Annotated in this window: 58 protein-coding genes (2 of these 58 cut by a window edge); 49 read left to right on the top strand and 9 right to left on the bottom strand. The window is 38.7% G+C overall.

Annotated features, from left to right (window positions below; translation table 11 throughout):
* The 9 genes from ACEN4I_RS02050 to ACEN4I_RS02010 form a co-directional block, all read left to right on the top strand.
* Nucleotides 1-1,028 carry the 3' portion of a peptide ABC transporter substrate-binding protein gene (locus ACEN4I_RS02050; RefSeq protein WP_407102027.1) on the top strand. Its footprint begins 628 nt before the window's first position, so the window shows 1,028 of its 1,656 coding nt (coding positions 629-1,656); the start codon falls outside the window, past its left edge; the stop codon is at nt 1,026-1,028.
* A 152-nt stretch (nt 1,029-1,180) separates the two neighbouring features.
* Nucleotides 1,181-2,122 carry an ABC transporter permease gene (locus tag ACEN4I_RS02045; protein WP_079650648.1) on the top strand — a complete coding sequence of 314 codons (942 nt, stop codon included), beginning with the start codon at nt 1,181-1,183 and terminating at the stop codon, nt 2,120-2,122.
* The gene (locus ACEN4I_RS02040; RefSeq protein ID WP_407096192.1) at nt 2,115-3,152 is read left to right on the top strand and encodes an ABC transporter permease; all 1,038 of its coding nucleotides are present in this window, start codon (nt 2,115-2,117) and stop codon (nt 3,150-3,152) included. Before ACEN4I_RS02045 ends, ACEN4I_RS02040 begins: the two co-directional genes overlap by 8 nt.
* Before the next feature lie 5 nt (nt 3,153-3,157).
* Nucleotides 3,158-4,282, top strand: coding sequence for an ABC transporter ATP-binding protein (locus ACEN4I_RS02035; protein ID WP_407102026.1), 1,125 nt, complete (start codon nt 3,158-3,160; stop codon nt 4,280-4,282).
* Nucleotides 4,227-5,189: an ABC transporter ATP-binding protein gene (locus ACEN4I_RS02030; protein ID WP_407102025.1), complete on the top strand. Its 963-nt coding sequence runs from the start codon at nt 4,227-4,229 to the stop codon at nt 5,187-5,189. Before ACEN4I_RS02035 ends, ACEN4I_RS02030 begins: the two co-directional genes overlap by 56 nt.
* Nucleotides 5,190-6,327: 1,138 nt before the next feature.
* On the top strand, nt 6,328-7,782 hold the full coding sequence (locus ACEN4I_RS02025) for a sigma-54-dependent transcriptional regulator (RefSeq protein WP_407102024.1): 1,455 nt from the start codon (nt 6,328-6,330) through the stop codon (nt 7,780-7,782).
* Nucleotides 7,783-7,790: 8 nt separating this feature from the next.
* Nucleotides 7,791-9,167, top strand: a complete 1,377-nt coding sequence (locus ACEN4I_RS02020; RefSeq protein WP_407102023.1) for a PRD domain-containing protein — start codon at nt 7,791-7,793, stop codon at nt 9,165-9,167.
* A 97-nt stretch (nt 9,168-9,264) separates the two neighbouring features.
* Nucleotides 9,265-9,762 (top strand): mannose/fructose/sorbose PTS transporter subunit IIB, encoded by a 498-nt coding sequence (locus ACEN4I_RS02015; protein WP_407096189.1) that lies wholly within the window; start codon nt 9,265-9,267, stop codon nt 9,760-9,762.
* A 25-nt stretch (nt 9,763-9,787) separates the two neighbouring features.
* Nucleotides 9,788-10,240, top strand: a complete 453-nt coding sequence (locus ACEN4I_RS02010; RefSeq protein ID WP_407102022.1) for a GNAT family N-acetyltransferase — start codon at nt 9,788-9,790, stop codon at nt 10,238-10,240.
* Nucleotides 10,241-11,041: 801 nt separating this feature from the next.
* Here ACEN4I_RS02010 and ACEN4I_RS02005 read toward each other — a convergent pair.
* Genes ACEN4I_RS02005 through ACEN4I_RS01995 form a run of 3 tightly spaced genes read right to left on the bottom strand, consistent with a single transcriptional unit; the run spans nt 11,042 to nt 13,471 of the window.
* Nucleotides 11,042-11,794, bottom strand: coding sequence for a sugar phosphate isomerase/epimerase family protein (locus ACEN4I_RS02005; protein WP_407102021.1), 753 nt, complete (start codon nt 11,792-11,794; stop codon nt 11,042-11,044).
* Between the two features lie 10 nt (nt 11,795-11,804).
* A complete protein-coding gene (locus ACEN4I_RS02000) occupies nt 11,805-12,803 on the bottom strand; it encodes a hydroxyacid dehydrogenase (protein WP_407102020.1) in 999 nt (332 codons plus the stop codon).
* A gap of 26 nt (nt 12,804-12,829) precedes the next feature.
* Nucleotides 12,830-13,471 (bottom strand): DUF6198 family protein, encoded by a 642-nt coding sequence (locus ACEN4I_RS01995; protein ID WP_131832574.1) that lies wholly within the window; start codon nt 13,469-13,471, stop codon nt 12,830-12,832.
* A 196-nt stretch (nt 13,472-13,667) separates the two neighbouring features.
* Between ACEN4I_RS01995 and ACEN4I_RS01990 the strand changes: the two genes are divergently transcribed.
* A complete protein-coding gene (locus ACEN4I_RS01990) occupies nt 13,668-14,408 on the top strand; it encodes a sugar phosphate isomerase/epimerase family protein (RefSeq protein ID WP_407096184.1) in 741 nt (246 codons plus the stop codon).
* A gap of 275 nt (nt 14,409-14,683) precedes the next feature.
* Here ACEN4I_RS01990 and ACEN4I_RS01985 read toward each other — a convergent pair whose 3' ends face one another.
* Nucleotides 14,684-15,505 (bottom strand): aminotransferase class IV, encoded by an 822-nt coding sequence (locus ACEN4I_RS01985; protein ID WP_407102019.1) that lies wholly within the window; start codon nt 15,503-15,505, stop codon nt 14,684-14,686.
* A 162-nt stretch (nt 15,506-15,667) separates the two neighbouring features.
* Between ACEN4I_RS01985 and ACEN4I_RS01980 the strand changes: the two genes are divergently transcribed.
* The 3 genes from ACEN4I_RS01980 to ACEN4I_RS01970 all read left to right on the top strand — a co-directional run bounded on the left by ACEN4I_RS01980 (nt 15,668) and on the right by ACEN4I_RS01970 (nt 17,587).
* Complete coding sequence (locus ACEN4I_RS01980; RefSeq protein ID WP_407102016.1) at nt 15,668-15,868, top strand: hypothetical protein; 201 nt, start codon at nt 15,668-15,670, stop codon at nt 15,866-15,868.
* Nucleotides 15,869-15,979: 111 nt separating this feature from the next.
* Nucleotides 15,980-17,128 (top strand): zinc-dependent alcohol dehydrogenase, encoded by a 1,149-nt coding sequence (locus ACEN4I_RS01975; protein ID WP_407096181.1) that lies wholly within the window; start codon nt 15,980-15,982, stop codon nt 17,126-17,128.
* A gap of 81 nt (nt 17,129-17,209) precedes the next feature.
* Nucleotides 17,210-17,587 carry a VOC family protein gene (locus ACEN4I_RS01970; protein ID WP_407127502.1) on the top strand — a complete coding sequence of 126 codons (378 nt, stop codon included), beginning with the start codon at nt 17,210-17,212 and terminating at the stop codon, nt 17,585-17,587.
* A 675-nt stretch (nt 17,588-18,262) separates the two neighbouring features.
* On the opposite strand, the gene ACEN4I_RS01965 is transcribed toward ACEN4I_RS01970, so the two are convergent.
* Entirely contained in the window at nt 18,263-19,435 is a 1,173-nt protein-coding gene (locus ACEN4I_RS01965; RefSeq protein WP_407096179.1) for an NADP-dependent malic enzyme, read from the bottom strand.
* 12 nt (nt 19,436-19,447) lie between these two features.
* Entirely contained in the window at nt 19,448-20,554 is a 1,107-nt protein-coding gene (locus ACEN4I_RS01960) for an Ldh family oxidoreductase (protein ID WP_407102014.1), read from the bottom strand.
* A 335-nt stretch (nt 20,555-20,889) separates the two neighbouring features.
* Between ACEN4I_RS01960 and ACEN4I_RS01955 the strand changes: the two genes are divergently transcribed.
* From ACEN4I_RS01955 to ACEN4I_RS01945, 3 genes are all read left to right on the top strand, one after another.
* Nucleotides 20,890-22,254, top strand: coding sequence for a uracil-xanthine permease family protein (locus ACEN4I_RS01955; RefSeq protein WP_407102012.1), 1,365 nt, complete (start codon nt 20,890-20,892; stop codon nt 22,252-22,254).
* 174 nt (nt 22,255-22,428) lie between these two features.
* Nucleotides 22,429-23,085: a CAP domain-containing protein gene (locus ACEN4I_RS01950; RefSeq protein ID WP_407102009.1), complete on the top strand. Its 657-nt coding sequence runs from the start codon at nt 22,429-22,431 to the stop codon at nt 23,083-23,085.
* A gap of 323 nt (nt 23,086-23,408) precedes the next feature.
* Nucleotides 23,409-24,338 carry a nuclease-related domain-containing protein gene (locus ACEN4I_RS01945; protein ID WP_407096175.1) on the top strand — a complete coding sequence of 310 codons (930 nt, stop codon included), beginning with the start codon at nt 23,409-23,411 and terminating at the stop codon, nt 24,336-24,338.
* Nucleotides 24,339-24,562: 224 nt separating this feature from the next.
* On the opposite strand, the gene ACEN4I_RS01940 is transcribed toward ACEN4I_RS01945, so the two are convergent.
* Nucleotides 24,563-25,009, bottom strand: a complete 447-nt coding sequence (locus ACEN4I_RS01940) for a YaiI/YqxD family protein (RefSeq protein ID WP_407102007.1) — start codon at nt 25,007-25,009, stop codon at nt 24,563-24,565.
* A 279-nt stretch (nt 25,010-25,288) separates the two neighbouring features.
* Here ACEN4I_RS01940 and ACEN4I_RS01935 point away from each other — a divergent pair, with 279 nt between their 5' ends.
* The 16 genes from ACEN4I_RS01935 (at nt 25,289) to ACEN4I_RS01860 (ending at nt 42,044) form a co-directional block, all read left to right on the top strand.
* Nucleotides 25,289-27,055, top strand: a complete 1,767-nt coding sequence (locus tag ACEN4I_RS01935) for a methyl-accepting chemotaxis protein (protein ID WP_407096173.1) — start codon at nt 25,289-25,291, stop codon at nt 27,053-27,055.
* Between the two features lie 105 nt (nt 27,056-27,160).
* Nucleotides 27,161-29,371, top strand: a complete 2,211-nt coding sequence (locus tag ACEN4I_RS01930; protein ID WP_407102005.1) for a methyl-accepting chemotaxis protein — start codon at nt 27,161-27,163, stop codon at nt 29,369-29,371.
* Nucleotides 29,372-29,453: 82 nt separating this feature from the next.
* Nucleotides 29,454-29,930, top strand: coding sequence for a chemotaxis protein CheW (locus ACEN4I_RS01925; protein ID WP_079650667.1), 477 nt, complete (start codon nt 29,454-29,456; stop codon nt 29,928-29,930).
* A gap of 55 nt (nt 29,931-29,985) precedes the next feature.
* A complete protein-coding gene (locus ACEN4I_RS01920) occupies nt 29,986-30,468 on the top strand; it encodes a chemotaxis protein CheD (protein WP_407102003.1) in 483 nt (160 codons plus the stop codon).
* Nucleotides 30,469-30,487: 19 nt separating this feature from the next.
* Entirely contained in the window at nt 30,488-31,534 is a 1,047-nt protein-coding gene (locus tag ACEN4I_RS01915) for a chemotaxis response regulator protein-glutamate methylesterase (RefSeq protein WP_407102001.1), read from the top strand.
* Nucleotides 31,534-32,316 (top strand): CheR family methyltransferase, encoded by a 783-nt coding sequence (locus ACEN4I_RS01910; protein ID WP_407101999.1) that lies wholly within the window; start codon nt 31,534-31,536, stop codon nt 32,314-32,316. The genes ACEN4I_RS01915 and ACEN4I_RS01910 overlap by 1 nt, the downstream gene beginning before the upstream one ends.
* 558 nt (nt 32,317-32,874) lie before the next feature.
* A complete protein-coding gene (locus tag ACEN4I_RS01905) occupies nt 32,875-34,914 on the top strand; it encodes a chemotaxis protein CheA (protein ID WP_407101997.1) in 2,040 nt (679 codons plus the stop codon).
* Nucleotides 34,898-35,494 carry a chemotaxis protein CheC gene (locus ACEN4I_RS01900; protein WP_407096167.1) on the top strand — a complete coding sequence of 199 codons (597 nt, stop codon included), beginning with the start codon at nt 34,898-34,900 and terminating at the stop codon, nt 35,492-35,494. Before ACEN4I_RS01905 ends, ACEN4I_RS01900 begins: the two co-directional genes overlap by 17 nt.
* Nucleotides 35,495-35,509: 15 nt before the next feature.
* Nucleotides 35,510-35,872 carry a response regulator gene (locus tag ACEN4I_RS01895; protein WP_407096166.1) on the top strand — a complete coding sequence of 121 codons (363 nt, stop codon included), beginning with the start codon at nt 35,510-35,512 and terminating at the stop codon, nt 35,870-35,872.
* Between the two features lie 16 nt (nt 35,873-35,888).
* The gene (locus ACEN4I_RS01890) at nt 35,889-36,305 is read left to right on the top strand and encodes a chemotaxis protein CheW (protein WP_407101995.1); all 417 of its coding nucleotides are present in this window, start codon (nt 35,889-35,891) and stop codon (nt 36,303-36,305) included.
* Nucleotides 36,305-37,297, top strand: a complete 993-nt coding sequence (gene fliM, locus ACEN4I_RS01885) for a flagellar motor switch protein FliM (RefSeq protein ID WP_407101993.1) — start codon at nt 36,305-36,307, stop codon at nt 37,295-37,297. The genes ACEN4I_RS01890 and fliM overlap by 1 nt, the downstream gene beginning before the upstream one ends.
* Nucleotides 37,297-38,373 (top strand): flagellar motor switch phosphatase FliY, encoded by a 1,077-nt coding sequence (gene fliY / locus ACEN4I_RS01880; RefSeq protein WP_407096163.1) that lies wholly within the window; start codon nt 37,297-37,299, stop codon nt 38,371-38,373. The genes fliM and fliY overlap by 1 nt, the downstream gene beginning before the upstream one ends.
* Nucleotides 38,374-38,987: 614 nt before the next feature.
* Entirely contained in the window at nt 38,988-39,287 is a 300-nt protein-coding gene (gene flgM / locus ACEN4I_RS01875) for a flagellar biosynthesis anti-sigma factor FlgM (protein WP_407096162.1), read from the top strand.
* A complete protein-coding gene (locus ACEN4I_RS01870) occupies nt 39,284-39,652 on the top strand; it encodes a flagellar motor switch protein (RefSeq protein ID WP_407096161.1) in 369 nt (122 codons plus the stop codon). The genes flgM and ACEN4I_RS01870 overlap by 4 nt, the downstream gene beginning before the upstream one ends.
* Before the next feature lie 19 nt (nt 39,653-39,671).
* The gene (flgK, locus tag ACEN4I_RS01865; protein ID WP_407101991.1) at nt 39,672-41,117 is read left to right on the top strand and encodes a flagellar hook-associated protein FlgK; all 1,446 of its coding nucleotides are present in this window, start codon (nt 39,672-39,674) and stop codon (nt 41,115-41,117) included.
* Nucleotides 41,118-41,123: 6 nt separating this feature from the next.
* The gene (locus tag ACEN4I_RS01860) at nt 41,124-42,044 is read left to right on the top strand and encodes a flagellin (protein ID WP_407096159.1); all 921 of its coding nucleotides are present in this window, start codon (nt 41,124-41,126) and stop codon (nt 42,042-42,044) included.
* Nucleotides 42,045-42,134: 90 nt separating this feature from the next.
* Here ACEN4I_RS01860 and ACEN4I_RS01855 read toward each other — a convergent pair whose 3' ends face one another.
* Together ACEN4I_RS01855 and ACEN4I_RS01850 are read right to left on the bottom strand one after the other, a co-directional pair.
* The gene (locus tag ACEN4I_RS01855) at nt 42,135-43,112 is read right to left on the bottom strand and encodes an FRG domain-containing protein (RefSeq protein WP_407101989.1); all 978 of its coding nucleotides are present in this window, start codon (nt 43,110-43,112) and stop codon (nt 42,135-42,137) included.
* A 233-nt stretch (nt 43,113-43,345) separates the two neighbouring features.
* Entirely contained in the window at nt 43,346-43,498 is a 153-nt protein-coding gene (locus ACEN4I_RS01850) for a hypothetical protein (RefSeq protein WP_407096157.1), read from the bottom strand.
* A gap of 365 nt (nt 43,499-43,863) precedes the next feature.
* Between ACEN4I_RS01850 and ACEN4I_RS01845 the strand changes: the two genes are divergently transcribed.
* From ACEN4I_RS01845 to ACEN4I_RS01765, 17 genes are all read left to right on the top strand, one after another.
* Nucleotides 43,864-44,898: a flagellin gene (locus ACEN4I_RS01845; protein ID WP_407101986.1), complete on the top strand. Its 1,035-nt coding sequence runs from the start codon at nt 43,864-43,866 to the stop codon at nt 44,896-44,898.
* Nucleotides 44,899-45,030: 132 nt separating this feature from the next.
* Nucleotides 45,031-45,390 (top strand): flagellar protein FlaG, encoded by a 360-nt coding sequence (locus ACEN4I_RS01840; protein WP_407096155.1) that lies wholly within the window; start codon nt 45,031-45,033, stop codon nt 45,388-45,390.
* Between the two features lie 14 nt (nt 45,391-45,404).
* The gene (gene fliD / locus ACEN4I_RS01835; protein WP_407101984.1) at nt 45,405-46,859 is read left to right on the top strand and encodes a flagellar filament capping protein FliD; all 1,455 of its coding nucleotides are present in this window, start codon (nt 45,405-45,407) and stop codon (nt 46,857-46,859) included.
* A 13-nt stretch (nt 46,860-46,872) separates the two neighbouring features.
* On the top strand, nt 46,873-47,229 hold the full coding sequence (locus ACEN4I_RS01830) for a hypothetical protein (RefSeq protein ID WP_407096153.1): 357 nt from the start codon (nt 46,873-46,875) through the stop codon (nt 47,227-47,229).
* 34 nt (nt 47,230-47,263) lie between these two features.
* Nucleotides 47,264-47,629: a flagellar export chaperone FliS gene (fliS, locus tag ACEN4I_RS01825; RefSeq protein ID WP_407096152.1), complete on the top strand. Its 366-nt coding sequence runs from the start codon at nt 47,264-47,266 to the stop codon at nt 47,627-47,629.
* Between the two features lie 587 nt (nt 47,630-48,216).
* Nucleotides 48,217-48,594, top strand: coding sequence for a flagellar basal body rod protein FlgB (flgB, locus tag ACEN4I_RS01820; protein WP_407096151.1), 378 nt, complete (start codon nt 48,217-48,219; stop codon nt 48,592-48,594).
* A 15-nt stretch (nt 48,595-48,609) separates the two neighbouring features.
* A complete protein-coding gene (gene flgC, locus ACEN4I_RS01815; protein WP_407096150.1) occupies nt 48,610-49,041 on the top strand; it encodes a flagellar basal body rod protein FlgC in 432 nt (143 codons plus the stop codon).
* A gap of 76 nt (nt 49,042-49,117) precedes the next feature.
* Complete coding sequence (gene fliE / locus ACEN4I_RS01810) at nt 49,118-49,438, top strand: flagellar hook-basal body complex protein FliE (RefSeq protein ID WP_407096149.1); 321 nt, start codon at nt 49,118-49,120, stop codon at nt 49,436-49,438.
* 25 nt (nt 49,439-49,463) lie between these two features.
* Complete coding sequence (gene fliF / locus ACEN4I_RS01805; protein WP_407096148.1) at nt 49,464-51,065, top strand: flagellar basal-body MS-ring/collar protein FliF; 1,602 nt, start codon at nt 49,464-49,466, stop codon at nt 51,063-51,065.
* A 3-nt stretch (nt 51,066-51,068) separates the two neighbouring features.
* Nucleotides 51,069-52,079 (top strand): flagellar motor switch protein FliG, encoded by a 1,011-nt coding sequence (gene fliG, locus ACEN4I_RS01800; RefSeq protein WP_407096147.1) that lies wholly within the window; start codon nt 51,069-51,071, stop codon nt 52,077-52,079.
* Nucleotides 52,063-52,812, top strand: a complete 750-nt coding sequence (locus ACEN4I_RS01795) for a FliH/SctL family protein (RefSeq protein WP_407101982.1) — start codon at nt 52,063-52,065, stop codon at nt 52,810-52,812. Before fliG ends, ACEN4I_RS01795 begins: the two co-directional genes overlap by 17 nt.
* Before the next feature lie 70 nt (nt 52,813-52,882).
* A complete protein-coding gene (fliI, locus tag ACEN4I_RS01790; protein ID WP_407096212.1) occupies nt 52,883-54,136 on the top strand; it encodes a flagellar protein export ATPase FliI in 1,254 nt (417 codons plus the stop codon).
* Between the two features lie 31 nt (nt 54,137-54,167).
* A complete protein-coding gene (gene fliJ, locus ACEN4I_RS01785; RefSeq protein WP_407096144.1) occupies nt 54,168-54,602 on the top strand; it encodes a flagellar export protein FliJ in 435 nt (144 codons plus the stop codon).
* A gap of 31 nt (nt 54,603-54,633) precedes the next feature.
* On the top strand, nt 54,634-56,013 hold the full coding sequence (locus ACEN4I_RS01780; RefSeq protein ID WP_407096143.1) for a flagellar hook-length control protein FliK: 1,380 nt from the start codon (nt 54,634-54,636) through the stop codon (nt 56,011-56,013).
* Between the two features lie 13 nt (nt 56,014-56,026).
* Nucleotides 56,027-56,473, top strand: a complete 447-nt coding sequence (locus tag ACEN4I_RS01775) for a flagellar hook assembly protein (RefSeq protein WP_407096142.1) — start codon at nt 56,027-56,029, stop codon at nt 56,471-56,473.
* On the top strand, nt 56,457-56,828 hold the full coding sequence (locus ACEN4I_RS01770; RefSeq protein ID WP_407101980.1) for a flagellar biosynthesis protein: 372 nt from the start codon (nt 56,457-56,459) through the stop codon (nt 56,826-56,828). The genes ACEN4I_RS01775 and ACEN4I_RS01770 overlap by 17 nt, the downstream gene beginning before the upstream one ends.
* A gap of 81 nt (nt 56,829-56,909) precedes the next feature.
* A protein-coding gene (locus ACEN4I_RS01765) for a flagellar hook-basal body complex protein (protein ID WP_407101978.1) crosses the window boundary here: on the top strand, nt 56,910-57,671 show its 5' portion. 102 nt of this gene lie beyond the right edge of the window; the window shows 762 of its 864 coding nt (coding positions 1-762); the start codon lies at nt 56,910-56,912; its stop codon lies off the right edge, out of view.

Here is a 57,671-nt window from a genome sequence, read left to right as displayed (position 1 = left end):
ATGGAACATCCCCGGATACACTACTTGCAAATGGAGCGTTTGAAATCACTTCATACGAACCCGCTGCAACAACCATCGAATTGGAAAAAAATCCAGATTACTTTGATGCAGATAGCGTTAATTTAGACGGAATCAAATACCAAGTCATTAAAGATACTCAACAAGCTATGTTGTCTTACCAAAATGGGGATTTAGATGTGGTGACGTTAGCTGGAGAGCAAGTTGACTTGTTCAAAGAAGATCCAGAATTCCAAACGATTCAAGCTGGGTATCTATGGTATATTTCGCCAAATACGAAAGTACCTGGGTTGGAAAATGCCAACTTGAGAAAAGCACTAGCACAAGCATTTGATAAAGATTATATTGCTGAAACAGTCTTAAAAGATGGTTCTGTACCAGCTGATTACATGGTACCAGATGGGTTGGCAGTAGATGCTGAAGGAGTTGATTTCCGCGATACGGCAGGAACTTACTTGGCTTATGATCCAGCTGCTGCACAAGAATCCTTGGCATTAGCTAAAGAAGAATTAGGAAAAGACAGCTTTACATTTACAATGATTATTGAAGATACAGAAAGTTCTATCAATGTGGCTCAAGTGTTGAAATCACAGATTGAAGAAAATCTAGATGGCGTTACGGTCGAAATCGAGCAAATGCCTAAGAAAACAAGATTGGATCGTATGAACACAGGTGATTACGAATTAGGATTAACTCGTTGGGGTCCAGACTATGCAGACCCAATGACTTATGCAGATTTATTCTTAACAGACTCTGGGAACAATAAAGGTTTCTGGTCAAATGAAAAATATGATGAACTGGTTAATTCTTCTTTAGACGGTGAATTGTCACTTGATGTAGAAGGAAGATGGGCTGCATTGCAAGAAGCAGAAAGCATCATTCTTGAAGACGCTGGTATTCTTCCAGTATACCAGAAAGGAAATGCTGTAATGATCAAGAGCAATGTTTCAGGTGTTGATTTCCACTCTGTTGGTGTATCAAGAATCATGAAACATGCAGTAAAAGAATAACCGTTTTTAATGCATGCTGAAAGAAAGGTGTACAAGAGAATATCAAGCGGTTAGTAGAACTGTTTTGGATTATTCATTGTATGCCTTTTTTTGATAGTTTAGTGTCGATGTAAAAAGAATGCATTTTTATTTCGAACGAAAGGAAAATAACTATGAAAAAATATATTGCTCGTAGAGTACTGATGTCTTTTTTAACTTTGTTAGTGATCATTCTGGTGTTATTTGTTTTGATGCAGCTGCTTCCAGGATCACCTTTTAACGATGAACGATTATCCATCGAACAACAAGGATTTATCATGGAAAAATATGGATTGAATGATCCGATTCCGGTCCAATTTGGCCGTTACTTAGTCAATATGTTGACGGGAGATTTCGGGAAATCTTACACGATCTCAAAAGATACAGATGTATCCATCCTTCTTCAGAATCGATTGCCGATATCCCTTGCAGTCGGTGGGGTTTCAATTGTGCTCGGAGCCGTTATCGGCTTGTTTTTAGGTGTGTTTTCAGCATTAAAACACAATACAGTATGGGATTCTTTAGCTACCTTTATCTCTGTTTTAGGCGTTTCGATTCCTTCTTATGTATTTGCCTTAGGGTTATCTTATTACCTAGGGTTCCAATTGAAATTATTTCCTATGTTGTTTAACCCCGCAGATGGCATCAATGCTTATTTATTGCCGGCTGTTGCGTTAAGTATGACAGTGATGGCGACAGTTGGACGCTTTACCCGAACAGAAATGCTGGATGTCTTAAATTCAGATTACATTCAGTTAGTGGAAAGCAAAGGTGTATCTGGTCCCCGATTAGTTGTTACACATGCATTGCGCAATGCGTCGATTTCTATTTTGACGGTTCTTGGTCCTTTAGTAGTAAGTTTAATGACGGGGAGTTTAGTAGTCGAAAAAATTTTTTCCATTCCTGGAATCGGGCAATTGATGGTACAAGCCATTCAATCAAATGATTACAATATCATTATTTCATTAGCATTTGTGTACAGTGCCTTGTATATCGGAGTGATGCTGGTGGTGGATATTTTATACGGTGTACTGGATCCAAGGATACGTTTAGCAAAGGAGAGTTCAAATGGATAAACCAATCGAATTTTTACCAAATGATTTTGAGTTTGTGAATGACAATAAAGCGGCGATGATCGACGAAGTGTATTCAGGAGAGTCTTTCTGGAAAACGATCATTCAACGGATCTTGAAAAATAAGGGTGCCGTTTTAGGTTTTATCAGTATCTTAATCATTTTAGCCTTGGCTCTTATTGGTCCGGAAATAACAGGGTATACTTATGACCAGCAAATAACAGGGCATGAAAGTATGGCACCGCGAATTCCAGGACTTGAAAAATTAGGCATTTTTGATGGAACAGAAACCTTAAAAACTTCAACAGGCGAACTGGAAGTCAATAAATATGAGGAAATCGATGGTGGAGCAGATGTCTATCATTGGTTCGGGACAGATGTTCTAGGAAGAGATTTATTTACTCGGACTTGGGTAGGGACGCGGATCTCGCTTTATATTGCTTTAGTGGCGGTAATTGTTGATGTATTGATCGGGATGAGTTACGGAATGATTTCTGGTTTCTACGGCGGAAAAGTCGATATGATCATGCAGCGTTTTATGGAGATCCTAAATGGTATCCCTAGCTTAGTGGTCGTTACTCTGTTGATCATTGTCTTAAAACCAGGCTTATTAAGTATCACGATCGCGATTGCATTGACAGGTTGGATCGGTATGAGTCGTATCGCCAGAGCCTCGATGTTGAAATTGAAGCAAAGCGAATATGTATTGGCCGCACGAACAATGGGAGCAAAAGACTTTCCTATCATGTACAAAGAAATTTTGCCCAACATCTTCTCTCAGCTTCTCGTTATGTCGATGTTTTCTATTCCCAGCGCTATTTTTACGGAAGCCTTTCTAGCTTTTGTCGGTATTGGGATTCCGGTTCCAATGGCTTCACTGGGATCTCTTATTTCAGAGAATTTCAAATCCTTAACGACACATTTTTATATGATTGTGCCTCCCGTCATTGTCTTAGCCGTTTTGATGCTCAGCTTTAACTTATTAGCAGATGGGTTGCGCGATGCATTGGATCCAACATTGAAAGAGGTGTAAAAAACATGGGCAAAGAAAAAGTATTGTCAATACGAGATTTATCGATCGCCTTTAAGACATCTTCTGGACTGGTAAGTGCCGTTCGAGGAGTCAACTTGGACTTATACAAAGGGGAAACTCTGGCGATCGTTGGCGAATCAGGAAGTGGTAAATCAGTGACCGTTAAAACGATCATGGGAATTCTAAGCAACAATGGGAAAATAAACAGTGGAACGATAGAATACACTTACGAAGAAAATGGACAAAAAACAACGAAAAACCTGCTCGAGTATTCTAAAAAAGAGATGCGAAAAAACATCAATGGAAAGCATATCGCGATGGTTTTCCAAGATCCTATGACGTCTCTTGATCCAACAATGAATATTGGGAAGCAAATTATGGAAGGGATGCGTATCCATTACAAAACCCCTAAAAAAGAAGCATACGCTAAAGCGCTGGAGTTGTTGGAATTAGTTGGGATAACAGATGCAGAAGCTCGAATGAGCAATTATCCCCATCAGCTTTCTGGAGGTATGCGCCAACGGATAGTGATCGCGATCGCTTTAGCCAGTGATCCTGATGTCCTCATTTGTGATGAGCCGACGACGGCGTTAGACGTAACGATCCAAGCGAAGATTCTGGAATTGATTCAGTCCATCCAACAAAAAACAGGTATCTCCGTTATTTACATTACCCATGATTTAGGGGTAGTAGCGAAAGTTGCGGATCATGTAAACGTTATGTATGCAGGACGAATCGTAGAAACGGGGACAGTAAACGAAGTGTTCTATGAACCAAGACACCCTTATACTTGGGGTCTATTGCTGGCAATGCCTGATTTAGAAACGAAAGCGGACAAATTGGAATCTATCCCCGGGAATCCTCCAAACTTAGAACATGAAGTGGTAGGTGATCCATTTGCGCCGCGTAATCCCTATGCTCTCAATATAGACCACCGTTTGGAGCCGCCAATGTTTCAAATTAGCGAAACGCACTATGCAGCTACTTGGCTGCTGGCAGAAAATGCTCCAGTGTGTCCTCCACCAGCAGAACTGCTCGAACGAATCGAACGCATGAAGAAGGAGGATGAGCTCTATGTCGGAACTGAAGAAACCTATACTTTCCGTGAAGAACTTAAAGCAGCACTTTAAAGTCAGTCGAAAATTTACCGTCAAAGCGGTAGATGGAGTTTCCTTTGAGATTTATCCAGGCGAAACTTATGGGTTAGTTGGGGAATCAGGTAGCGGAAAATCCACTATCGGCCGTTCGATTATTCGATTGTACGATATCACAGATGGTGAAATGACCTTTAATGAACAAGACATCTCTGGGAAGCTCTCTAAAGAAACGAATGATATGATGCGCACTAAGATGCAAATGATCTTTCAAGATCCAATGGCTAGTCTGAACCCGAGAAAAACCGTCATGGATATTATTGCCCAAGGATTAGATATTCATGGTAAGGCTGGTTCTAAAAAGGAAAGAGAAGAGCAAGTCATTGAGATATTAGAGCGTGTGGGTTTATCTCGTGAATTCGCCAATCGCTATCCCAATCAATTTTCAGGAGGACAGCGGCAGCGGATCGGGATCGCTCGGGCATTGATCATGGATCCAGATCTCATTATTGCAGATGAAGCGATCAGTGCGTTGGACGTTTCTATTCAAGCTCAGATTGTGAACTTGATGAAGGATATCCAAAAAGAAACTAATGTGGCCTATTTGTTTATTGCACATGATTTGTCTATGGTCCGCTACATTTCTGATCGGATCGGTGTATTGCATTTGGGACATTTATTAGAAACGGGGACAACAGAAGAGATTTTTAACAATCCTTTACACCCTTATACCAAATCATTGATTTCAGCCATTCCGCATCCAAATCCAGTGTTGGAAAAGAAACGGACTTCTCTAACCTATGATTATGCTGCAAGTGGGTTAAATTATAGTGAAGGAAAGCTGCACACTATTGAAGGAACCCACAAAGTGTTGGGAACAGATCTGGATATTGAAAAGTGGCTGCAAAAAGACAATCAAAAAGAAGTCATTGGTGTCAGTTAAGAAAAGAATAATGACTTTATTTTAGTCAGGACAGTAGCTGGGATACTTTATCTCAGCTTTTTTTGATTAGGATGTGTCTTGAAACTATAGTTGTACACTATTTGAGTTGGTGATGAAGAATACGTTTTGAACATCAAGGCAAAAACTGCCTTGATGAAGAATGTGTTTTGAACATCAAGGCAAAAACCGCCTTGATGAAGAATCCGATTTGAACATCAAGGCAAAAACCGCCTTGATGAAGAATGCATTTTGAACATCAAGGCAAAAACCGCTTTGATGAAGAATCCGATTTGAACATCAAGGCAAAAACCACCTTGATGAAGAATCCGATTTGAACATCAAGGCAAAAACCGCCTTGATGAAGAATCCGATTTGAACATCAAGGCAAAAACCGCCTTGATGAAGAATGTGTTTTGAACATCAAGGCAAAAACTGCCTTGATGAAGAATGCATTTTGAACATCACGGCAAAAACCGCCTTGATGAAGAATCCGATTTGAACATCAAGGCAAAAACCACCTTGATGAAGAATGTGTTTTGAACATCAAGGCAAAAACCGCTTTGATGAAGAATCCGATTTGAACATCAAGGCAAAAACCACCTTGATGAAGAATGTGTTTTGAACATCAAGGCAAAAACCGCTTTGATGAAGAATCCGATTTGAACATCAAGGCAAAAACCGCCTTGATGAAGAATGTGTTTTGAACATCAAGGCAAAAACCGCCTTGATGAAGAATGTGTTTTGAACATCAAGGCAAAAACCGCCTTGATGAAGAATGTGTTTTGAACATCGCGAACAACCACATTATCAATGAAATATTGCTCGGGATTCAAGAAATGTAGTTTTTTGAAGCCGTTGTATCAATAAGCTGCTGTTGCTCTAAAATAGAAGGTAACTTTGATTGTCAACAAACGTTACATGATGAAAATCAAAACTATTTATCTCTTTTCAAAGTAGTTTTAAGACACACCTTAGGCTCGGTAGTAAGATGTGTCAATTTTTGTATATAACAAGATCACTAAATTATTTTTCAATCAACAAATTTGGAAAAAGAAGATGCAGTGTGTCAAAAATAATGATACACTAAACTTAAAACGAGAAATGTAAGTGCTTTTATTTTTTTCTAAGGAGGAATAAGATGAAAAGAAAAGATAAGGTACTAGCTTACGTATTGGAAAAAACCAGTCATTTAAAGGATCGGGATATTGAAATCGGTGGTGGGGTAACAGCTCTTGAAATTGCGGAGTCCTTAGACATTCTTCGCAGCAATGCGTCAAAAGATCTTAACACACTAACCAGAGAAGGTAAGTTAGACAAAACGGAGACGCGGCCGGTTCGTTACTATGATGCAACGATCAATCATTATCGACCGCTCGAAAAAAAAGTCAAAAGTTTTAAAGAATTTCCAAGCAAAAAAGAAGTCAATTCAAAAGAACCGGCATCAGCAACGGCCACTGATCTATTCCATAATATGATTGGAGCAAGCGGCAGTCTGACTAGTCAGATCAGTCAGGCAAAAGCAGCTATTTTTTATCCGCCGAAAGGATTGAACACGCTGATTATAGGTCCAACTGGATCAGGGAAGACTTATTTTGCAAATGCAATGTATCAGTATGCTCAAGACAATAAATTGATTGCTAAAAATAAGACGATGGTGGTGTTGAATTGTGCCGATTATGCGCACAATCCGCAACTTTTGATGTCTCATTTGTTTGGCCATGTGAAGGGTGCCTACACCGGAGCAATCAGCAGTAGTGAAGGGTTATTGGAAAAAGCCAACCACAATATGCTGTTCTTAGATGAGATCCATCGCCTGCCGCCTGAAGGACAAGAGATGTTGTTTTACTTTATGGATACGGGTTCTTTTTCACCTATGGGAGACACGGGAGAAAAGAAAAAAGCTGATGTGCGGATTGTTTGTGCCACAACAGAAGATCCAAATTCAGCTTTGTTGGCAACTTTTAACCGACGGATACCTATCGTTATTACGCTGCCGTCATTCCAAAATCGTCCAGCTGTCGAGCAGATCAATTTATTGAAATATTTAATGAGCATCGAAGCTAAACGGATCCAAAAAAGTATCCAAATAGAAGATAAAGTCATGCAAGCCATCTTGGGTAGTGTCACATACGGAAACGTTGGACAATTAAAGTCAGTGATCCAAATGGTTTGTGCCAGAGGATTTTTGGATAGTGTCAACAATCGATCAGAAATCACGTTACGCTACGACAGCATGTCCAGTATATTAGAAGACGGATATGATTCTATTGCGTTAAATCAACGATTGAGACATGAAATTGTTCATTTTTTAGAACCTTGGACTACGATTACGCCGATTGACGATATTATGGTATTTGATTCAGATACTTACGAATTGCCATTTAATTTATATGAAATTATTGGAGATAAAGTAGCCATGTTGAAGGAAAGCGCGGTTTCTGATCAAGAAATCCACCATTTTATCACGACCGATATCGATCTGCATTTAAAATCTTTTTATAAAAATACGATTTTTTCGACTAAAGAAGACGGATTGAAAGATATTGTCGATGTGGAGATCATTGAACTAACAAAAAAATTCAGCAGATCGTAGAAGAAATATTGCAATTCAATTTTTCAAAAAAATTCTTGTACGCGATGAGTCTGCACATCAGTTCTTTCGTCAAGCGTATCCAAGAAGGAATATTCGTACACAATAATAATGTACATTTAAAAGAGTTTGTATTGAATTACCAAGAAGAACAGCGTGCTGCTCGAGCGGTCAAAACTGAGATTGAACAGTATTACAAAATCGTAGTCCCCACAGTAGAGGTCAATTATTTGACGATGCTGCTGGTTTCTTTACGAACAGAAGAACAGCAAGGCCAAGTAGGGATCGTGATTGCAGCGCATGGAGTTTCGACAGCGTCCTCCATGAAAGAAGTGGTCGCAACATTGCTGAATTCTGTTAATTTGTATGCGGTAGATATGCCATTGGAAATGAATCCTAATGAAGCTTTTCCAAAAGTAAAAGCTGCTGTTGAAGAAGCAGATAATGGGGCTGGAGTGTTGTATCTGACCGATATGGGTTCTTTGGTAACATTTGGACAAAAGATCATGAATGAAACTGGTATTCGTATTGAGACTCATGATATGGTGACAACTCCTATGCTGCTTGAAGCTGCCAGAAAAACACAGTTCTCCAATCAAGACCTGGTGTCCATGTCTCAAGAATTGAAGCGATTCAGGGGATACTCTACACAAAAAAATAGTCTTGAAATAGCTGCAGAAGAGAACTACTCTTTATCCAAACAAACAGATAAACCTCAAATTATCGTTACGATATGTGCTACTGGAGAAGGAACAGCTATTCAACTGCAGAAGATCATTGAGGATATCTTAGCGGAATATCTAGAAAGCGACATCAGTATTATCCCGATCTCTATTTTGAATTATCAAGAGCAATTAAAAGAACTGCAGAAAAATTATACTGTTATAGCTACCTGTGGTTCGATCGATCCTCAACTGCAAGTGCCTTTTATTCCGATTGATGCTTTATTAGCGGGTAATGGAAAACATCGGCTGCATAATATCTTAGAGGGGATCGAATCAGAAGGAGAGCAAAAGATCTTGCCGCGTTTGTCTAAAGAGATATGTGTAGATTATATGAGTCAGTATGTAACCTACATCAACCCGGCAAAAATCATTACACCTGTATGGGATTTTTGTTATGTGATGGAGAAGCAGTTGGACCAAGTATTTGAAAATGCCTTTAACCTGGGCATCATGCTGCATCTATGCGGGATGTTAGAAAGAATCATCACACGTGAAGAAATCCATTCAGGAGAAGATGTAGACGAGGTGGATCCTAAATTGGCTTTATTGATCGAGGAAAATATTGCTCCTGTATTGTATGGTCTCAATCTAGAAGTTTCGAAAAATGAATTGAAATTTGTCGGAGCGATGTATCAGAATAAGTTGAAAGAAAAACAAGTATAAAAAGCCTTCATATGCATCACTTAAACGTAGTCTGGATGTTTTTTAACCGAATTGATTTAGAAAGTTTATTGAAAAGCAGAGGGAGAGACAACCTATTATGAGTATGGAAATTCGATTGGTCCGTATTGATGACCGCTTGATTCACGGACAAGTAGCCACTGTTTGGACCAAAACAACAAAAGCCAACCGTATTTTAGTCGTCAGCGACAGTGTAGCTAAAGATGAATTACGCAAAACGTTGTTGAAACAAGCTGTACCACCTGGAGTAAAAGCAAATGTGATCACTGTCAAAAAAATGGTAGACATCACGCATGATCCTAGATTTAGTGGTTTCAAAGCAATGCTGCTATTTACAAATCCTGAAGATGTCGTAAAAGTCGTGAAGAACCATGCAGACATAAAGACTATCAATATAGGCAGTATGAGTTATGCAGAAGGAAAGAAAATGATTACGAATGCCGTTGCGGTTGACCAAAATGATGTGGACGCTTTTAAATATTTACATGAAAAAGGAATTGAATTGGAAATTCGAAAAGTAGCCTCAGACAGTAAAGTAAATATGATGAAATTATTGAAAAAAGAAGGATTAGTCTAAATGAAGACTAAGGCAGGGTATAAATGTGCTGATTCGTAAATTAGAGTCAAATGAAGAGCCGCCAATGGAATTACTGCTGTCAGCGGATCCTTCAAAAGAGATTATTGAAGAATATTTGCTGAGAGGGGATTGTTATGTAGCTGAGAGGGACAATCAGATAATGGGAACCTACGTCTTAGTTGCGACAAAGCCTGATACCATAGAATTGATCAATATCGCTGTAGCAGAAAATCATTCTGGCAAAGGCTTTGGAAAACAATTGATCAAAGATTCCATTAAGCGTGCAGCAACAAAAGGATACAAAATAATGGAAGTCCGTACGGGAAATTCAAGTATTGGACAACTAGCCTTGTATCAAAAGTGCGGATTTAGAATAGACGGTGTGGATAAAGATTTTTTCCTTCAGCGCTATTCTGAAGTCATTTGGGAAAATGATATTCACTGTAGAGATATGATTCGATTATCTCTACAGTTGTAAATGAAAAATGTTTAACATCGTTGCCTGTGCTAAGCGTTTTTTTGGTGATTTTTCCCGTTTAACTTAATGATTGCACGAATCACAGTTATTTTCTTATTAGTAACCTCAAAAAAAGCTATCAATTTTCAATCATACTTCGGACTAACAAATTAAATATTCTTTTACTAGTCAAGTGACAACAAAATAAAAGCCCACTTGAAGAATAAGCCCGCTTTACTAGTCAAGTGACAACAAAATAAAAGCCCACTTGAAGAATAAGCCCGCTTTACTAGTCAAGTGACGACAAAATAAAAGCCCGCTCGAAGAATAAGCCTGCTTTACTAGTCAAGTGACAACAAAATAAAAGCTCACTTGAAGAATAAGCCTGCTTTACTAGTCAAGTGACAACAAAATAAAAGCCCACTTGAAGAATAAGCCCGCTTTACTAGTCAAGTGACAACAAAATAAAAGCTCACTTGAAGAATAAGCCCGCTTTATTAGTCAAGTGACGACAAAATAAAAGCCCACTTGAAGAATAAGCCCGCTTTATTAGTCAAGTGACGACAAAATAAAAGCCCACTTGAAGAATAAGCCTGCTTTATTAGTCAAGTGACGACAAAATAAAAGCTCACTCGAAGAATAAGCTTGCTTTACTAGTCAAGTGACGACAAAATAAAAGCCCACTCGAAGAATAAGCCTGCTTTACTAGTCAAGTGACAACAAAATAAAAGCCCACTCGATAACTAAACCTATTCATACAAAAAATCCCCTCAGCCACTGAGAAAATTTGTCAGTGGCTGAGGGGATTTTAAGAGAGTAGTGTTACTCGTGATGAAGCAACTGCTTCAACTCTTCAGCGTCTTTTTTCATTTGTTCAGGTGAGTTGTCTTTGACAAATTCCAGTAAAGCAAAGTGTTCGGGTGACGTAGAAGGAGAGAGAATCTCAAAATAGGAAGCCCATTCTTTAGCCCCTTCTTCTAACGTATAACGCGTATGGTAATCTTGCCAATGAAAAACATGGACATTCGTCAACCAAGGTTTCAATAATGGAAGACTGGCTATACGTTGACCAAAGGATAAGCTTTCAGCTGGCTGCCAATACAACTTTACGTTTGGTTCATTGATGGCTTCCAACAGTTTAATGGCACTTTCGGGAGTATCGGTCAAGGTATTGCTGTGGTATTCAAAATTAAGTGTAATGCCAAGGTTTTGTGCCAAATGAGCATTCAGTTTAACATCACGAACGATCATATCGAATTTTGCTTCATCTGTTTCATCAGAACCAACATCGCCGGCCCAGATACGGATCATTTTAGTATTTAGTTCTTGAGCAGTTCTTAACACACCTTGAAAAGGTTCAGTAGATCCAGCTATGTAGTAAGAACCATAAGAAGACACGACTAATCCGGCTTCTTCAGTAAGACGAGCGGCTTTTTTTGCAGCCTTTAAATCTTCGTGAGGCACATGACCTTTGCCTCCCCATTCAATAGCCTCAAGCTCAGCTTCTTTTGCCAACTGAACGATCTCTTCTATAGAACGGTCACGAAATGTAACGGAACACAATCCTGTTTTCATTTAAATCCTCCTAAGCCATATGTTGGTATTTTTCTTTGGTAATTTGATAATCTAATGGCTCGTCGGCTAAGTAATGTTTCAACTCGCTTAGCATATAAGCTCCCATTCGCCCGACTTCCGTTCCTGCGCTCCCAGCAATGTGCGGAGTAAGAACCACATTTTTCATATCGTATAAAGGCGAGTCGATTACGGGCGGCTCAGGATAAGTGACATCTAAAACAGCTGTTAAATCGGTCCTTTCCTTCAAAACAGCGATCATTTGATCTTCGTTAACGATAGCACCCCGTGCGGTATTGATGAAAGTCGCATGTGGTTTCATGGATTTCAATAATTCTCCAGTGATCATTCCAGTAGTTTCAGGAAGCAAAGGAGAATGCAGGGAGACGATTTCAGACTCTTTAAACAAGTCTGTTAAAGTTACTTTAGTAACGTTCAGTTCGGCAGCTTCTTGATCAGATACAAAGGGATCATAAGCCAGTACATTTACATCAAAGGGTTTTAAATAGTCCAACACTTTTCTGCCAACTTGACTTAATGAGATCAACCCAATGTTCCGATTGTAACTGCCAAATACAAATGGAAAATCACCGAATTGATATGTTCGGTCTTGTCGAGCTTGTTCGCGCAATTCCCAACCATTTTTTAACGCAAATAAAATCTGACTCAGCGTAAATTCAGCTACCGGGATGGCATTGGCTGTATTGGCAGTAGTCACAATCAGTTCACGTTCCCAAACAGCATCGGTCAAAAGTGCTTTCATGGTTCCAGCTGCGTAAAAAATCGCTTTTAAATTAGGCGCTAATTCTAAAAAGTGGTCATCAAAAACAGGTGCCCCCCAGCCTGAAAAAATCACTTCTACTTCTTGCAGCAATTCTGGATGTTCAAAACACGTTTCACTGGTTAAAGGACCATGAAGCACTTTAACACGTTCTGCTATTTCAGTTTGGACTTCTTTTGGATAAACAGCATCAAATAAACCTTCTTTTAAGATATACAGAGCTTTTAGCATTTTTCTTCCTCCTCATTATACAGTAATTATTTAGTTGGAGCCAAATTGAAAAAAGTACTGAGGTGCTGCTTAAAGAAATTTGTGAAAGGGCCAATCAGAAAAGCTGATAGTACTGTTCCTTCTCGGATTCCAGTAACATTACCCAAGACAATTAAAGAAAGGATGACAGAAAAGACGATCAATCCATTGTCAAAAATCAGTTTTACATTTCCAAAAGATTTGTGAAATGCTATCGCTAAAGTGTTGACGATTCCTTCACTAGGATTGTAAATGGTCTGAGAAGAGAGTTGTAAAAATATCCCAAATGCTAAAACCACACAACCAATTAGAATAAAGAGGAGCTTGGCTGCATAAGGACTAGTTTGTAAAAAGCTGAAGACAGTCCCGTTTGAATCGATTGAGAGTCCTAATAGAGGACCGACAAGAAATTGCAAGTATTGTTTTTTCTGAAAGTCTTTTTTCAAGATCAGCAATTGTAGAAAGACGAAGAAAATATTCATCAGCATGGTAAATGTACCGAAACTGAAAGGAAAAATAGCGTTTAATACAAAAGGAAGACTGGTGACAGCGGTCGTTCCAAGGTTATTTTGTGTAATGATGCTGATACCTAGACCAATTATCCAGACGCTGATCAAAAATAACCCATAACGTTTGGCAGATTGCTTCAATAGATTCACCCTTTCTTTCTTTTGATGAAAAAAATCGGTATAGTATAATTAAAGCACAAAAAAATATAGGAGCAAGGCGACTAAGGCGTACAAAGTAAGCGTGTTACATTTTCAGGCTACTAAAGTTTTAAGTGATTTCCACTAAACCAATCAGCCTAAAGAACCACAATAAAAGTAGAGAAAGTATGGGATAAGAATGGAAAACAATCAATTAGCAGTCAATATGCTGGCTTATGAGGCAGCGGTAAATGAAACGACCAGCCAAGTACAATTTTTTAAAGAGATTAAAGCTGCTGGGATCACAAAAATCGAAGTGCGAAGAGAATATGTTCATGACGAGGAAGATTTGAACTCTATTCAGCTAGAAGCAGCCGAGTTGGGGATCGAACTTTTTTATGCCATTCCTGAAGTCTTGTTTGAAGACAAATTATTGCCGCTAAATCAATTAGAAGGGTACTTTAAAGAAGCTCAACTACTGGGAGCTAAACAAGTGAAATTTACTGCTGGATATGCTGCGGATGTTCCTCAAGAAGAAGCGGATGCCTTGCGTCGCTTATTGGATACTTACGGAATCGAGAATTTAACGCTGGAAAATGGTCAAGACCCAACATTTGCTAAAGCAGAGACTCTTTACAATTTCATCCAAGTGTTAAAAGGGAAAAGTTTGCCAGTGAGTGTCACATTTGATACAGGGAATTGCTTGTATGTGGATGAAGATCCATTAACAAGTTTTGCAGTATTGGAAGAGGAAATCAGCTATATTCATTTGAAAGATGTCTCTAAATTAACTCTTGCACCAACCTTGAATGGAGAAGGGGATGTACCGACGAAAGAAATTCTGTCACGAGTTCCGGTCACCGTGAATATCGCGATCGAATACCCGCTGGGGGAACATCCAACAGAAACATTGAGGGAAGAACTGGCTAAAATAAGCTAGCTATTAACGTTCTACATCAAAAATGTGGATGAAGAAATTTCTTGATGAGAGCCATAAAAAAAGAGGTTCTACAACATTTGACGTTGGTGAGTAGAAAATACACTTCTTTTTAACTCTAACTTTTAGGGGTCAGCACCAAGGCGTTCCCATGGTGTTCCATAAGCAACCCCATAGGCCGGAAGAAATTTCTTTACCAACGATAGAAGATGAAGAGCAAAAAAAGAAACACGAAAAGTTCAGTAAAAGGAACTTTTCGTGTTTTTTCTGTTATCAGATCACCGATTCTTGTGATGCAGGATATAGCTTTCTGTTAATTGTTTGTATTCAGTCATGATGGTCTGGATAATAGGATTTTTGGCAGGGTCGAGTACAATGTCATCAATCGAAGCAATCGGCAAGACATCATTGCCGGTTCCTGAGATAAAGGCACCTTCAATTACCGATAATTCGGCAGCAGGAATAGGTTGCTCCACGATCTCAATGCCTTGTTCCTGACAAATAGAGACTACTTTTGAACGAACGATACCCAACAGCACTGTTTTCGCCGGGGACGTATGCAATTTACCATCTTTAACGATAAATAAATTCGAGCGGCTGCCTTCCGTGACATTGTCGTGCTGGTCAACTAGCAATACTTCATAGGCACCCGTCTTTTCACGTTCCGCCAGCACCGTTTTTTGGTATTCTTCCCGCTGTATCTTGATATTAGGATCTTGTCTTTCCAATTTCAGCAAAGTTGTTTTCATCCCTGTGCGGTAGTACGATTCTGGAGGGTAAGGGCTCTTAGTAAAAAAAGACAGCAAGCCTACATCTTTATTTAAAATCAATTTGATGTTTTGATTGGAGACTTCATTTTTGGCTACTAATTGGTACAAACGCTCCGTCAATACGTCGTCTGACTCTGCCAAAGGAATTCCAACTGATAAAGCAGACCGTCTAAAGCGATGCAAATGGTCTTCCAGAAAAAGAAGTATCCCTTCTCGGACTCGAATGACTTCGTACACATTTTTCCCGCTTAATTGTTCAAATGGGCTGAGATCTTCTGTGGACTGCTCTTGATTATTAAGGTAATAAAGGGATTGTTCTATATATTCCATGTTTTTCATCCTTTCATACAATTGTGATGTGTATTCAGTGTAGCACTTTTTACAAGTTGAATGCATCTGAAAATAATGTTTCAACTCTAATTCTATCTGTTAGGAAATTTATATAAATTATGGTATTTTTTAGTGAGATACTGAAAGAGAGGAGTAATAGATATGTCTATATCAGAAAAAAAATGGCGCAAGATTTACATAGGATTAATGATTTTTATTTACGCCGTATATGTACCGGTATCCGTTTTTGAATGGTTGGCTTCAGATGGAGGTTTTCCGTTTACAGCTGTGCTGTTAGCCGTGGCCCTTCCTTTGATGCGCAAAAATCATTGGACGCAATTGAAAAAGGAACGTAAAAAATGATGAAAAAGAACCATTCTTTAAAGCCGTAACTTTTTATTCTCCATGAAAAAGATGTTAAACTGCTTACATACACAGCTTCATCAATCATCTTATAAAAAGAGGAGAGATAGTATGCGCGCAGTAACTTGGCAAGGAAATGAAAAAATGGAAGTTAAAACCGTTCCGGATCCAACGATTCAAGAGCCGACAGATATGGTGATTCGAATCACCGCTACAGCAATATGCGGATCTGATTTGCATTTGTACCATAACGGAAAGCCGGTAATGGAAGAAGATTATGTGGTCGGACATGAGCCGATGGGAATCGTAGAAGAAGTGGGTTCAGCCGTCAAAAAAGTTAAAAAAGGCGACCGAGTAGTGATTCCGTTTAACATTGGCTGTGGAGACTGTCAATTTTGTGCCCATCATATGGAAAGTCAATGTGACAATTCTAATCCGAATCCGATATTTGATCAAGGTGGATTGTTTGGATTTGGTAAAATGAACGGAAACTATCCTGGAGGGCAAGCGGAATACTTACGAGTACCTTTTGCTGATTTCACCTCCTTTGTCGTGCCTGAAAGCAATTTGCCGGATGAAAAAGTCTTGTTTTTATCTGATATTTTACCAACAGCTTATTGGAGTGTCGAGCACAGCGGCATGAAGCCAGGCGATACGGTTATTGTCCTAGGTTCGGGTCCAGTAGGATTGTTCGTGCAAAAATTTGCCAAAATGAAAGGCGCCAAACGTGTGATTGCCGTCGATAATGTAGACCATCGCTTACAACATGCTAAAAAAATGAATGGTGTAGAGATCGTTAATTTTTCTGATGTTTCTGAAGTTGGGGATCAATTGTACGAGATGACAAAAGGCGGAGCCGAAATCGTCATTGATTGTGTCGGAATGGACGGAGTGAAACCAGCGAAAGAAAAAGCCAAAGACTTTATAACATTGCAAAGCGGTTCTTATTCACCACTGCAAACAGCGAGTGAATGTGTTAAAAAATTCGGTACCCTTATGGTCACTGGAGTATATATGACACCAGCTGCAAGTTTCCCATTCCAGAATTTCTTTACTCGAAATGTGGACATTAAAATGGGGCAGGCTCCAGTTATTCACTTGATGCCTACGATATACGACATGATCGAAAGAGGAGATTTTGACCCGACCGATATCATTACGCATACGATGCCTTTGGAAAAAGCTGCTGAAGCGTATGATTTATTTGATAAAAAAGCTGACAACAACATTAAAGTAGTGTTGAAACCGGGGATGTCTTAAAAATAATGGACCTTTTGAAAAGTACAGGCTTTTCAAGAGGTTCTCTTTTTGTTTTGCGAGCAGAAAAGAAAGGAGCAACATATGATTCAAGAAATAGGCAGAATTATGTTGTACGTCGATAATCAAGAAGAAGCTAAGAATTTTTGGACACAACAAATCGGATTTTCTGTTGTAGACGACCAAACTGAAAATGGTATCAGATGGATAGAAATCGTTCCTTCAATGGATGCACAAACCAGTTTTATATTGCATGACAAAAAAAATATTTCAAAATTAGAGCCTGAACTGACGTTGACTACGCCATCTTTGATGTTTTACACTCCAAATGTAGAAGAACTATATGAGACATTCAAACAAAAAGGCATAACAGTAGGTGAGATGGTGACCACATCGTCTGGTAAAGGATTTAATTTCGCAGATAGCGAAAACAATTACTTTGTAGTGGTGAAAAAAAATTAAGCTTAGTAATTTAATAGTTTAAACTGAGGAGTTAGTCCAAAAGTCGAGTGGGTTGAGTCGATTTTTAGGCAGCTTCTTTTTTTATTGCCCACAAATAGTTGTTATTGGCTAGTAAAAGCCATTTGGACTTTTTTTTAGTTCGAAATGGCCGCTATTCGTTTATTAAGAGCTATTTGAACTTTTTCTCAGAGTGAGATGGCTGCTATTTGCCTATTAAGAGCCATTTGGACTTTTTCTCAGCGTGAGATGGCCGCAATTCGCTTAATAAGAGCCATTTGGACTTTTTCTCAGAGTGAGATGGCTGCTATTTGTTTATTAAGAGCCATTTGGACTTTTCCTCAGCGTGAGATGGCCGCAATTCGCTTAATAAGAGCCATTTGGACTTTTTCTCAGAGTGAGATGGCTGCTATTTACCTATTAAGAGCTATTTGAACTTTTTCTCAGAGTGAGATGGCCGCTATTTGCCTATTAAGAGCCATTTGGACTTTTTCTCAGAGTGAGATGGCTGCTATTTGCCTATTAAGAGCCATTCGGACTTTTCATCAGAGTGAGATGGCCGCTATTCACTTAGTAAGATCCGTCTCCATTTTTTTATTTCTTGCAATAGCCATCACAAGACAACAAAATAGGACTATCTCATTTTTATGATAGTCCTATTTCCCAATAGAAAAGCTATTAAATTCTAGCTACACCAGTCTCAACAGCTGCTTTTTTTACAGCTTCAGTTACGACACTAGCTACTCTTTTATCCAACGCATCTGGAATAATATAATCGGGTGACAATTCAGCTGGTTCAATCAACTCAGCAATGGCAACCGAAGCCGCTATTTTCATTTCCTCATTGATGTCACTGGCTCTCACAGCTAAAGCGCCTTTGAAGATACCAGGGAAAGCCAATACATTATTCACCTGGTTTGGGAAATCGCTGCGTCCCGTACCAATAACTGCCACACCAGCTTCTTTAGCTTTATCCGGCATGATTTCAGGAGTCGGATTGGCCATCGCGAACACAATCGCATCCCGGTTCATTTTTTTGACCATTTCAGTACTTAAAATGTTGGGAGCAGAGACGCCGATAAACACGTCAGCTCTTTTTAATGCTGTTGCGAGGTCTCCTTGAACATTATCCAAATTAGTGACGTCCATCATTTTTTGCTGCTCACTGTTCAAGTCAGAAGAAGCTGATGACAGGATGCCTTTTTTATCTGCTAGGATCAAATCCTTGACTCCAAAACTGAGCAAATGTTTAGCGACAGCGATACCAGCAGATCCAGCCCCATTGACTACGACCTTGATGTCTCCAAAGGACTTGTTGACTAATTTTAAAGCATTGATCAGTCCCGCTACTACCACGATTGCCGTACCATGCTGATCATCATGGAATACAGGGATATCCAATGATTCTTTCAAACGACGCTCGATCTCAAAACATTCTGGAGCAGCGATATCTTCTAAATTGATGCCCCCAAAACTGCCGGCTATTTGCTGAATAGTCTGAACAGCGGTGTCTACATCGGTTGCTTCTATACAAATCGGAAAAGCATCTACATCTGCAAACTCCTTAAATAAAACACATTTTCCCTCCATTACCGGCATAGAGGCACTTGGCCCAATGTTTCCTAGTCCCAGTACCGCTGTTCCATTGGTAATAACGCCGACTAAATTATTTCTTCGAGTCAGTTGGTAGGCTTTTTCAGGCTCTTTTTCAATCGCTAAGCAAGCTTCAGCTACTCCTGGGGTGTAGGCTAAAGCTAAATCTTCACGACTTGTGATTTTAGCCCGGCTGATCACTTCAATTTTACCGTTCCATTCGTAATGCTTTTCTAATGCTTCTTTTCTTACATCCATATCAAGGTCTCCTCAATTTTCAAATGGGAAATGAAAGTCGGTAAGTCCGGCATCGTCTCGAATCGCCAACAGTTCTTTTTGAACAGATTCATTTACCGGCAATCCTGTTTTTTCCCGTTCTTTCCAAATCAAATATTCTTTTTCTCCTGCTGTATAGATCCGTTCTGCTCCGGGTGCTTTTTCAGAGGTCCGTAATTCGCGCATAATGTCTCCAGCAGTTTTCTTAAAGCTGTCCAATCCCATAAATGCTTCAGTATCGATCGCAATAAAGAAATGTCCTAAATGGAATTTTGTTTTTTCTCCATTTTCCCCGATTCCTGACAACATACTCAAAAAGCTCCCTTGCTGCAAAGCAGCAGATAATACCTCTACAATAGTAGCATATCCGTAACCTTTATAGCCAGACAGTTCTTCTCCGATTCCGCCTAATGGAGCTAAGGCTGCTTCACCAGATTGGAGATCATTTAAAATTTGGTTGGAGTCGGTAAGGGCCGATCCATCGCGTCCAATGACGGTTCCCTCAGGAGTATCTTTGCCTTCACGTGCATACAATTCAATTTTTCCTCTTTGTATAATAGATGTTGCGCAGTCTAATGAGAAGTGGAAAGCTTCATCTGTTGGAAAACTAACCGTTAACGGGTTGGTTCCCAATTTATTTTCGACTCCAAAAGTAGGGGCGATAGAAGGACGAGCATTTGTTCCGGACATACCGATGCATCCGGCATCAGCCGCCATATCCGTATGATATCCAGCGATTCCGTAATGGGTAGAATTGCGAACCGCCACCATCCCCATGCCATATTTCTTCGCTTTTTCAATAGCCATTTTCATTGAACGATATCCAATTACTTGACCCATTCCGTCATGACCATCCACAACAGCAGTAGTAGGAGTTTCACGTAAAATTTCAAAGTTTGTGACTGGATTCTGTACACCATCTTTTATCCGGTCTATGTAAATCGGTTTAAAACGATTTACACCGTGACTTTCGATTCCTTTTTTGTCTGACTGCAATAAGACATCCGCACAAATTTTGGCATCTTCTTCTGGTACTCCATAAGCAACAAAGGCTTTTTCAACAAAATCTGTCAAAAAATCCCATTCTAAGTAGTTTGACATTGTAATTCCTCCTTTAAATTTTTGTTTATGTGAATTAGCGAGCAATAAAGAATAGTAGGAAACGCTTTCATAAATACGTCTATAGTTTACCACAACATAAAATTGTCCTCAATGATTTCTTAAAAAGAATTCATTTAAGCTATATTATGTATGAGAAAGTGTTATAAGAATAGAAATGAGCACAAAAGCGAATGATTTGAAATAACTAATATAAAAATGTTCGCTAAAATGCTTTACAATTCTAACAACGGGGATTATAATGGCACTATCACATTAATAAACGAACGATTAGATAATAGCATAAAATAAAAGTTCGTTAAAACAGGAGGATTAACGTGGAAGAGAACATACAGCATCAGGTAGTTGGCAGAAACGCGGGAAATTTAAAGGAACAGGACGACAGTTTAACTTTAAACTATGGCATTGAGGACAAACCAGATCTTGTGACCACAACTATTTTAGGTTTTCAAAATGTATTAACCGCTTTTGGAGGCTTGGTAGCTGTTCCCTTAGTCATTGCTGGGATTGCTGGATTTGGTGTAACGGATACAGCCTATATGATCAGTGCTGCATTATTGGTTTCAGGAATTGTTTCTATTATTCAATCAAAAGGTTTCGGCCCTAAACATTTTAGAGTTGGTGCTGGAGTCCCAACAATCATGGGCACAGATTTTGGCTTTGTCGGTCCTGCTAATGCGGTCATCAATACGATGGGCGGCGGAATTGCAGGGTATTTAGGCGGAACGATGATGGGAGCTTTACTGGAGATTGGTCTTAGTTATTTCGTCAAACCGTTAATGAAATTTTTTCCTCCTGTTGTAACGGGCTCAGTCATTGCTCTGATGGGAATGACTCTTATGCCAGTTGCCTTTGAATGGGTCGGCGGTGGTGTAGGCGCTGCGAGTTATGGAGATCCGTTTAACTTGATTATCGCTACTCTTGTATTTTTGATTATTCTGGCTATCAACCATTATGGCAGCAGCCGTATCGCACCAGCAGCTGTCTTGATCGGTATCGTAGTAGGGTACATCGTTTGTATCCCGCTTGGAATGGTAGATTTCTCTCAAGTAGCTCAAGCAAAATGGTTTGCTTTCCCTCAATTGTTCAAATTTGGAATTTCATTTGACATTCGTTTTGCGATTCCATTCTTAGCTGGGTATTTAGTAACGGTTATTGAAACAGTGGGAGTTATGCAAACGATCGGTGAAGTAACACAAACAAAATTATCTGACGAGGACATTGCAAATGGCGTTCGTGCAGATGGAGTGGGTTCCTTTATTGGACCAGCTCTAGGGTCTGGACCGGTTGCTACATTTAGTCAAAATGCTGGTTTGATTCCATTGACTAGAAACGCTTCACGTACTGTAGCGATTGCTGCTGGATTTATTTTGATCTCAATGAGCTTCTTCCCTAAATTTGCAACATTGGTGTCTATTATGCCGATGCCGGTGTTAGGTGGAGCCGGAATTCTAATGTTCGGTACAGTGGCTGGAGCAGGGATCAAATCACTTTCACGCGTCAAAATGAACAACCGCAACTTATTGATCGTTTCTTCTGCCATTGGAGTGGGTCTGGGTGTTGCTTTCAGACCGGAAGTTGTGGCAGGATTACCTGGCATTCTTGGTGGATTATTTTCTTCAGGCATTTCAGCTGGAACTATCGTTGCACTAGTATTGAATATCCTTTTAAAAGAAGATTAAGTTGATTTTCTATCTAACAAGCTACTCTGCTAAAGATGAGTGGCTTGTTTTTGTATAGCTTTACTTCCATTTTTTTCTATTTGCTGGTCACTTTTCGTCAAAAAGAATTGTTCACAACATGATAAGTGGATATCTGGTATAATTATTCTAAGAAAAAATAGAAAGGAAGCTTAGATGACAAAATTACTAGGTTTTATCGTTAGCGTTTTAATTTCGATAATGTTCGGGTTTTGGCTGGCAGCGACCAATATATTAGATGGAACTCAAGTCGGACAATTATTGTATGATGTCGTCGATATGATTCCTGTTCCAAATGAATTCAGTCCAGGAATGCAGGTAGGTTTGCCTGAAGAAGAAACTAACTCAAATTCAAAGACTGAACAACAACAAGAAACAGCAATTGAAAATAGTTCTGCTGAAATTGATTACAAAATCATTGAAAATCGGATTTTTGAGTTACTCAATGAATTGAGAACTGAAGTAGGCGTTCAACCGGTAACGAAAAACCAACCATTAAAGTTAGCTGCAGATCAACGTGCACTCGAAACGGAAGAATTGTTTGAACACACACGTCCGGATGGCAGCGATCCATTTACTGTTTTAGAAGAAACAGGTCACGAATACCGCTATCAACTGGCAGGAGAAAACTTAGCCATGGCTACTTATTATTTAGATGAACTCGGTATGGCTGATGTTATTTTTGACGGTTGGAAGAACAGTGAAGGGCATTACGAAAATATGGTCAAACCTGAATTTGAAGAAGTAGGCATAGGTATTCATTATGATGGGGAAGTCCTCTACGCTACTCAAATTTTTGGAACACCAAGATAAAAAGATGTGGCAATGAGAAAGATAATGACTCCAAAAATTAGAGTAAAATCTAATTTTTGGAGTCATTTTTTATGAGAAAGTATTAGGGTGACACTTTATTCCTCAAATGAGCCCAAAACTATTGTTCGCTTGATGCGTAAAGTGGCTTTACTCATCAAGTGAGCCTGAAAATATTGTTCACTTAATGAGAAAACACGTTTTATTCGTCAACTGAACTTATTTTAAATTTCCACTTGAATAATAAAATCCAATTCATTTAAAGATTCAAACCTTTTTTTGCGAATAGTATAGAGTAATGACTATTTTGTGAGAGGAGCTTTTTTATGATTATCAAGAAACGATCCAAGCCATTGACACTTAGAGTTTTAGAATCTTTGAATTGCCGAACCGACCTCAAAGTTTTAGAAAAAAAAGAGTATTCCAACCATACTAAGGGTTTCGAAGGTGAAACAGATTTTGACATCTATCCAGAAATCCTGCCAGCTGATAATCTCGTGATAAACGATTTATTGCTTAAGGAAAATGGACAAATGTTTCAAATTGATTGTCTTATTTTAAAGGAAAATACGATTTTTCTTTATGAAATAAAAAATTATTCTGGCAGTTATGATTACAAAAACGGGGCTCTTCATGGGCAGTCGGATTTCATCATCTCGGATCCTCTAACTCAAGTCCATCGTAGTCAGCCACTTCTTCATAATTTAGTCCGTAAACTTGGCTTTCAAATGGAAATAAAATCGAAAGTCGTCTTTATCAATCCAGACTTTTATTTATATGAACTTCCTAGGGATAAACCATTTATATTCGCAAACCAATTACCCCGCCACTTTGAGCAGATGGCAAAAATAACTTCAGTGACAAACGTGGCTCAGAGTCAGCTTGCTAATCAGTTGTGCGCATTGCATATAGATAACTATCGACCGCTTGATTTGCCACAATATGATTTTTCCGTGTTAAAGAAAGGAATTATCTGTCCGCGCTGTTTTTCATTTGATCATATAAACACGCGTCAAAATCGCATCTGTTCTGCTTGCGGGTATAAAGAAACGGCCTCAGATGCTATCATACGTTCGGCAGACGAATGTCATCTGCTTTATCCGGGATTGAACGTCACGAAACGACTCATTACTCTTTGGTGTGGAGAAGAATATGATGAACAGCGTGTTCAACGGGTATTGGCGAGACATTCTCATACACATGGCCACTACAAAAGTACTTTTTACGAACTCCATTCCCCTTTATTCATCAAGTGAGTCTAAAATAATCGCTCACTCGATGAGAAAACCCGCTTTATTCATCAAGTGAACTCAAAATAACCGCTCACTCGATGAGAAAACCCGCTTTACTCATCAAGTGAACTCAAAATAACCACTCACTCGATGAGAAACACAACCCACACACATCACTTTAGACACTACTTAACTCAGCCAATCAGCTGCAAAAAAAGGTGTCAGCGAAAAATAGCTGGCACCTTTTTTTATACTACAGAATCCAAAACGCCCTTTAGCAACTCTCTGAATTTATCCCGGTCTTCATTAGTAAAGGGTTTCGGTCCTTTAGTCCGTTTGCCGCTTTTTCGCACCATGGCGCTCAAGTAGCGAGATTGCAACAGCTGATCGATATTGTCAGCAGTATAACGGAAACCAGTGTGGTGTAAAACTAAACAGCCTTTTGCTAAACACAATGAAGCTAGACCATAGTCTTGAGTGATCAATAGATCCTCTTTTTTTACCAGCTGCATAATTCGGTAGTCAGCTGCTTCTGCTCCGGTATCGACATAAACTGTCTGAACTCCTGGTGGATACTCAGTGGTAGAATAATGTGCAATACTGGTTACTAAGGTGACTGGAAGACCGCGTTTTAATCCCTCTTCGATCACAATATTTTTCACTGGACTTGCATCCGCATCAATATAAACGTGCATCCTTAGCACACAACCTTTCTATGCCGATAAAACCAATAATTTCAGTATACAAGAAAGCATTCCATTTACCAATTCAAATATAAATAGAAGACCCACTAAATAAAATGTAGTAATCCAAAAATGTGACAAAGTATTCACATTATTTTCCTTAATATACGCTGTTTTTTTCCGATATGGGTTACAGCGATAAAAATAGGGAGGGCTTCATAAAAGAGGAGGGAAGAAAAGGTATCGGTGAGGCAAAGAAATGTACATAAGAAAAGTGAGGGAATAGAACTAATGGAAACTACAAACAATATAAATGAAACAAACTTAGATAATCTAAAAAAACGATCTCGGAGCTTAAAAGGTAAATTTAATGCGAAAACGATCAAAGGAAAATTGTTAATGAATTTTGGTGTCATCATTTTATTGGTCTTGATCAGCAGTGGATTCAACTTATTCAGTGTTACGAATCAAAATAACGCTGTGAAAAAAGTATTAGAAGAAGATATGGCATTATTGATTTTAGATGAAGGCATTGCAAATAATATGGCTGAACGCATGAATTTACTACAAGCCTATGTGATTTCAGATGACACACAGTATTTAGAGAAGTTCAATGACAGAATCGATGCGAGTATTGCTTTAGAGAATGAATTTTTAACTAAATCCAGTTCACCTGAAGCTGAAGAGTTAGTTGACCAAAAGACTAAATGGGGAGCATTTACAGATGAGGTCATTTCAGCAATGGAGAGAGAGGACACTGCCTATGCTGAAATGACGATGTTGACCGAAGTTATTCCTCGAGGAGATGCATTGATTCAGTCCTTTAACGAACTATCAGCTCATCGAGAAGAAGAAATTCAAGAAATAGCTCAAGAAGTTAATCAGTCCGGTGCTTGGATGGTAACTAACTTAGTGATTATTTCAGTACTTACAGTAATTATCGGAACTGCAATTGCTTTGATCGTTGCTAATAATATGACTAAACCAATCAAACAATTAAAAGAACGCATGCAAATTATGGCAGCCGGAGATTTAAGTTCTGAACCGCTTGTGGTTACTTCTCAAGATGAAATCGGAGAATTGATGACAGCAGCTAATGAAATGAGCAGCCAAACGGCAGAAGTGTTAAAAGAAGCCAGTGCGATTTCGGCTACTACTTCCAGCCATAGTGAAGAATTGACGCAAGCTACTTTGGAAGTGAAAAGCGGTGCTGAACAAATTGCAACAACAATGCAGGAAATGGCATCTGGATCAGAAACTCAAGCAGAGACAGCTTCTGAACTAGCCGTTATGATGGATTCATTTGTGAAGATTATTGAAGATGCTAACGAAACCAGCAGTGAAGCTAAGACAAAATCAGCTCATATCTTGGAAATGTCTGAAAACGGACAAGTTCTCATGAACACTTCAACAGAACAAATGACTAAAATTGACAATGTAGTCAGTCAAGCCGTTGAAAAAATGTTTGGATTGAACACTCAAACCAATGAAATTTCTAAATTGGTAGAAGTTATCAAAGATGTAGCAGATCAAACGAACTTGTTAGCGTTGAACGCAGCTATTGAAGCAGCGCGTGCAGGGGAACACGGTAAAGGTTTTGCTGTAGTAGCAGATGAAGTGCGTAAATTAGCGGAACAAACCTCTAACTCAGTGAAAGACATTACCAACTTTGTCCAAACGATTCAAAATGAATCTTTCGATGTAATGGACTCTTTAAGCAGCGGATACAGAGAAGTAACCGAGGGCTCAGCACAAATCAAACAAACAGGAATGACGTTGAGTTCAATCAATGCTGAAATCTCACATATTACAAGCGGCGTAAATAAAATTACGGCTAATTTACAAGATATTTTGGCTTACAGTAAAGAAATGGATGTTTCTATCGGAGATATTGCTTCTGTTTCCGAAGAATCTGCTGCAGGAGTCGAAGAAACGTCAGCAGCTTCACAAGAAATTTCTGGTTCAATGGATGAAGTATCTGCAAGTGCTGCCCAAGTTTCAGAATTAGCTGAAGAATTGAATAGTTTGGTACAGCACTTTACATTAACAGCAGAATAAAAAGATCTATTCGACTGTTGAATAGGTTAGACGCGACAGTTTATGGGTTTGATTTAAAAGGAGATTTTTACATGCACTGACTTTATAGTTGAAGGGGAATAAACGATGGCTGACAGATTTTTGGATACAGTAAAGCGAATGTGGGGAAAAATAAAGACCATTCAATGGAGAAAAGCGGCACATACAAAGGGAGAACGGAAAAAAAGTATTAAATATCCCGTTATCTTTTTGATTGTATTGTTGGTGATTGTACCAGTTATTGCAGCTTTGGCACTGTCTTTGAACAGTTCAAATAAATTACTGGCTGATCGCATTGAAGCCAGCGAAAAAGATATGACTTCTATTTTAGCGAATCAATTAGAAGCAACCGCTAAATCAATGGAAGTCAGTTTGGATTTATTGGCTAAAGAAGAAGTTTTTTGGCAAATAGCTGAGGACGAATCGGTACGTTCAGATATTTGGAATAATTTAAGCATGATCCAAACAACAAACAGCAACATTGGAAATGCATTATATGCTCCTGTAGAAAAAGAAATCATTGCCACTACAACGGGAGTATACGAAAATTACGATCCTACCACACGAGAATGGTATACCGGCGCATTAGACGCTAAAGGGAAAGTTTACTGGAGCGCACCGTATACCAATACGGCCACTGCAGAACAAATCGTTACAGGTTCTAAAGCCATTTATCAAGGCGGATCTTTAATGGGTGTATTGGCTTTTGATCTAGTATTGACTGAATTCAATGATGCAATCTCTAATTTGAATATTGGAAATACCGGTTACTTTTTTGTAGCAGACACTGCCGGGAAAGTGCTGATGTCTCAAAAAGCTTCGGAAGTAGATGCTTCCATTGTGAGCAGTCCTCTGTTTACTACTGCTTATGAAGAAAGAGGATTTGTCACTAACGAACGCAACGAGGACATTGACGCTTATTACCAAAAATTGCCTACCTTAGGCCTCACCGTTTATTCTATTGCGGAAGAAGAGGAAATGGCCCCTGAAACAAGTGCAAGTATAAAGTTGTTATGGATTTTGATCCTGATTGGAATAGTCATTGCTATCCTATTGGCTTTATTGGTCGCAAAATACTTGACACGTATCACATCCCTATTTGCTCAAGCCTTTGACAAATTAAAAAATGGGGATTTAGCTGCTCGCTTAACCGAAGATGATTTGGCATTTACATTTGAAAGCAAGCTGCTTAAATGGAAGAAAGAGATCAAAGCTACAAAAATAAGCGAAGACAGCAATGAATTTGGGCAAATTGCGTATCATTTTAACGAAATGGCTGCTCGATTCAATCAAACTGTTGGGCAAATTCAGCATGACAGCATTCTGTTGACGGATATGACGGAAACGATGCAAGAGATCTCTAAACAAACGTCCTCAGCTACAGAAGAAGTCTCAGAGACAATCACGGGCATTGCTGAAGCAACTGGATTACAAACACAAGATACAGCTACTACGGCCGATAAAATGGATGAATTAGTGAATGTATTCAATCAAATTGAAGTCAGCTTAGGAAAAATGCAACTTCATATCAATGATACTTCTGATGCTAATATGAACAGCAGTGAAAAGCTGTTCTATGTGTATGAAAATTGGCAAGGAACTATTGCGATGATGATGAACTTAAAAGAAAACATTGATAGTGTCAATGTTGAAATCCAAAATGTGGATAAAATTGTTCAGGCCATTCGCGACATCTCTAAACAAACGAATTTGTTAGCTTTAAATGCAGCTATAGAAGCGGCTCGAGCAGGAGAAGCTGGAAAAGGATTTGCGGTCGTTGCGGATGAGGTTCGGAAGTTAGCTGAAAAAAGTTCTTCTTCTACTAAAGAAATCAGTCAAATTATTGGAACTATCCAGCGTAAATCTAAAAACATGGTGGACAAAGTACAAGAAACCAATGAGGGAAGCGAAAAGCAAACGGCCTTTATCGATCAAGCTATTGACGCAGCCAATACGGTTACGGATGAAATGGATCTATTGCTGCAAGATATCAACAGTGTGTCGGAATTAAATGAATCCATTATAGCTAAAAAAGATGAAGTAGTGCTTTCTATTGAGAATATTGCAGCTTCAGCTGAAGAAAATTCTGCTGGAACCGAAGAAGTTTCCGCAAATGCTGAAGAAATATTAGCTACAATGGAAGAATTTAGTGCCCACATTACAGATTTGGAAAAGGTAGCCGGAGAATTAAACGAAGTAGCCAACCAGTTCAAATTGCAAGATGACGATCAAGATACAGCAAGTAAAGACAGTGAAACTCTGGGAGAATCAACGGAACTTTCATTAGAAGGAATATAAAGAATGAGCCAGCCAGCCGACCTTTCGCAGTCAAGAAGTGAAAGGTCGGTTGACATAGCCGTTTAAGAGAGCAGGTGAAGCTATGGAAAAGCACATTATTTTCATGTGCAATCATCAAAAAATTGCTATAAATATTGATGCTACTGAACGAATTTTGTTGTTGGAAGATATAACATTGATTCCAGATACATCAAGCTACATTAAAGGAGTCATTGATTATAATGAAGAAGTTCTTCCTATTGTAGACATGAACGAACGATTATTTAATGAAACATACCAACGAACAGAACAAACCAAAGTGATTGTAGCTTTTTGGAAAAAACAAAAAATCGGTTTGATCGTAGATGATGTGATTTCTGTTCGAGATTTCAACGATCAGCAACTCCAGTCTTCGAATGAAACTAAAACAGATGGACAGAAAAAGAAAAGCATCCACGCCATTATTAGAACAGAAGACACGATCATTACAGTCATAGAAGTGAACAACTTATTTTCAAATGAGGGAGAAGATGAATTGTTATCGATTATAGAAACATTTGCGAAAGAGAAAGCAGAATGAATCTAATGATGGAAAACGAGTCCTCTTCTGCATGTAAAGAAGTGGTGAACAATGAATGTCAGAAGAAATAAAAGTAAGAATATCAGACTATAAATTGGCAACTTATCCAGATACGTTGATCACTATTGCATTGGGTTCATGTGTAGGAATTGCGATTTATGATCCCATTACTAAAGTCGGCGGTTTGAGTCACGTCATGCTGCCGGATAGTACCATGTTTAAACCACCCTATAAAGTAGAAAAATTTGCTGATTTGGCTCTTCCGCAAATGGTGGAAGAAATCAGAAAGCAAACAAAGAACCATCAGCTGGTAGCAAAAATAGCAGGTGGAGCCAACATGTTTCAGTTTACCAGCCAAGGAGAAGGCGAATCGATCGGTGAGAGAAATATCAAGGCTGTCATAGCCAGTCTTAACGAGATGAAAATTCCATTACTGGGACAAAATACAGGCGGTAATATAGGAAGAACGATGATAGTGGATCTAGGTAAGTTCGAAGTGAAGGTACGAAATGCGAATCGCGATATTAGTATTTTATGAAAGGTAAAGGAATGAAGAAATGAGTATTAAAGTGTTTATAGTCGATGATTCGCCATTTATGCGAAAAATATTTTCGGATATTCTCTCTGATACTGCGGGATTAGAAGTCATTGGTACTTCTAGAAGTGGAAGAGATACTATCCGCAGATTAGATACCCTTAAGCCGGACATCATTTTAATGGATGTGAACATGCCGGGACTTAGTGGGTTTGAAGCTTTAAAACTCATCAAGGAAAAGACATCGATTCGAATCATCATGATGAGCTCTCAAGGTGGAGAAGACGTTACTATAAAAGCCTTGGAAAGTGGTGCGGAAGATTTTATCGGTAAACCGCAAGATTTAAAGAACACTTCCACTGAATTTAAAAAAGAATTGGAGTACCGTATTAAATCATTGTTTAAAAATGAATGGGTGCGAAAAGAGAAACCGCTGAAAAAAAATCCGCCAGTAAGGAAAAGAATTTCAGAAAAAACGGTTTTTTCAAATCAAGACCTCCCCAAAAAAGTAGAAGCTATTACAATCGGTGCTTCAACAGGAGGCCCAAGAGCATTGATGCAGCTGATCCCGCTTTTTCCGGCGGATCTATCAATACCTGTTCTTGTGGTGCAGCATATGCCGGCAGGTTTCACGGCGTCATTCGCTAATCGCCTCAATGCTGAATCAAATGTGACCGTTGTAGAAGCTGTAGATGGTTTACCTGTGGAACAAGGGGCCGTATACATTGCTCCTGGGAATTACCATATGATAGTTGAAAATAAAACGATCCGTTTATTGTCTACACCTAAAATGCATGGCGTTCGTCCGGCGGTGGATATTTTATTTGAATCCGTAGCGAAAGAATATGGCTCTAAAGTACTAGGCGTAATCCTGACAGGAATGGGATACGATGGAACTCAAGGGCTGTATGACATCAAAGCTGCAGGCGGCTATTCCCTTGCACAAGATGAAGAAACTTCTGTTGTTTACGGGATGCCCAAGAATGCTGTCGAAAATGGTGTAGTGGATCAATGTATTGGATTAAAAAAGATCTCTGAGATTCTAAATCAAATGATAAAGGTGAGCTAATGGAACTAAACTATGAATTCTTTTATCAATGGACAACTAAAAATCTGAAATTGAATTTAGATGGATACAAAGAAACACAATTGCAGCGACGGATCGCTACCAGTATGAAAAATGCCGGGGCTGAGACATTGGAAGAATATGCAGATGTCATCAACAAAAATCCTGAAGCAAAACAAAAATTTTTAGACTATATCACGATCAACGTAACAGACTTTTTTCGCAACAAAGATATTTTTGAGGAGTTTGAAGAGCAGCTGATCAATGAATTGCTTCCAAAATTTCCTTCGTTGAAAATATGGAGTGCAGCTTGTTCAACAGGTGCTGAAGCGTATTCTATCGCAATGATTTTAGCGAAACATCACGTTAAATTACAGAATAAAATTTTGGCTACAGATATTGATGAAACCATTTTACAAAAAGCACGTGTTGGAGTTTACAACGAGTATGAATTGAAAAATCTGGAATACAATTTGCGTGACAAATACTTTCAGGAAAAAGCGGGAAAGTATGCCGTTAACAGTTCGATCAAACATACCGTTGAATTCAAGCGACATGACTTGATATCGGATGATTATCCTAAAAACTATCATGTCATCGTATGCCGAAATGTTATGATCTACTTCAAAAATGAAGTGAAAAACGATATTTACCGTAAAATAAGCGAGTCATTGGTACCTGGAGGACTCTACTTTGCAGGAGCTACCGAAACCATCTACAATCCATCACAATATAACCTGACAAAAGTAACATCATTTATCTATCAAAAAAACCAGGATGCGTAGAGGCCTTGGGAGCAATGAAGCAAAAATAGGAAATTTTGATTGGGGTATTTTTTACCCCAAACAAAATTTATCTTTTTTGCAAAATTGCTAGGCCTCGCAGCTCAACTAAACCAGGATGCGTAGGTCGCTTGATAGACACGACAAGAAAATAGGAAATTCAAATGAGGATGCTCTTTATCCTCAATTGAATTTATCTTTTTCTCGAGTGTCTAGCGACCGCAGCTCAACTAAACCAGGATGCGTAGGTTGCTTGATAGACACGACAAGAAAATAGGAAATTCAAATGAGGATGCTCTTTATCCTCAATTGAATTTATCTTTTTCTCGAGTGTCTAGCGACCGCAGCTCAACTAAACCAGGATGCGTAGGTCGCTTGATAGACACGACAAGAAAATAGGAAATTCAAATGAGGATGCTCTTTATCCTCAATTGAATTTATCTTTTTCTCGAGTGTCTAGCGACCACAGCTCAACTAGAACTAGGATGCGTAGGTCGCTTGCTCAAGCTCGAAAGACACATCTAGTAACAGAACAAATATATTATACGAGGAGGGGATTCAATGGATGACAATAGTAAATACCTTGAATTGTTTTTCGAAGAATCGGATGCACATATCCAAAGTTTGAATGATTGTGTGTTGGAATTAGAAAATGATCCAGATAATCAAGATATTATGAATGAGATGTTCCGTTCCGCTCATACATTAAAAGGAATGGCTGGCACAATGGGATATGACTCATTAGCTAAACTGACACATAAAATGGAAAACGTATTTGATTTATTAAAGAAAGAAACGATCAAAGCAGATTCTCAATCCATTGGACTTATTTTTGACTGTTTGGATTCTATATCCGCCATTGTGGAAGATTTACGAGAAGGCGGCGAAGGAGATTTAGACGTAGCTGAACTAGTGGGACGTCTGAACGCAGTTTCTGAAGGAGGATCAGTTGCTTCAACTATTGACCAACCAGCTGCAGAAAAAGATGATAACTTCAATTCTCAACTGCATTTTATCGATGAATCCGATGTCTCAGTCATTGAAAGTGCGGCTGCAGATGGCTACCAAGCCTTTGTAGTAACGGTTAAAATCGAAGAAACCAGTGGGATGAAAAATGCCCGCGTATTTCTCGTGATGAGCAAAATAGACCAACAAGGGGAAGTACTCTATTCTGAACCAGATCCAGAAACACTAGAAAAAGAAGATTTTGGTTCTATTTTCAAAGTAGTGCTGTTGACACAAGCAAATGCTGAAACAGTCAAAGAAGCTGCGCTGAACAACAGTGAAATTGAAGATGTCTTAGTCAAACACTTTGAAAAAAGTGATATCATTTCAAATGAAATTCAAGTTCAAGAAGAACGAGTTGAAGTTGAAACAGTAGAAGAAGTGAAGGAAACTAAAAAAGAAACCAAGAAAAAAAGTACAGCAAAAGCTGTTCATGCCAATCATACCGTTCGTGTAGACATCACTAAACTGGACGATTTTTTGAATGCCGTGTCAGAATTGTTGATTTACCGAACTCGTTTGGAGAGCATCAGTCAAGATAACCACATCAAAGAAATGGATGAACCGTTAGAGCAATTTGCTCGAATCACGACTGAATTGCAGGATCTAGTATTAAAAATCCGTCTGCAGCCCGTCAGCACGGTGATGACGAATTTCCCTAGGATGATTCGTGATTTAGGAAATGATTTAGGCAAAAAATTCAATTTAGTGATTGATGGCGGAGAAACGGAGCTGGATCGGACAGTTGTTTCCGAGTTAGGCGAACCGTTGATCCATTTGATCCGAAACGCTGCCGACCATGGAGTAGAAATGCCGGACAGACGTCAAGAACTTGGAAAAGATTCTGCTGGATTGATCCAAATTGCGGCTTATCAAGAAGGAAATCGTGTCGTATTGACGGTGCGAGATGACGGAAAAGGACTAGATCCTCAAGCTATCAAAGAAAGTGCTGAACGTAAAGGCATATCTACTGCAGGACTTACCGATTCCGAGATCCAACATTTGATTTTCCATCCAGGTTTTTCAACGGCTAAAACAGTTACCGGAATTTCTGGTAGAGGAGTCGGAATGGATGTAGTGCAACAAAAAATCCATTCTTTAGGCGGAAACATAGAAATCATTAGTGCGATCAATCAAGGAACGACATTTAAAATCAATTTGCCATTGACCTTATCAATCATCGATTCATTATTGATTAAAGTTGGAGAAAGTACATTTGCGATTCCTCAAGGGATTATTGAAAAAGTAGTGAGTCCAGATCCAGGCGAGATCATCCAAACGTATCAACAAGAAGTTTATACTAAAGGAGGAGCCACTCCAGTCATCCGTTTAACGAATGTATTGAATGTTCAAGAAGTTGACACACCGGAACCCTATTTGATTATAGTCAAATTAGGAGAGAATCGTTTTGCTTTGATGATCGATGATGTTATCAAGCAACAAGAAATCGTGATCAAAGATCTAGGGAAAGAATTGGCCAACGTGACTAGCTATTCAGGAGCTACTATTCTAGGAAATGGCGAAATCGTGTTGATTCTAGATGTAACAGCCATCACCAATGAAAGTCAAGGTGTTCAAAATGCCATCCGAGTTTAATAGTGTACAGCTAGATGCGTTAAAAGAAGTGATCAACATTGGGGGCGGGAATGCGGCCACAAGTTTGTCTCAGCTGATCAATAAGCCGGTTCAAATGACAGTGCCGGTAATTGAAGTATTGGCTTACGATGATTTGTATCAACAAGTCATGTCAGAAGAAACGATCGTTGATGCAGTGATGACGAGAATGATCGGACAAGCGGAAGGCGTCTTCTTGCTGGTGGGGCTGGAAGAGGATATGAATCACGTAGCTTCTATCATGTTGCCAGATGATGCAGCAGCTAGTCCTGAGATGATCAACTCGGCCTTAAAAGAGCTGGCTAACATTTTAGTCAATTCATTTTTAAATTCTGTAACAAAACTGTTGGATATTAACTTATTGACATCCATTCCTTTATTGACACAAGACATGTTTGGCGCCATAGTAAGTAGTGTCTATATGGAAAGCGGACAATACGATGACACGATATTAATTTTAAAAAATGAATTTTATTATATGGGCGAACGAATGGAAGCAGCTTTGTATTTCGTTCCAAAACCCGGTGTATTAGAGAAATTATTTAGTTTATTAGGAGTTTGAAAGGGGAAATAAAAAATGACAAAACGAGTACTGATTGTAGACGACGCGGCATTTATGCGCATGAAATTGAAAGATATCTTGGAGAAAAATGGTTACACTGTGGTAGCGGAGGCTGAAAACGGTGCCGATGCAATCGAAAAATACAAAGCTGAAAATCCGGATATCGTTACAATGGACATCACTATGCCGGAAATGGACGGAGTAGACGCATTAAAAGGCATCAAAGCCTTTGACGCCAATGCTAAAGTTGTGATGTGCAGTGCGATGGGGCAGCAATCAATGGTTATGGACGCTATCCGTGCCGGAGCCTTGGACTTTATTGTTAAACCATTTGATACAGGACGTGTGATCCAAGCGTTAGACAAAGTCACTCAATAATTGGAGTTGAACAAGAATGCAAATTGTGATGTTTACGATAAAAGAGAACTACTATGCCATTGAATCCAAAAATGTGGAAGAAATTACGCAACAATTAACTTGGACTCCTGTACCTACTGCACCAGAATGGGTACAAGGACTAATCAATCTGCGAGGCGAAGTCCTAACTTTGATCAATTTTCAACAATTGCTGTATCCCGATCTCACAGGAGAAGATTTGTGCTACAATAGGACCATCATTTTATCGACTGAAAAAGGGAAAATCGCTTTAATGGTTGATAGTGTGGAAGAAGTAACCAATATAGATACCGCTGATATTGAACTTGCAGACAACAGCTCTCAAGGAAAAGTTTCTGGAGTGGTTTCTATTAAAGATAAGATCGTTAGTGTTCTTAACTTGGATGCTTTATTACCTAAAAGTGAGGGAGAATAGTGAAACAAGTCTTATCACAGCAAGAAATTGACTCCTTATTGGAAGCCGTGCAAAGTGGGGAAATCGATTCAGAAGAACTTGAAGAAGCTGAGAAACCAAAAATAAAAGCCTATGATTTCAAGCGACCAGTTCGCCTTTCGAAAGAATACATAAGCACTCTGACCATGATTTTTGAGGAATTTGCTAAGATCGTGGGAAATCAATTGACTACTCAAGTACGCAGTAATGTTTCTCTTCAATTGGCTTCTATCGAACAAGTCAGTTTTGAAGAGTTTATCCATTCTGTGCCTCGTTTTACTTGGATGAACGTGTTCCACTCGAATCCTTTAGAAGGGGTACAAGTGGTAGAACTGAATCCGCAAGTAACGTTGCAGATGATCGAATTGTTGTGCGGCAGTTCAGAAATTATTGAAAGCAAAGACTTCTTAGAAAAAGAAAGCTTTACAGAAATCGAATTAGCTATTTTAGAAGAAGTTTCTCTAAGTTTTAAAAAAGCGTTTAAAACGTCATGGGCAGGTATCATAGAATTGGATACTGAACTAGAAGCGATGGAAACAAATCCGCAATTGCTGCAAAGTATGTCGCCAAATGAACCAGTTGTATTGACCACGTTTACAGTAACCCTGTTGGGAAATCAGTCATTTATGAACTTGTGCATACCGTATGTTTTCTTTGAAAAAATCTTGGACAAATTAAGTTTCCGAAATTGGTTCCATACTGAAAAAGGAAATAGCGATCTGGACAATGAAAAGTTGGAAAACAACTTACAAGCGGTCCAAGTCAATACGGAAGTAATGCTTGGAAAAACACAAATGACGTTAGACAACTTTTTGCAATTGGAAGTGGGAGACATTATTCAATTAGATGGAAAAACTTCTCAACCGCTGGTAATGTCTGTTGAGAATTTACCTTCTTATCTGGTGAAACCTGGATTGCATGGCAAAAACTTGGCAGTTGAAGTACTAGAAAATATTGGAGGAGAAACAAGCTAATGAGTGAAGCATTATCCCAAGAAGAAATCGATATGTTGCTAAATGGAAACAGCTCAGCTTCAGCAGAGGAGCCAGTTGAATCGTTGACTAAAGATCAACTGGACATCATTGGTGAAGTCGGAAATATCTCTATGTCGCAAGCGGCAACTACCTTATCGACAAATTTAAATCATCAAGTTAAGATCACGACGCCACGTGTTTCGACAACGACTTTTAAACAGATCATTGAGGAGTCTGCTACTCCAAAAGTAGCAACTACGGTTGAGTTTAAAGAAGGCTTAGTAGGAACGAATTTATTGATGATCGATGTGAACGATTCTGCTGTGATCGCCGACTTGATGATGGGCGGAAGCGGAGATGTTCAATCGGAAGAATTAACCGAGTTGGAATTGAGCGCCGTTAAAGAAGCCATGAATCAAATGATCGGATCAGCTTCTACAGCCATGGCAACTATGTTAGGACGGGCCATCGATATTTTACCGCCAAATGTCATCGTCCTGAATGAAGACAATTTGGATGCTCATGAAGAATTGATCAATAATACAGGAGTAGTATGTAAAATTGCGTTTGATTTAGACGTAGAAGGTATCTTACATAGTGAGATCATGCAAGTCTTTACTTTGGATACAGTGAAGTTGATTGAAAGTCTCGTGATGAATGATACAGCTGAAGTGCTTCAAGATCGGCCTCAGCCTCAAGCGGCAAAAGTGGAACAAGCTCCAGTTGTGGAATCACAACCTGCACAACCAACTGAAAAAGTATCTGTATCTAAACCCCAATTTCCTGAATTAAGCGCCAAAGATTCAGAAAAAGCGACGAACAACTTGGACTTGATCATGGATGTTCCCCTTGATTTCAGCGTCGTACTAGGCGAAAGCCGCAAAACGATCAAAGACATCTTGTCACTAGGAACAGGTTCAGTGGTCGAATTAAACAAAATGACTGACGAGCCATTGGAAATTTATGTCAATGGCAAATTGATCGCTGAAGGCGAAGTAGTCGTCATCAACGAAAGCTTCGGAATTCGAATTACGAATATCTTGAGTAAAGAACAACGTGTGAAGCACTTAAACTAGCGAGCGACTAACCAAAGCTCGCTACAGAACTTTCTAACAATATTAGATGATGAAGAACCCTAAAAATAAGTCTTGATGAGAAGTAGCGATACTTTTTATCAAGGCTTATTTTATTTGATGATCCATTTTGTCAGCAGAACTAACAAAAACAACTTTTAACTGACTTGTGAAGTGCGAAATTGAAGCGACAAGTCAGGTTAAACATCTATACCTGACTTGTAGGGAGAAAAATTACCCTCACAAGTCAGGAAACTAACTTTTATCTTACTTGTGAGGTCTAAAATAGGAGTGATAAGTCAGATAAAGAATTACTATTGATGTGAAGTACTTTGAGGAACGCTGATAGATTGAATAGAAAGAGACTAAATTACCATTCTAGCTTTTTGCAATTAGTACAATGAGTAGTCGTAAAGTAAAGGAAACTCAACCCTTGAAACTCACCTTGTTGATTGTCTTTTACCTCGTTTGTCAATGTGTCACAAAAGATTTCATTTATAAATTTCAGTAAATGGGTTAATATTTAAAGGAACTGTCCGATATAACTTTTGAAAGTCATAAAAGACACGAATCAACTGGATAATAACCTAACGGATAAATAGAAAGGAGCTGGAGACATGAAAATCAATAATGGTTACAACCAATATGTGAATAATAATCTCCGCTACAATAAAGAAAACACTCAAAATAAAAAAATTCAAGATCAATCGCAAACGGTAAATGAAGATGCTGTAAAAGTAGACATCTCTGATGCTGCTAAACAAGTTGCAGAAGCAAACAACAATGTTGTGTTTAGTGAAAAAGTTCAAGCGATCAAACAAGCTGTTTTAAATGGTACCTATGAAGTATCACCAGAAAAGATCGCGGATAACATGACTGCTGAGATAGGTCAACAACGAAAAGGTATTGAAGAATGAGCCAACAAAAGAGTATTTTCAACTTGCTGACAGAATTTGTAGATTTGTTGAAAAGTGAAAAAGAGGCTTTGATTCATAACGATGCTGAAAAAGTAGTCGAAATCGTCACTCAAAAGCAAACGTTTCTAGAAATCTTAGAAACGTTGACGCCAGCTTCATTCGACGACGCGTCACTAAAAGCGCCTTTAGCTGAAATTAAACAATTGCAAGAAACCAACTTGATGCTGACAAAAACAGCCTTACAATTCCAAGAAACGGTATTGAAAGCCATCACGAAAACAGTGAAAAATTCAGGCAATACGTATTCAAAAAAAGGCTATTACAAAGGCAATGAACAAGCAACTTTAATCAATCAATCCCTATAGAAAAACAAGAGGTGGAAAAATGTCCGGATTATTTGGATCATTAAATTCAGCAACATCAGGTATGACTGCTGCTCAAACTGTGCTGCAAACAATCAGCCATAATGTCGCAAATGCGGGTACAGACGGCTATTCCAAGCAAAAAGTCACTATGGAAACCAACAACCCCTTCAACAAATCGGGTGTGGGTCAACTAGGTACTGGTGTGCGTATTTCAGGAATTATTCGCGTAGTGGATGACGCTGTCGTTGAACAATTGAGAAATGAAAACAGCAGTCTTGAAATGTTTGATACGAAATCAGAAGCTTTAGCTCAACTAGAAGCAATCTTTAATGAGCCTTCGACAACTGGCTTGAGCAACAACTTAAGTGAAGTATTTGCTTCTTGGACTTATCTGGGATCAAATCCAGAAGTGGCAACAGCTAAAACAATGGTGGTTCAAAATTCAGAAACTATGACAGATACTTTGAACCATATGTCGACTCAATTGGAAAGTCTGCAAACAGGTACCATAAAAAATATTGAACAAGATGTAAAAGACTTCAACAGCAAATTAGAGCAATTGAATTCTTTGAATAAACAAATCTCTTATTCTATGTCAAGCGGACAAGCACCTAACGACTTGTTGGATAAACAAGATGCATTGCTAGGTGAGTTAAGCGGCTTAGCAGGTGTGGATGTTCAGTTCGATGAAATGCGCCAAGCTACAGTAAGCATCGGCGATGAAGTTTTATTATCGCCAACAAATATGCAAAAATTAGCAGTTGCTGAAGAACCGAACCCAGAAGGAAAGATTGTTCTGGCTGGAGATAATCCGAAAGAAGTTGTGTTGACTAGTGGATCAGCTAAAGGTTCTCAAGAGGCGTTAGCGGAAGTGAATCACCAAGTAGAAAACTTGAATGATTTTGCTTATACATTTGCTAGTGCTGTGAACGCAATACATAGTGGCGGAGAAGAAAATGGAGAAATGTTCTTTTATTTAGGAACGGATACGGATACCAATTATGCTAAGAATATTTCTGTAAGTGCAGATCTGGTGGAAAACCCTGAAAACATAAATTCTGGTAAATCATTAGACGAAACAGTAGTTGCAGGTGACGGTACTAGGGCACAAGCGATTGCAGACTTGCAAAACACGAAATTGGTTTATTCTTCAGATACTACTTTTACGTATGATGAAGAAACTATGGCGATTATAGATGAAGAAAACGGTACTTCAGTTGTTAATGGGTACAACGATATTGTGACAGAAGTAGGGATTTCTAAACAACAATCAGATAACATGGCAGCCAGCCAAAAAGATTTAGTGCAATTACTTGATCAACGCCGTCAATCGATTTCAGGTGTTTCCATCAATGAAGAAGTTGTCAGCATGATCCAGCACCAAAGTGCTTTTCAAGCCAATTCCAGAATGATTTCAGTCATTTCTGAAATGCTGGATACTTTGATCAATAGAACGGGGGTATAATGAATAATGCGTATAACAGATTCTTACATGTCTTCTAGTTTTCTTAGCAGCTTACAAGATAATTTAGCTCGTGTGTCTAAAACACAACAACAATTGTCTTCCTTGAAAGAAGTTAGCAAATCTTCAGATGACCCCATGTTGGTTTCACAAATCATGGATTTGAACAACAGTATCATTCAAAATGAAGAATATATGGTTACTATTGAAGATTCAATTGATTTTTCAAATATGCAAGATTCAGCTTATAGTTCAGTCACCGAATCTTTATCTAGAATCCGTACGCTGATTCAACAAGCTGGTACAGATACGATGAATAGTGGAGACCGCCAAATCGTAAAAGCAGAAGTTGAAGCTGAAATTCAAACCATGACAGATGCATTGAACACAAATTTTGGTGGGAAATATATCTTTTCGGGCATGAATACTACAGAAAAACCTTTTAGTATTGCAAAAGATGCAGATGGAAATATGACCGGTATTGATTATGCAGGAACGTCTGATAATCTACCTCGAAGAATTGCTCAAGGAGTTCAAATTGAACTCAAAACAGACGGTTCGGCTCTGATGAATGAACAAGTTACTGCGGAAGGCTCGGATAACTTGGGTATTTTCTTAGCGGATGTATTAACAGCTTTAAATACAGATGATGTAGAGGCTTTATCAGGAAACTTACTTGAAAGAGCAGACAATAATATTGATAATATTGTGACACAACGTGCAGAAAACGGAGCTATTTTTAACCGATTGGAAGCCTCTAAAGAACGCAATATATCAGAGAACCTAAACTTAGAAACCATGCTTTCAGGCAAACAAGACATTGATTTAGCTGAGAAATTCATGGAGTACACCATGGAACAAACAGCTTATCAAGCATCATTAGCAATGGGAACAAAAATTTTATCTACAAGCATTTTAGACTATCTGTAAAAAGATAGTCTTTTTGTTATTTAGACTATAAAAAGAGACCCCGAAAAGCTTAGATTGAATTCTAAGCATTTCGGGGTCTTTACTATCCAATTATTCTGAGTATTGTCCTTTAATATAAGTCGCTGCATGTTCAAGATCGGGGTGAATGTGATGATCATTAATGCCTAAATTGGCTAATTCAATTTTTATAAATTTCTTTAAGGCAGAAGGAATGATGTATCGGATAACTTTATTGCCTTGTTTGACTCTATACTGTTCAATGGAGGATTTGATTCCGTTGGTTGGTGAATCTAAGAAATCATCCTTCATATCATATAAACTAGTAATAATGAAAGAGCCGTTTTGGTTATTGATTCTTGGATTGTCTATATGTGTACTGACAAAAAAGGCTTGGGTTAGATGATGAGGATCGATAATGGGTTCAAAATCTCCCACAGTTGACCGGATTTCATGCAATAAATATTTTACAGGACCCGTTTGATTGAATTCAGAAATAACTTCTTTCGAGTTGTCATTAGAAACGTTAAATTTCTTGCTGAATTCTTCAGAAACTTTAAAGAGTTCTTGCTTTTTAGTAGCATCTATTGCAGCCAATGCGCTAAGAATTTCAACGGTATCGCTATGGTTCGTTTTAATTTTATTGTCTTGTACATCGAACATAATAAATTCACCGTCTCGATTAGGACTTCCTGAAATAGCAAAATATAAACCGATTAATGGGTTCGAAGTGATATCTATTAATCTAGTAGGCATTCCGTAATGTTGCATTTTCCGTAGACCGTCCACATGACGATGGATGTTTAAGAAATCTTGATTGGAAGTGGATATTAATTGATTGTTCATCTGACTCTCGTGGTTGATTAAACCGTTTCTGTATATACTCGGAAGTAAGGAATAGTTAATGCTACTTTGTCCTCGATAAAAAAATAAATCTTTCTTTTTTTGAAAATTTGAAAAAGCCTGAGTAGTTGCTGACTGTATTTCTGACTGTTGTTTATAGGCTTGAGAGTGTGGAAAGTCATGCTTAATCTGCTCGGTCTCTGAGTTTATTGCATGAATGGTTTCCATTTTAAGTTTTGCATGAAGTTTTTGTAAGAAAGTGTAAGGATTTAGGATAATACGTGCTTCAATGGCTGGACTAATAAAATAGTGTTTTTGATTCTTTTCAAGTAAATCATGAATGTATGTTTCAGTTGCTGTTTCAGTATCAAGTTCTTGTCCAGCTTCATAGATGTGTCATTTGTTTTGACTATTCTAAAGACGCCGATGTTTAAAACAATTTCTCGATTAGGGAGATGACGCTAGATAAATTTTTCTGTATTGACGCTCCCTTGTGTGTTCTGTTGCTGTCTTACATCATGTAAACTGAAAAAATCTTCGATACATACAAGACCGTTTTTTTCAGCTGCCTTGATAAGTTCACTAAACGCTGTCTGTTCATCCATAGCTGCCATTCCATCTCTCCTAAAAATATCAATTTTTTATAATAGCTATACTAGTTATTCTAGCACTAGTTTACCAAATGAAAGTAGAAAAAAAGAAGTGTGTTATTAAAAACAAGAATAGTTTATTCAATCTTGAATGATTCAAGGCAGTCATGAGAAAAATTAGTTCTTTCTATTCTAGATTATCTACAATTTTTTTAAAATAACCCCTTAATGAAGTAGCTATTCCTCCGATATAGTCTTTGAAGACGCGAACTTCAATAATTTTAAATTTATAGCATAAAAAAATAAAAAATACTTAACTACTAAAATGAATGACCGATATAGATTTTGAAGACGCGAACTTCGACAATTATCTTAGGAGGAATTATATAATGAGAATCAATACAAACACAGCAGCAGCAAATACTTATTCACGTTTGAATTCAGCAAATGCATCAAAAGCTAATTCTTTAGCTAAGTTATCATCAGGCTTACGCATCAACAAAGCGGGAGACGATGCAGCTGGATTATCTATCTCAGAAAAAATGAAAAATCAAATCAGTGGCTTGACTCAAGCAACTCGTAACGCACAAGACGGTATTTCATTGATCCAAACAGCTGAAGGTGCTCTAAACGAAACCCATAGCATTTTAAACCGTATGCGTGACCTATCTGTTCAAGCTTCCAATGATACGAACTCATTAGATGACAGAAAAGCTATCGATGCCGAAATGGAACAATTATCGACAGAAATAGATCGTATCTCTTCAGATACTAAGTTTAACGGTATTTCACTACTTGCAGGAGCAAGAGATCTAAATATCCAAATTGGAGCAAATTCATCTGATAAAGCTCTAACAATTGAAACAATTGACGCAAGCTTCAAAACTATTGCTGGAGCAGATAAAAACAAAACAGCAGTCACAACAGATACTGATGCAGCTTTAAAAACAGCTGGAAAAACTTTGAAGGAACTAGAGGAAGATGTAAAAGTAAAACAGACAGCTTATAATGAAGCTCTTGAGACTGATAAAACTGCTGGGAATACCACAGCATCAGAGGCCGCTAAAACAACTCTAGATACTGCTATAGGAGAAGTAAAGAAAATTACAGATGCACAAGAAATAGATGCTAAATCCTCTGTTACAGCAGCTCAAGGTAACATTGACATGTTAGACAAAGCTATAACAAATGTTTCAGACGCACGTGCGACATTCGGGGCACAACAAAACCGTTTGGACCACACGATCAACAATTTAACAACATCAAAAGAAAACTTGTCTGAAGCAAACTCACGTATTCGTGACGTTGATATGGCTGAAGAAATGATGAACTTTACTAAATCAAATATTCTTTCATCTGCAGCAACTTCAATGTTGGCACAAGCAAACCAAATGCCGCAAAGTGTTTTACAATTATTACAATAATCTATTCAATATAAACGAACTAATAATAAGCCGACTTTTGTCGGCTTATTATTGGTAAGTTGAAAAATATGTGAAAAGCATTTAAGATAAAGAAGGTAACTCTTCTTTTTCATCATGGTGGAGGTGTAAAGTGTGATAGAAAATTATTCTATTCAATCAAGTAAGCCTGTCACAGCTATTTCTAATAATGATCAAATACGTTCTTTTGTTTCTAAAAACGACTCAAATGAAATGCAGCTCCAATATGATGAAGCAGAAGAGAATGTTGCAAATGAAGAACTTGAAAAAGCAGTGAATAAGATAAATGAACACCTTCTGGGAGTAAATACACAGTTTCAGTATAAAATACATGAAGGAACTGAGAGAATTATGGTGAAATTAATTGATACTGAGTCGAATGAAGTTATTAAAGAAATTCCACCAGAAAAAATGTTGGATATGGTAGCTGAAATTTGGAAACGAGTTGGACTTGTAGTGGATAATCAAGAGTAATGAGGGGATAAATAATGACAAGCAGTGTAAGTATTATGGGAACATATTCAGGAATTACAATGGATACAATTGATCAATTAATTCAAGCTGAATCAGGGAAGTTAACTCAATATACAAATCAACAGACCGAATTAACAAATGAGAAAAATGCTTGGAAAGATATTAATACACGTTTGGATACATTATATAAAAAATTTGATGCTCTAAAAGCAGCTGAAACATTTGATTCCAAAACAGTCAGTAACAGCAACGAAAAAACTGTTAAGGTAACTGCTAACACTAACTCCGTTGAAGGAGTCTATAAAGTATCTGTTCAAAGATTAGCGACTTCAAGTCAAGTTACTTCTGGGACTATTAGTGCTCTAACAGGGAAAAAAAGTACAGAAGCCTTATCATTATCTGGAACGTTGACTTTAACAACTGCTAATAGTAAAGATGCAGAAAATCCTGATAGTAAATCATTTTCTATTGATATTGCTGAAGGGGACTCAATCAAAGATATCGTTACTAAAGTTAACGAAACGGCTAAGGAAACAAAATCTGGACTGACAGCTTCAATAATCGATAATCGACTTGTTTTAATGGATTCTGATATGGGCGAACGTACAATCGAAATAACGAATACAAATCAAATTTCAGGAGAAGAGTCATTAACAAGTAAACTAGGACTAGAAGGTGTATCAACTGTTTTAGGGCAATCAGCTAAGTTATCTGTAAACGGTATTGAGATGGAACGAAATACCAATAGTATAACTGACGCAGTTGAAGGGCTAACTTTTGATTTGGTGAGTGTAAGTGAAGCTGGTTCAGTTAGCACAGTTAAAGTAGTAGAAGATGCCGAAAAAACAACGAAAGCTGTTCAAGAATTTGTAGATCAATACAATTCAGTGATGTCTTTTATTGATACGCAATTAGATGTTGGAAACCCTGCTGCGGAAGGAAACACTACTGGAGCTTTAGCTGGAGACAGTTCATTAATGCGTCTACAGTCACAACTTCGTTCATTAGTTACTTCTTCATCTAAAGATGCCAACCAATCAATAAGAGGACTGTCAGACTTAGGTGTAGAAGTAGATCGGTATGGAAAAGCTACTTTAGATACAACTAAATTGAAAGAAGCTTTAGCAGAAAATTCCAATGATGTGCAAAATTTCTTTTTTAAAGAAGAACCTGTTTTAGATGCCTCGGGGAAAAGTACTGGAGAAAAAAATACCACTGGGTTAGCTCAACAAATGACTTCATTTATTAATGAATATATTGGAGAAAAAACCGGTATTATCATGACGAAATCAGCAACCATTGATGATATGATTGGAGATTTAGATGAACAGATTACAAAGTTCAATGAGCGCTTAGAAAAGAAACGTGAACGGTATATTACACAATTCACTGCCCTAGATGTAGCAATGATGGAAGCCGAATCTCAAATGAGTTATTTAAATAGCCAATTAGGAATTTCTGAAGAATAGAAAGGTATAATAAATGCTAGCTAAACAAGATGATCGTTTTGAAATACTAAACCTACTTTACCAACACTTGACGATTTGGGACGGTAGTAGTACCAGTGCTAATGAAATTATTGAAAAGAACCGACATTTGCTAGCTGAGTTGAAAGCAGTTGATGAAAGATTGAACCGACAAGGCAATGGGAAATACAGCAAAATAGAGCATCAACATGTTGTCAGCATTGTTAAAGCTCAGCAAGAATTGTTAACTGTCATCAAACAAGATCGAACAGCGATTTTAGAAAAAATGAAACAAGTAAATCAAAAAGATAAGATTGTGAATAACTACTATTCATCGTTTCAACAATCTATTTTTGTAGATAAAGGAATGTAACTCTCAGGAACAAGATAACAAGGAGTATAAAATCATGATGCAACAACGAAATGCACAAAATATCTATAAACAAAATCAAATTTTAAATGCCAGCCCTAAAAAATTAGTAGTACTACTCTATGATGGGTGCATCAAAAATCTTAGACTGGCAGAAAACAGTATTGCTGAAAAGAATGTAGAACAAGCAAATACAGCTTTATTAAAAGCTCAAAATATTATTGCTGAATTAGCTAGCACGCTTAACATTGAACAAGCTGGTCAAATCGCTCAAGATTTGAATGACATTTATGAGTACTTAATGACAAAATTAATTGAAGCCAACCGCACAAAAGACATTTCGATCATTCAAAAGAATCGAGAGATGCTGGAAGAGCTTCGGGAAGCTTGGGCAGAGATCTAATTGTGACGAAAAAAGTTGAATTTTAGACATTCTTTTGTAAAGTAAATAATTCACAAAGAAACTACCTTGAAAATAAAGGTAGTTTCTTTGTTGTATCAAGGAATGGAGACTTATTTTTAATAAGAGAACGCGGCTTATAAAACTGAATGTTACAAAAGTTGTCAAACAATTACTTTGATTTACAAAGGAATTACAAAAATACCGTTGTCAAATAATAATTGGTGTTTTATACTTTAACTGATTGAGGTAGACGTTGTCATAAAAAGGAAATTATACACAATTTGAATATTTATAATACGCGTGTTGTTTAATGATGGGAAATAAAAGTGAGTTTTGGAAACTGGAAAACGAGCATTATTTTATTATTAAGCTCTTTTTTTACGCATAATTCAAAAAAATGATAAAAGGTTTAACCATCAAAAAGAATAATTATACATATATATAGTGGGCTAGAAAATAAAGTTGCTTAACTAAAAAGTCGCTTTTTGCTGGAAAATCAGCCTTTTTTATTTTTGGTATATTTTCAATAGCTTATAAAGAATGTATAAATCAACTTAAAAAGAATAAGTTCCACTGGAGGCTTACTATTGGATACAACATTTGGATTAATCAAAAATGCATTGAATGCTTCGGAACTGAGACAGGAAATGATCTCCAGTAACATCGCCAACGTCAATACGGACGGATATAAGGTCAACAAAGTGGAGTTTGAGAGTCTATTGACTCAAGCATCAAATGGGTTTGCATTAACGAAAACGGATGATCAACATTTTGGGATTGCGGATTTAACTAATGTTCAACCTATTGTGGGGAAAAAGACCAACACTACTGTCAAAGACAACGGCAATAATGTAGATATTGAAGTAGAGATGATGGATCAATCTGAAAACAGTCTTTACTATAACGCATTGGTTACACAACTGAATACCAAGTATTCTATGTTGAATAGTGTGATCACGAAATAACAGGAGGAATGAAGAATGTCTATTTTTGATTCTATGCGCATCAACAGCAGCGGATTGAGTTTGGAACGATTAAAACTGGATACTATTTCGAGTAATATCGCAAATGTGAATACGACTCGTACAGAAGAAGGGGGACCGTACCAAAAGAAAACGATCGTCTTTGAAGAAAGCTTGATGCAAAAAACGTCCGATTTGGCGGGAACAATCGGTCAAAAGAGCTTTGGGGTTAAGGCAACGGGTATTGAAGAAAGTGACGAGATCGTAATGGAATATAATCCAACACACCCAGATGCAGATGAATTTGGGTATGTTTCGATGTCCAATGTCAATATGGCTGATGAAATGGTGGATATGATGAACACGATCCGTACGTATGAAGCTAATGTAACAGCCACTAACGCCAGTAAAAGTATGCTGAGTAAAGCGTTGGAAATTTCAGCTCGTTAAGAAAGAAAAATATGCGCAGTGGTTGCGTATAGTATGAATAAGTCAGCGTAAAAGATTGTTATGAGGGAGAAATGAAATGAACGTAGATGCAATGTACAGTAGTTTATTGAACGGGATCACAAGCACGGATAGTTTAGCAAGTTCAAATGCAGCAGCGGCTAATGGAACAGGTGAAGCACAAGCTTTTGAGAACGTATTGAGCCAAACTATGGAAAGTTTAAATGGTCAACAAGCAGCGTCAGATAATGCTATTACAGGATTGATTACAGGTGATGTAGATAATTTACATAATGTCATGATTCAAACGACTGAAGCTCAACTTTCTTTAGAATTAGCTATTCAAGTACGCAATAAAGCGATTGAAGCGTACAATGACGTTAAAAATATGCAGTTCTAATAACTTTTGAGGAGAATACGTCTAAATGGATAACGTAAAACAAGCTTGGGGGAAAGTTCAAGGCGGCTGGCAAGCTATGGATAAAAGCAAAAGAATTCAATTAGGAGTTATTCTTTTAGCCATTATCTTGGTAGTAGGAAGTCTTACATATTACACAAAAAAAGTCGATTACAGCGTGTTGTTTGCCGATATGGAAGCAGCGGATGCAGGTGTGATCGTAGAGGATTTGGAAGCGCAAGGTGTAGCTTACAAGTTAGAAAATAATGGAACAACTATCATGATCGATTCTTCTTTAGTCGACAAATACCGGATTGAATTGGCTATGAACGATATGGTGCCGGCAAGTTCTGTTGGGTTTGAGATATTTGATACGTCCAGCATGATGGCAACGGATGAAGATCGCAGTATTATGTACCAGCGTGCGGTTTCTGGCGAACTGCAACGTGCCATCACAGCATTGGATTCTGTCGATGGTGCGCAAGTGATTTTATCGATGCCGGAAGACAGCGTGTTCGTTGATCAGGAAAATAAAGCAGAAGCGTCTGCTTCAGTGGTGATCACACCGAGAACAGGTAATCTGTCTGCTTCAGAAGTTCAAGGGATTGCTTCCTTGATTTCAGGAGCGGTGGATAATTTGCCGCAAGAAAACATTAAAATCGTGGATACAAACGGGAATTTGTTGAGCAGTGTCTTAGGAAATGAAGGCTTGAACTCAGTTGATTTAACCAACCAATACCGGGATATTGAAGCGAAATACGAGCAAGAATTGATCAGCAAATTAAAAGAAACATTGGGTCCGATATACGGAGTGGAGAATTTAACGATTTCAGTCAATGCTGCTATGAACTTTGATGCAGTGGAAGAAGAAGCTGTTAATTACGATCCTAACTACACTCCAGATGGTGAAACCACAGAAGGCCCTGTTGTCCGCAGTGAAAGTGTACAAGCAAGCGGCTCAAACATGGGGATTGATGAAACAGGCGGAAACGATAACGTAAGCAATGTGATTGTAGAAGGTGAAGCTGAAGAGGGGTCTAGCTACAATCGTACGGTCAACAATGAAATCGACACAACTACGACCCGTACAGTTAAAGCGCCGGGAACCGTGACGTCGTTGTCTGCTTCAATCGTTTACAACGGGAACTTAAACCTTGACCAGTCTGCTCAAATCGGTGAGATCGCACAAATGACGATCGGAGCAGATCCAGATAGTATCGTGATACAAGGTATTCCTTTTGTGAACTCGGACACAAACGAACAAGTGCCGATTGGTGAAAATATCCAACAAGACTTGATTGCTGCATTGAAGAAAAACTGGCCTTACGCGGCTGGTGGAATCGGATTGATCATTTTGCTGGTTCTCTTATTGAAGATCTTTAGAAAGAGAAAAGATGATGAAGACGAATTCGATGACTTTTATGAGGAAGAAGAGGAGAGCAGCGCTCAATCGATCATGAGAGAAAACGAAGCTTTGATTGCGAAAAAAGCAGCTGAAAAAGAAGAAGCTGATTTGAAACTGCAATTGAACAGAACCATGAATGAAAAAGAAGATAAAGTGAAAACGATGGCCAAAGAAAACCCTGAAATGGCCGCAGATTTAATCAAAATTTGGATGAAGGAAGAGTAGCGGATGGAAAATGAACAAACAGACGGCTTGAAGAAAGCCGCTATTTTAATGATTACATTAGGTTCTGAAGCCTCTTCTCAAATCATGAAGATGCTGCCGGACAAGATCATTCAAAAAATCAGTTATGAAATTGCCAATATCGATTACGTAAAACCGGAAGAGCGGGATACAATCGTCAATGAATTCATTGAGATGCAGCAAGCTCGCGAATACATTATTGATGGCGGGATCGATTATGCGAAAAATTTATTGAATAAGGCTTTAGGACCTCAACGGGCAAAAGAAGTAATCGATATGCTGAATCAAATCCAATTACGTGAGCGCCCATTTGATATTGCGCGCAAGGCGGATCTTCAACAATTGACCAATCTTTTACTGGGCGAGCAACCTCAGACAGTAGCGTTGATCTTATGCTACATGCAGCCTGAAAAAGCCGCTAATGTATTAGCTGAGTTTCCGATTGAACAACAATCGGAAATCGCTGAGCGGATCGGGACAATCAGTCATACGTCGCCTACGATCATTGAAAAGATCGAAAAAGTGATTGAAAATAAATTCTCCAATTATGTGGAAAACAATACGGAAGCTGTTGGAGGCGTACAAACGTTGGTAGAGATTTTAAATTCTGTTGGCAGAAGTACCGAGAAAAATATTATCCAAGTATTGGAAGACAGACAGCCTGAATTGGCGAATGAAGTCAAAGCAAACCTATTTACCTTCGAAGACATTGTTACGTTGGAACGCTCGGATGTACAGAAAGTCCTTCGTCAGGTCAACAAGGACGACTTGTTATTGGCGCTTAAAGGAGTATCGGATCAAATCAAAGATTTTGTTTACAGCAACCTGTCCAACCGTCAAGTAGAAACAATGAAGGAAGATATGCAATTCTTAGGACCTGCTCGTTTGTCACAAGTCGAAGAAGCGCAACAAAGTGTTGTGGCGGTTATTCGCAAGCTGGATGAACAAGGTGAAATTTATTTGAGAAGAGGAGAAAGTGATGTCATTATTTCATAATGTGATAAAGGCAGATCGAGCTTCTCAAGAAGCACAAGTGGCAGAGATCACCACAGACTTTACTGTATACAAAAAAGAACCTGCCAGTTCTGCAGAATCGGGACCCATCAGTGAGGCACAGACTAAAGTAAACCGTCTCTTAGAAGCAGCAGCGCAAGAAAAAGAACAACTGCTGCAAGCTGCTCAAATAGAAGCAGAAAATATTAAGGCTATTGCTCAACAAACGGGTTTTGAAGCGGGAAAAGAGCAAGGTTACCAAGAAGGTTATGCAGAAGGATATGCTGTGGCTACTGAAGAAGGGGAACGAGCTACCGCAGCACTGAAACAAAGTGCCCAGCAAATGGTGCAGCAAGCGGAAGAACTAGTGAATCAATACTATGTTGAAAAACAGGAACAATTGATCCAATTAGCAGCTACTATGGCGGAAGCGATCGTCCATCAAACCATTGATGCTTCTTCAGAGCAAGTATTGGAATTGGTAAAACCTCTGTTGATTCGCATGAACAAAACAGAAAAACTGATTACCGTAACGGTTCGCCCAGAACAATCTGAACTGGTCCAAGAGAAATTAACGGAATTGGAACAAAAAAATCAGGAAGTTCGATTTGTAGTGTTAACGGATCACACATTGGAAAAAAACGGCTGTGTGATCGAAACAGCTCATAACATTACTGATCTGCAAATAGGAAAACAACTCGACAAAATGGTAGCAGAAATGAAAACAATGAGGTGACGGTAAAGTGATAGAAATTCCTTTTGAAAAGTATGGAGCAGTATTAAAAAAGAAAACTTATACCTTGAAAATGGGGAAAGTCAGTCAAGTTACCGGGTTGATCATTAAAGTAGAAGGCTTAGATGCTTTTGTTGGAGAGGTATGTGAAATCCTCATTAAATCCAGCGGCCGAATGGCGTTGAGTGAAGTGGTTGGATTTGTGGATGAGACGGTCCTTTTGATGCCGTTGGATGAAGTAGAAGGAATCGGACCTGGTTGTTTGGTCCGTCCAACGGGAACCACACTGAAAATTGAAATCAGTGAAAATTTGTTGGGAACAACCATGGACGGCTTGGGTCGCCCAATGTATCAAGATATTGAGATCAATGGTGAAAACTTTAATGTAAACCAAAGTGCGCCCAATCCTTTTACACGTATGAAGATCAAGGATGTAATCTCAACCGGGATCAAAGCAATCGATGGGTTGCTGACAGTTGGTGAAGGCCAACGGGTCGGGATATTCGCCGGTTCCGGGGTTGGGAAAAGTACATTGCTTGGGATGATCGCTCGTTACTGTGAAGCGGACATTATCGTCATTGGGCTGATCGGAGAGCGTGGTCGTGAGGTCCTGGAGTTTATAGAAAAAGACTTGGGTCCTGAAGGCTATAAAAAATCCGTTGTAGTTTGTGCGACTTCAGATATGCCGCCTTTGGTTCGTTTGAAAGGTGCTTCTGTAGCAACAGCAATCGCAGAATATTTCCGAAACCAAGGGAAAAAAGTGGTCTTGATGATGGATTCGGTCACTCGTGTAGCGATGGCGCAGCGGGAGATCGGGTTGGCAACAGGAGAACCGCCAACATCAAAAGGGTATACACCATCGGTATTTACGACTTTACCGAAACTATTGGAGCGAAGCGGTATGTCCGATAAAGGATCGATCACCGCGTTTTACACCGTTTTGGTTGAAGGGGACGATATGAATGAACCTATTGCAGATACGGTGCGCGGGATCTTGGATGGACACATCGTCTTGTCTCGGAAAATTGCCTCGGAGAATCATTATCCGGCGATCGATGTCCAAAGCAGTATCAGTCGTTTGATGAAAGAAATTACAGATGACACCCATTACCAATTATCCGGAAAGCTGAAAGAAAACTTAGCGATCTATGCGGAATCAAAAGATCTGATTGATGTAGGAGCTTACCGTCAAGGAAGTAATCCATTAGTAGATCGTGCGATCCAATTGAATCGTCCGATAAAAGATTTCTTGAAGCAAAATGTGGATGCACCTTCTACATTTGAAGAGACAAAGGCGGCCTTGAGTCAAATCATGCAAGGTGCTTAACAGATAAGAGAAAACAGTTGAGGTGAAGCAAGTGGCAAGTCAGAAATTTTCAATGGAAAAAATCTTGGATTGGCGTTCAGACATCGAAGAAATGGCTAAGCGAACAGTAGGCCAAGTACAAGTAAAAATCGAAGCTCAAAAAGCAGTATTGGAAGATTTGATTCGGGAGAATACTAAAATAAAAAATGATCAGCTGACGACAACAAAAATCAATGATTTACGCCACCAGCAATTGTATAAAGCGTTGCTGGACGAAAAAATCATTCAGCAAAAAAATCAACTGGATTTGACTCAAAAAGAGTTGGAAGATGCACAAGCTAAATTAGTTGAAGCACATAAAGATAAAAAAGTGATGGAAAAATTAAAAGAAAAAGAATTGTGGTCAGCTCTGGAATTAGAAAAAAAAGAAGAGCAGCAGCAATTAGATGAAATAGCTACACTAAGTTACGGACGCTCATTTTATTAACCTCAGTACGATTTGAAAGGAGGTGAAAACTATGCAAGCCATACAAGCAGCGACCACGATACATAATACAACTGAACCAGCAACAGGGCAACAAACGACAGCTGTTGAAAAAGCTGCCTTTTCCGAGCAATTGGAGCAATCAATAGACCAACAAGCCAAAAAAGCAGAAGACTCTGTCAAAGATGATTCAAGTTCAGATCAGTCATTGGAAACGGATGAAGCTGAGCAAAACGCTGAACAAATGGAGCTAAGTGAAGACGAAGTAAAGCCTGATGCAGCATTTTTATGTTATCAACCCTTTCTAACAGCTGAACAACAATTGGCCGTTCGTTTTAAACATGTATCGGTCGAAAAAGAGATAGAGCAAAACGATGGTCAAACGACTGTTGAGCCGCTTCAACCACAAAATACCGCTATGCTGAATCGTCTCGAAGTTGGACTGAAAGCAACTGAAGCTGTATTGCCTGGAGAAAAGAATGCAGTTCTTCCTATTTCGTTAGATGGAACACAAGATACAGTGGAAACAGAAGTAAAAAAAATGTTGCCGGATACTCTTCAAATAGTCGATAAAACAGCTGGGCCACATTTAACTGATCAAACTGTTTCTTTAATAACAGATAAAATGCTAGATGCAGGAAAACCTGTTGAGCAAGCTGTTGTAACAGAGGACGGTCAAGAAGCTTCAGCAATGCAAGAAAAACCAGCAGTTGGACAACAGAATCTGTCTGTGTCTTCTAATCAACAAAGTATCGTAGATCCACTTGTTGCAGAAGAAGCGGCTGAATTAAAACAACCTCCAGTAGTTGAAGGTATGCAAATGGAAATCAGTGATTTGGATGTGCAATCTGATTTGCGTTTGAAAGTCACAGCGGCAACAACAAGCGACTCGTCTTTCGCACAACAACCTGTAACTCAAAGAGAAGTGCAGTTACCTGTAGCTTTGAACAGTGGAAGTCTGTCAACAAATCAACAAGTATTGTCTCAAGCTATCAGTGAGGTAGTGATGGATCAAGTCACTACGCTGAAAGATGGTCAACAGACAATGGCTCGACTCAGTCTGACTCCTGAAACACTAGGACACATTAAAATTGAATTGAGAATGAGAGACAGTCAATTGCAAACAACGATCGTAGTAGAAACTACGGAAACAAAAGAGCTGCTCGACAGCAGTATGCAGCAATTGACAACGAGTCTGGCACAGAAAAATATCCAGCTCCAGGACGTATCGATTCAATTGAATCTGCCTCAAAACTCAAGTTTTACATTTGCGGAAAGCGGTTCGCAACAAAACGCACAGCAACAAGATAGTGAACAATCAGCAATGTACTTTGACCCTGTAGAGGAAATCGGTCATCCAAAAACGAATGAGGAAGAAGACTCTACTACAGGAAGGTTGAGTATTTTAGCCTGAAAGGAAGAAAATAATGGATATTCCAACAAGTTTTAATATTGGATCTGTAAGCAGTATCAGAGGAACAAAACAAAAATCCAACTCTGAATTGAGTTCAGAAGACTTTTTGAAAATCATGGCGGCGTCTATCAGCAACCCTCCTCTTTCAGGTGGAGAAGGTGGCAGTAGTGATGGAGGGAGCAGTGATTACATCTCACAAATTGTTCAGTTCAACATGGTGGATCAGTTAACAGCTTTAACGGAAACCACGACCAATAATATGCTGATGATGCAGCAGCAACAAGGATTAGATCTATTAGGCAAAGAAGTAAAAGTGCTTGATGAAACGACTTTTGTAACGGGAACAGTTGAAAAAGTGAAGTTCACGCAAGGATACGCTACTCTTCAAATCAACGGAACCGAATATGCCTTAAATGATGTGGTAGAAGTAGGTGTTCAAGCGAATGACCCTGCGAATTGATAGTCAACAAACTCACGCGTTTAACTCTAACAAGTCGGTTAATCCGAAAATCGACCGGACGTTCAGCACGTTCTTATCTGAAGCTGCTCAACAAACTGTCAGCACGAAAGAGATCAAAATCTCTAACCATGCTCAAAAGCGCCTAGATGAAAGAGGGTTGCAGTTGGAAGATAATGACATGAAAACCTTGGAAACAGCCTTTGACGAATTGAATCAAAAAGGTTCTAAAGATTCCTTGATTTTTTTCAAAGATATGGCATTGATCGCAAGCATTGATAATCGAACGATCATTACAGCTCAAAAAACGAGTGAAATGCGGACAGTCACCAATATAGACAGTGCAATACATATTTAACTAATTATTTGGCCGGACCTAACGGAAGCCAATGACCCATGGACCGAATGAAGTGGGTACAACTGAATGGAGGAAATCAACATGTTAAAATCATTATACTCAGGCGTTGCAGGAATGAAGAGCCAACAAACAAAAATGGACGTTATCTCAAATAATATTGCAAACGTTAGTACGACAGGGTTTAAATCAGGACGCGTGCGTTTTGAAGATATGATCAGCCAAACGAATGCTAATGCTCAAGCAGGCATCAATGCTCAGCAAGTCGGATTAGGGGTGCAAACTGGTTCAATTGATACAATCATGACAGGTGGTTCGTTGCAAACAACCGGAAGAGCATTAGATTTTGGGATCGAAAATGGCGACAGCTCATTCTTTACGGTAAGTGGAGATGGCGGAGTGAACAATTCTTATACACGTGACGGTGGTTTCTATACCGATTTTAACGGCAACTTGGTTACATCAAGCGGCTTGAGTGTTATGGGCTATGCTGCTAATGCAGATAACACAGGTATTGCTGAGCCTAGAGTAATGGAAGCCTTAAATATTCCTGCAGAACATCCAACTGTAAATGATGCAGATGGAAATCCAGTTAAATTGCAAAACTATTCAGTAGATAAAACAGGAATGATTACAGGGACTTACAGTGACGGTAAAGTTTACACTATCGGACAAATCGCATTGACTAGTTTTTCCAATCCAGACGGTCTAGAAAAAGCTGGCAGTAATCTATATAATGCTACAGCCAACTCTGGAGAACCTGTACTTGGCGAACCAGGCGAACCGGGATTTGGTAATGTGCAATCTGGTTTCTTGGAAATGTCTAACGTGGATCTAGCCAATGAA

The sequence above is a fragment of the Desemzia sp. FAM 23990 genome (genome assembly GCF_045528485.1).
Classification (GTDB): domain Bacteria; phylum Bacillota; class Bacilli; order Lactobacillales; family Carnobacteriaceae; genus Desemzia.
Note: the sequence above shows the minus strand (reverse complement) of the source record. Positions and strands in the feature narration are given on the sequence as shown.

Coding starts and splice junctions, on each gene's coding strand:
- ACEN4I_RS01860 (WP_407096159.1), top strand. CDS start 41,124: ATGCGTATAACAGATTCTTACATGTCTTCTAGTTTTCTTAGCAGCTTA.
- fliE (WP_407096149.1), top strand. CDS start 49,118: ATGAACGTAGATGCAATGTACAGTAGTTTATTGAACGGGATCACAAGC.
- ACEN4I_RS01780 (WP_407096143.1), top strand. CDS start 54,634: ATGCAAGCCATACAAGCAGCGACCACGATACATAATACAACTGAACCA.
- ACEN4I_RS02005 (WP_407102021.1), bottom strand. CDS start 11,794: ATGAAAACAGGATTGTGTTCCGTTACATTTCGTGACCGTTCTATAGAA.
- ACEN4I_RS01930 (WP_407102005.1), top strand. CDS start 27,161: ATGGCTGACAGATTTTTGGATACAGTAAAGCGAATGTGGGGAAAAATA.
- ACEN4I_RS01945 (WP_407096175.1), top strand. CDS start 23,409: ATGATTATCAAGAAACGATCCAAGCCATTGACACTTAGAGTTTTAGAA.
- ACEN4I_RS02015 (WP_407096189.1), top strand. CDS start 9,265: ATGAGTATGGAAATTCGATTGGTCCGTATTGATGACCGCTTGATTCAC.
- ACEN4I_RS01980 (WP_407102016.1), top strand. CDS start 15,668: ATGTCTATATCAGAAAAAAAATGGCGCAAGATTTACATAGGATTAATG.
- fliS (WP_407096152.1), top strand. CDS start 47,264: ATGATGCAACAACGAAATGCACAAAATATCTATAAACAAAATCAAATT.
- ACEN4I_RS01960 (WP_407102014.1), bottom strand. CDS start 20,554: ATGTCAAACTACTTAGAATGGGATTTTTTGACAGATTTTGTTGAAAAA.
- flgK (WP_407101991.1), top strand. CDS start 39,672: ATGTCCGGATTATTTGGATCATTAAATTCAGCAACATCAGGTATGACT.
- ACEN4I_RS02035 (WP_407102026.1), top strand. CDS start 3,158: ATGGGCAAAGAAAAAGTATTGTCAATACGAGATTTATCGATCGCCTTT.
- fliI (WP_407096212.1), top strand. CDS start 52,883: ATGGGGAAAGTCAGTCAAGTTACCGGGTTGATCATTAAAGTAGAAGGC.
- ACEN4I_RS01845 (WP_407101986.1), top strand. CDS start 43,864: ATGAGAATCAATACAAACACAGCAGCAGCAAATACTTATTCACGTTTG.
- ACEN4I_RS01990 (WP_407096184.1), top strand. CDS start 13,668: ATGGAAAACAATCAATTAGCAGTCAATATGCTGGCTTATGAGGCAGCG.
- flgM (WP_407096162.1), top strand. CDS start 38,988: ATGAAAATCAATAATGGTTACAACCAATATGTGAATAATAATCTCCGC.
- fliY (WP_407096163.1), top strand. CDS start 37,297: ATGAGTGAAGCATTATCCCAAGAAGAAATCGATATGTTGCTAAATGGA.
- ACEN4I_RS02030 (WP_407102025.1), top strand. CDS start 4,227: ATGTCGGAACTGAAGAAACCTATACTTTCCGTGAAGAACTTAAAGCAG.
- flgC (WP_407096150.1), top strand. CDS start 48,610: ATGTCTATTTTTGATTCTATGCGCATCAACAGCAGCGGATTGAGTTTG.
- ACEN4I_RS01935 (WP_407096173.1), top strand. CDS start 25,289: ATGGAAACTACAAACAATATAAATGAAACAAACTTAGATAATCTAAAA.
- ACEN4I_RS01830 (WP_407096153.1), top strand. CDS start 46,873: ATGCTAGCTAAACAAGATGATCGTTTTGAAATACTAAACCTACTTTAC.
- fliD (WP_407101984.1), top strand. CDS start 45,405: ATGACAAGCAGTGTAAGTATTATGGGAACATATTCAGGAATTACAATG.
- ACEN4I_RS01770 (WP_407101980.1), top strand. CDS start 56,457: ATGACCCTGCGAATTGATAGTCAACAAACTCACGCGTTTAACTCTAAC.
- ACEN4I_RS01775 (WP_407096142.1), top strand. CDS start 56,027: ATGGATATTCCAACAAGTTTTAATATTGGATCTGTAAGCAGTATCAGA.
- ACEN4I_RS01795 (WP_407101982.1), top strand. CDS start 52,063: ATGTCATTATTTCATAATGTGATAAAGGCAGATCGAGCTTCTCAAGAA.
- ACEN4I_RS01985 (WP_407102019.1), bottom strand. CDS start 15,505: ATGGAATATATAGAACAATCCCTTTATTACCTTAATAATCAAGAGCAG.
- ACEN4I_RS01905 (WP_407101997.1), top strand. CDS start 32,875: ATGGATGACAATAGTAAATACCTTGAATTGTTTTTCGAAGAATCGGAT.
- ACEN4I_RS01920 (WP_407102003.1), top strand. CDS start 29,986: ATGTCAGAAGAAATAAAAGTAAGAATATCAGACTATAAATTGGCAACT.
- ACEN4I_RS01855 (WP_407101989.1), bottom strand. CDS start 43,112: ATGGAAACCATTCATGCAATAAACTCAGAGACCGAGCAGATTAAGCAT.
- ACEN4I_RS01950 (WP_407102009.1), top strand. CDS start 22,429: ATGACAAAATTACTAGGTTTTATCGTTAGCGTTTTAATTTCGATAATG.
- ACEN4I_RS01975 (WP_407096181.1), top strand. CDS start 15,980: ATGCGCGCAGTAACTTGGCAAGGAAATGAAAAAATGGAAGTTAAAACC.
- ACEN4I_RS01900 (WP_407096167.1), top strand. CDS start 34,898: ATGCCATCCGAGTTTAATAGTGTACAGCTAGATGCGTTAAAAGAAGTG.
- ACEN4I_RS01890 (WP_407101995.1), top strand. CDS start 35,889: ATGCAAATTGTGATGTTTACGATAAAAGAGAACTACTATGCCATTGAA.
- ACEN4I_RS02040 (WP_407096192.1), top strand. CDS start 2,115: ATGGATAAACCAATCGAATTTTTACCAAATGATTTTGAGTTTGTGAAT.
- ACEN4I_RS02045 (WP_079650648.1), top strand. CDS start 1,181: ATGAAAAAATATATTGCTCGTAGAGTACTGATGTCTTTTTTAACTTTG.
- ACEN4I_RS02025 (WP_407102024.1), top strand. CDS start 6,328: ATGAAAAGAAAAGATAAGGTACTAGCTTACGTATTGGAAAAAACCAGT.
- ACEN4I_RS01895 (WP_407096166.1), top strand. CDS start 35,510: ATGACAAAACGAGTACTGATTGTAGACGACGCGGCATTTATGCGCATG.
- ACEN4I_RS01970 (WP_407127502.1), top strand. CDS start 17,210: ATGATTCAAGAAATAGGCAGAATTATGTTGTACGTCGATAATCAAGAA.
- ACEN4I_RS01940 (WP_407102007.1), bottom strand. CDS start 25,009: ATGCACGTTTATATTGATGCGGATGCAAGTCCAGTGAAAAATATTGTG.
- ACEN4I_RS01850 (WP_407096157.1), bottom strand. CDS start 43,498: ATGGCAGCTATGGATGAACAGACAGCGTTTAGTGAACTTATCAAGGCA.
- ACEN4I_RS01870 (WP_407096161.1), top strand. CDS start 39,284: ATGAGCCAACAAAAGAGTATTTTCAACTTGCTGACAGAATTTGTAGAT.
- ACEN4I_RS01925 (WP_079650667.1), top strand. CDS start 29,454: ATGGAAAAGCACATTATTTTCATGTGCAATCATCAAAAAATTGCTATA.
- fliF (WP_407096148.1), top strand. CDS start 49,464: ATGGATAACGTAAAACAAGCTTGGGGGAAAGTTCAAGGCGGCTGGCAA.
- ACEN4I_RS01910 (WP_407101999.1), top strand. CDS start 31,534: ATGGAACTAAACTATGAATTCTTTTATCAATGGACAACTAAAAATCTG.
- ACEN4I_RS02000 (WP_407102020.1), bottom strand. CDS start 12,803: ATGCTAAAAGCTCTGTATATCTTAAAAGAAGGTTTATTTGATGCTGTT.
- fliG (WP_407096147.1), top strand. CDS start 51,069: ATGGAAAATGAACAAACAGACGGCTTGAAGAAAGCCGCTATTTTAATG.
- ACEN4I_RS01965 (WP_407096179.1), bottom strand. CDS start 19,435: ATGGATGTAAGAAAAGAAGCATTAGAAAAGCATTACGAATGGAACGGT.
- ACEN4I_RS01915 (WP_407102001.1), top strand. CDS start 30,488: ATGAGTATTAAAGTGTTTATAGTCGATGATTCGCCATTTATGCGAAAA.